The 42,714-nt window shown below is 71.5% G+C and carries 42 protein-coding genes, 1 tRNA gene and 1 pseudogene (1 of these 44 cut by a window edge); 16 read left to right on the forward strand and 28 right to left on the reverse strand.

What is annotated here, in order from left to right; translation table 11 throughout:
* Nucleotides 1–715 carry the 5' portion of an LLM class F420-dependent oxidoreductase gene (locus AYO52_RS03630; RefSeq protein WP_067713452.1) on the reverse strand. It extends 230 nt beyond the left edge of the window, so only the first 715 of its 945 coding nucleotides appear in the window; it begins with the start codon at nucleotides 713–715; its stop codon lies beyond the left edge, outside the window.
* 56 nt (nucleotides 716–771) lie between these two features.
* A complete protein-coding gene (locus tag AYO52_RS03635; protein ID WP_067713340.1) occupies nucleotides 772–2,445 on the reverse strand; it encodes a peptide chain release factor 3 in 1,674 nt (557 codons plus the stop codon).
* 290 nt (nucleotides 2,446–2,735) lie between these two features.
* Between AYO52_RS03635 and AYO52_RS03640 the strand changes: the two genes are divergently transcribed.
* Nucleotides 2,736–3,167 (forward strand): DUF6508 domain-containing protein, encoded by a 432-nt coding sequence (locus AYO52_RS03640; RefSeq protein WP_067713342.1) that lies wholly within the window; start codon nucleotides 2,736–2,738, stop codon nucleotides 3,165–3,167.
* A 127-nt stretch (nucleotides 3,168–3,294) separates the two neighbouring features.
* Here the strand turns inward: AYO52_RS03640 and pth are convergent, their stop codons facing one another.
* Nucleotides 3,295–3,906 carry an aminoacyl-tRNA hydrolase gene (gene pth / locus AYO52_RS03645; protein ID WP_067713350.1) on the reverse strand — a complete coding sequence of 204 codons (612 nt, stop codon included), beginning with the start codon at nucleotides 3,904–3,906 and terminating at the stop codon, nucleotides 3,295–3,297.
* A gap of 49 nt (nucleotides 3,907–3,955) precedes the next feature.
* Nucleotides 3,956–4,852 (reverse strand): LysR family transcriptional regulator ArgP, encoded by an 897-nt coding sequence (locus AYO52_RS03650; RefSeq protein WP_067713353.1) that lies wholly within the window; start codon nucleotides 4,850–4,852, stop codon nucleotides 3,956–3,958.
* A gap of 68 nt (nucleotides 4,853–4,920) precedes the next feature.
* On the opposite strand from AYO52_RS03650, the gene AYO52_RS03655 reads away from it, so the two are divergent.
* Entirely contained in the window at nucleotides 4,921–5,538 is a 618-nt protein-coding gene (locus AYO52_RS03655; RefSeq protein ID WP_067713356.1) for a LysE/ArgO family amino acid transporter, read from the forward strand.
* A gap of 336 nt (nucleotides 5,539–5,874) precedes the next feature.
* Here AYO52_RS03655 and AYO52_RS03660 read toward each other — a convergent pair whose 3' ends face one another.
* The 4 genes from AYO52_RS03660 to glmU all read right to left on the reverse strand — a co-directional run bounded on the left by AYO52_RS03660 (nucleotide 5,875) and on the right by glmU (nucleotide 9,669).
* Nucleotides 5,875–6,507 carry a 50S ribosomal protein L25/general stress protein Ctc gene (locus tag AYO52_RS03660; protein WP_067713359.1) on the reverse strand — a complete coding sequence of 211 codons (633 nt, stop codon included), beginning with the start codon at nucleotides 6,505–6,507 and terminating at the stop codon, nucleotides 5,875–5,877.
* A gap of 330 nt (nucleotides 6,508–6,837) precedes the next feature.
* A complete protein-coding gene (gene arsC / locus AYO52_RS03665; protein WP_067713362.1) occupies nucleotides 6,838–7,197 on the reverse strand; it encodes an arsenate reductase (glutaredoxin) in 360 nt (119 codons plus the stop codon).
* A 1-nt stretch (nucleotide 7,198) separates the two neighbouring features.
* Entirely contained in the window at nucleotides 7,199–8,176 is a 978-nt protein-coding gene (locus AYO52_RS03670) for a ribose-phosphate diphosphokinase (RefSeq protein WP_067713365.1), read from the reverse strand.
* The gene (gene glmU, locus AYO52_RS03675) at nucleotides 8,173–9,669 is read right to left on the reverse strand and encodes a bifunctional UDP-N-acetylglucosamine diphosphorylase/glucosamine-1-phosphate N-acetyltransferase GlmU (RefSeq protein ID WP_067713368.1); all 1,497 of its coding nucleotides are present in this window, start codon (nucleotides 9,667–9,669) and stop codon (nucleotides 8,173–8,175) included. Before glmU ends, AYO52_RS03670 begins: the two co-directional genes overlap by 4 nt.
* A gap of 163 nt (nucleotides 9,670–9,832) precedes the next feature.
* Between glmU and AYO52_RS03680 the strand changes: the two genes are divergently transcribed.
* On the forward strand, nucleotides 9,833–11,116 hold the full coding sequence (locus AYO52_RS03680; protein ID WP_067713455.1) for an MFS transporter: 1,284 nt from the start codon (nucleotides 9,833–9,835) through the stop codon (nucleotides 11,114–11,116).
* Here AYO52_RS03680 and AYO52_RS03685 read toward each other — a convergent pair.
* A complete protein-coding gene (locus AYO52_RS03685) occupies nucleotides 11,113–11,724 on the reverse strand; it encodes a flavodoxin family protein (protein WP_067713370.1) in 612 nt (203 codons plus the stop codon). The two genes, AYO52_RS03680 and AYO52_RS03685, sit on opposite strands and share 4 nt — an antisense overlap.
* A 133-nt stretch (nucleotides 11,725–11,857) precedes the next feature.
* Here AYO52_RS03685 and AYO52_RS03690 point away from each other — a divergent pair, with 133 nt between their 5' ends.
* Together AYO52_RS03690 and AYO52_RS18145 are read left to right on the forward strand one after the other, a co-directional pair.
* A complete protein-coding gene (locus AYO52_RS03690; RefSeq protein ID WP_067713373.1) occupies nucleotides 11,858–13,663 on the forward strand; it encodes a thiamine pyrophosphate-requiring protein in 1,806 nt (601 codons plus the stop codon).
* Nucleotides 13,660–13,830 carry a hypothetical protein gene (locus AYO52_RS18145; protein WP_156523513.1) on the forward strand — a complete coding sequence of 57 codons (171 nt, stop codon included), beginning with the start codon at nucleotides 13,660–13,662 and terminating at the stop codon, nucleotides 13,828–13,830. Before AYO52_RS03690 ends, AYO52_RS18145 begins: the two co-directional genes overlap by 4 nt.
* Here the strand turns inward: AYO52_RS18145 and AYO52_RS03695 are convergent.
* Nucleotides 13,831–13,902: transfer RNA gene (locus AYO52_RS03695), tRNA-Gln, on the reverse strand.
* A gap of 204 nt (nucleotides 13,903–14,106) precedes the next feature.
* On the opposite strand from AYO52_RS03695, the gene AYO52_RS03700 reads away from it, so the two are divergent.
* The gene (locus tag AYO52_RS03700; protein WP_067713378.1) at nucleotides 14,107–14,778 is read left to right on the forward strand and encodes a TetR/AcrR family transcriptional regulator; all 672 of its coding nucleotides are present in this window, start codon (nucleotides 14,107–14,109) and stop codon (nucleotides 14,776–14,778) included.
* Between the two features lie 44 nt (nucleotides 14,779–14,822).
* On the opposite strand, the gene AYO52_RS03705 is transcribed toward AYO52_RS03700, so the two are convergent.
* Entirely contained in the window at nucleotides 14,823–15,389 is a 567-nt protein-coding gene (locus AYO52_RS03705) for an HdeD family acid-resistance protein (RefSeq protein ID WP_067713381.1), read from the reverse strand.
* A 117-nt stretch (nucleotides 15,390–15,506) separates the two neighbouring features.
* On the opposite strand from AYO52_RS03705, the gene AYO52_RS03710 reads away from it, so the two are divergent.
* Nucleotides 15,507–16,208 carry a TetR/AcrR family transcriptional regulator gene (locus AYO52_RS03710; RefSeq protein WP_082923742.1) on the forward strand — a complete coding sequence of 234 codons (702 nt, stop codon included), beginning with the start codon at nucleotides 15,507–15,509 and terminating at the stop codon, nucleotides 16,206–16,208.
* Between the two features lie 13 nt (nucleotides 16,209–16,221).
* Here AYO52_RS03710 and AYO52_RS03715 read toward each other — a convergent pair whose 3' ends face one another.
* The 6 genes and pseudogenes from AYO52_RS03715 to AYO52_RS03740 all read right to left on the reverse strand — a co-directional run bounded on the left by AYO52_RS03715 (nucleotide 16,222) and on the right by AYO52_RS03740 (nucleotide 20,126).
* Nucleotides 16,222–16,794, reverse strand: coding sequence for an SAM-dependent methyltransferase (locus AYO52_RS03715; protein ID WP_067713384.1), 573 nt, complete (start codon nucleotides 16,792–16,794; stop codon nucleotides 16,222–16,224).
* Complete coding sequence (locus tag AYO52_RS03720; RefSeq protein ID WP_067713387.1) at nucleotides 16,791–17,582, reverse strand: PIG-L deacetylase family protein; 792 nt, start codon at nucleotides 17,580–17,582, stop codon at nucleotides 16,791–16,793. The genes AYO52_RS03715 and AYO52_RS03720 overlap by 4 nt, the downstream gene beginning before the upstream one ends.
* Nucleotides 17,579–18,613 (reverse strand): acyl-CoA dehydrogenase family protein, encoded by a 1,035-nt coding sequence (locus AYO52_RS03725; protein WP_371517230.1) that lies wholly within the window; start codon nucleotides 18,611–18,613, stop codon nucleotides 17,579–17,581. The genes AYO52_RS03720 and AYO52_RS03725 overlap by 4 nt, the downstream gene beginning before the upstream one ends.
* Before the next feature lie 27 nt (nucleotides 18,614–18,640).
* The gene (locus tag AYO52_RS18805) at nucleotides 18,641–19,063 is read right to left on the reverse strand and encodes a glycosyltransferase family 2 protein (protein ID WP_067713390.1); all 423 of its coding nucleotides are present in this window, start codon (nucleotides 19,061–19,063) and stop codon (nucleotides 18,641–18,643) included.
* A 163-nt stretch (nucleotides 19,064–19,226) separates the two neighbouring features.
* Nucleotides 19,227–19,388 (reverse strand): annotated as a pseudogene (locus AYO52_RS18810) (glycosyl transferase family 2); the annotation flags it as partial.
* A gap of 6 nt (nucleotides 19,389–19,394) precedes the next feature.
* Nucleotides 19,395–20,126, reverse strand: coding sequence for a vitamin K epoxide reductase family protein (locus AYO52_RS03740; RefSeq protein WP_067713395.1), 732 nt, complete (start codon nucleotides 20,124–20,126; stop codon nucleotides 19,395–19,397).
* 129 nt (nucleotides 20,127–20,255) lie between these two features.
* Between AYO52_RS03740 and mfd the strand changes: the two genes are divergently transcribed.
* The 4 genes from mfd (at nucleotide 20,256) to AYO52_RS18685 (ending at nucleotide 27,229) form a co-directional block, all read left to right on the forward strand.
* Nucleotides 20,256–23,948, forward strand: coding sequence for a transcription-repair coupling factor (gene mfd / locus AYO52_RS03745; protein ID WP_067713398.1), 3,693 nt, complete (start codon nucleotides 20,256–20,258; stop codon nucleotides 23,946–23,948).
* Nucleotides 23,945–24,880 (forward strand): MazG nucleotide pyrophosphohydrolase domain-containing protein, encoded by a 936-nt coding sequence (locus tag AYO52_RS03750; protein ID WP_082923743.1) that lies wholly within the window; start codon nucleotides 23,945–23,947, stop codon nucleotides 24,878–24,880. The genes mfd and AYO52_RS03750 overlap by 4 nt, the downstream gene beginning before the upstream one ends.
* Before the next feature lie 465 nt (nucleotides 24,881–25,345).
* Nucleotides 25,346–27,079 carry a sodium:solute symporter family protein gene (locus tag AYO52_RS03755; protein WP_067713400.1) on the forward strand — a complete coding sequence of 578 codons (1,734 nt, stop codon included), beginning with the start codon at nucleotides 25,346–25,348 and terminating at the stop codon, nucleotides 27,077–27,079.
* Between the two features lie 18 nt (nucleotides 27,080–27,097).
* Nucleotides 27,098–27,229, forward strand: coding sequence for a putative transporter small subunit (locus AYO52_RS18685; protein WP_096907137.1), 132 nt, complete (start codon nucleotides 27,098–27,100; stop codon nucleotides 27,227–27,229).
* A gap of 168 nt (nucleotides 27,230–27,397) precedes the next feature.
* Here the strand turns inward: AYO52_RS18685 and AYO52_RS03760 are convergent, their stop codons facing one another.
* The 9 genes from AYO52_RS03760 to AYO52_RS03800 all read right to left on the reverse strand — a co-directional run bounded on the left by AYO52_RS03760 (nucleotide 27,398) and on the right by AYO52_RS03800 (nucleotide 35,972).
* Nucleotides 27,398–28,732 (reverse strand): alpha-hydroxy-acid oxidizing protein, encoded by a 1,335-nt coding sequence (locus AYO52_RS03760; protein WP_067713403.1) that lies wholly within the window; start codon nucleotides 28,730–28,732, stop codon nucleotides 27,398–27,400.
* A 58-nt stretch (nucleotides 28,733–28,790) separates the two neighbouring features.
* Entirely contained in the window at nucleotides 28,791–29,429 is a 639-nt protein-coding gene (locus AYO52_RS03765; RefSeq protein WP_067713405.1) for a GNAT family N-acetyltransferase, read from the reverse strand.
* Between the two features lie 44 nt (nucleotides 29,430–29,473).
* Nucleotides 29,474–30,151 (reverse strand): CueP family metal-binding protein, encoded by a 678-nt coding sequence (locus AYO52_RS03770; RefSeq protein ID WP_172812106.1) that lies wholly within the window; start codon nucleotides 30,149–30,151, stop codon nucleotides 29,474–29,476.
* A 90-nt stretch (nucleotides 30,152–30,241) separates the two neighbouring features.
* A complete protein-coding gene (locus tag AYO52_RS03775; RefSeq protein ID WP_067713408.1) occupies nucleotides 30,242–30,931 on the reverse strand; it encodes a DUF305 domain-containing protein in 690 nt (229 codons plus the stop codon).
* A gap of 36 nt (nucleotides 30,932–30,967) precedes the next feature.
* Nucleotides 30,968–31,408 (reverse strand): hypothetical protein, encoded by a 441-nt coding sequence (locus AYO52_RS03780; RefSeq protein ID WP_067713410.1) that lies wholly within the window; start codon nucleotides 31,406–31,408, stop codon nucleotides 30,968–30,970.
* Nucleotides 31,405–32,103 (reverse strand): hypothetical protein, encoded by a 699-nt coding sequence (locus AYO52_RS03785; protein ID WP_067713413.1) that lies wholly within the window; start codon nucleotides 32,101–32,103, stop codon nucleotides 31,405–31,407. Before AYO52_RS03785 ends, AYO52_RS03780 begins: the two co-directional genes overlap by 4 nt.
* Before the next feature lie 92 nt (nucleotides 32,104–32,195).
* Nucleotides 32,196–34,184, reverse strand: a complete 1,989-nt coding sequence (locus tag AYO52_RS03790) for a cation-translocating P-type ATPase (protein ID WP_067713463.1) — start codon at nucleotides 34,182–34,184, stop codon at nucleotides 32,196–32,198.
* Nucleotides 34,181–34,522 (reverse strand): helix-turn-helix transcriptional regulator, encoded by a 342-nt coding sequence (locus AYO52_RS03795; protein ID WP_067713415.1) that lies wholly within the window; start codon nucleotides 34,520–34,522, stop codon nucleotides 34,181–34,183. The genes AYO52_RS03790 and AYO52_RS03795 overlap by 4 nt, the downstream gene beginning before the upstream one ends.
* Nucleotides 34,523–34,742: 220 nt before the next feature.
* On the reverse strand, nucleotides 34,743–35,972 hold the full coding sequence (locus tag AYO52_RS03800; RefSeq protein WP_067713418.1) for an oxygenase MpaB family protein: 1,230 nt from the start codon (nucleotides 35,970–35,972) through the stop codon (nucleotides 34,743–34,745).
* Between the two features lie 45 nt (nucleotides 35,973–36,017).
* On the opposite strand from AYO52_RS03800, the gene AYO52_RS03805 reads away from it, so the two are divergent.
* The 4 genes from AYO52_RS03805 (at nucleotide 36,018) to AYO52_RS03820 (ending at nucleotide 41,355) form a co-directional block, all read left to right on the forward strand.
* Complete coding sequence (locus tag AYO52_RS03805; protein WP_227022067.1) at nucleotides 36,018–36,611, forward strand: TetR/AcrR family transcriptional regulator; 594 nt, start codon at nucleotides 36,018–36,020, stop codon at nucleotides 36,609–36,611.
* Nucleotides 36,612–36,735: 124 nt separating this feature from the next.
* Entirely contained in the window at nucleotides 36,736–37,485 is a 750-nt protein-coding gene (locus tag AYO52_RS03810; protein ID WP_067713423.1) for a lytic transglycosylase domain-containing protein, read from the forward strand.
* 193 nt (nucleotides 37,486–37,678) lie between these two features.
* Nucleotides 37,679–39,520: an ABC transporter ATP-binding protein gene (locus AYO52_RS03815; RefSeq protein ID WP_067713469.1), complete on the forward strand. Its 1,842-nt coding sequence runs from the start codon at nucleotides 37,679–37,681 to the stop codon at nucleotides 39,518–39,520.
* Nucleotides 39,517–41,355, forward strand: a complete 1,839-nt coding sequence (locus tag AYO52_RS03820) for an ABC transporter ATP-binding protein (RefSeq protein WP_082923744.1) — start codon at nucleotides 39,517–39,519, stop codon at nucleotides 41,353–41,355. The genes AYO52_RS03815 and AYO52_RS03820 overlap by 4 nt, the downstream gene beginning before the upstream one ends.
* Nucleotides 41,356–41,525: 170 nt before the next feature.
* Here AYO52_RS03820 and AYO52_RS19110 read toward each other — a convergent pair whose 3' ends face one another.
* Nucleotides 41,526–41,654: a hypothetical protein gene (locus AYO52_RS19110; RefSeq protein WP_256388217.1), complete on the reverse strand. Its 129-nt coding sequence runs from the start codon at nucleotides 41,652–41,654 to the stop codon at nucleotides 41,526–41,528.
* A gap of 350 nt (nucleotides 41,655–42,004) precedes the next feature.
* Between AYO52_RS19110 and AYO52_RS03825 the strand changes: the two genes are divergently transcribed.
* Nucleotides 42,005–42,202 carry a hypothetical protein gene (locus AYO52_RS03825; RefSeq protein ID WP_067713426.1) on the forward strand — a complete coding sequence of 66 codons (198 nt, stop codon included), beginning with the start codon at nucleotides 42,005–42,007 and terminating at the stop codon, nucleotides 42,200–42,202.
* Between the two features lie 185 nt (nucleotides 42,203–42,387).
* On the opposite strand, the gene AYO52_RS03830 is transcribed toward AYO52_RS03825, so the two are convergent.
* A partial coding sequence (locus AYO52_RS03830) for a cadmium resistance transporter (protein WP_172812107.1) occupies nucleotides 42,388–42,714 on the reverse strand: 327 nt, incomplete at its 5' end.

The following is a 42,714-nucleotide window of genomic DNA, read 5'->3' on the forward strand; positions in this document are numbered from 1 at the left end:
CGAGCGCGGCCGAGCGGATGATCTCCTCGGGGGCCCGGCCGCGCTCGGCGCACGCCTCGTCGACCCGGCGGTACTGCGTCGCCACGGTGTCGAGGTCGGCGAACGGCACGTTGAACTCGTCGGCGAACCGGGCGGCCAGCGCCGGGGTCCGCTTCTTGCCGTGACCGCCGACGATCACAGGCGGGCGCTGCTGCACGGGCTTGGGCAGGCCGGGGGAGTCCAGCATCTCCATGCGCTTCCCGCGGACGGAGACCGTCTCGCCGGCGGGCGTGGACCAGAAGGTCTCCAGCGCCCCGAGGGTGTCCTCCAGCAGGTCGAACCGCTCGCCCAGCGGCGGGAAGGGGATTCCGTAGGCGGTGTGCTCGTCGGCGTACCAGCCGGCGCCGAGTCCCACGTCGAGGCGGCCGCCGGACATCTCGTCGACCTGGGCCATCGAGATCGCCAGCGGGCCAGGGTGGCGGAACGTCACCGAGGTGAGCAGGGTGCCGAGCCGGATGGTCGAGGTCTCGCGGGCCAGGGCGGCGAGGGTCAGCCACGCGTCGGTGGGGCCGGGCAGTCCGCTGATGTCGCCCATCTTGAGGTAGTGGTCCGACCGGAAGAAGGCCTCGTAGCCGAGGTCCTCCGCCGCGCGGGCGACGGCGAGCTGATCGGCGTACGTCGCACCCTGCTGGGGCTCGACGAAGACGCGGAGGCTGACCGGAGAATCACTGGGCATGCCCTCCAGCATGCCGCCGGGTGACCCGCCCGCGCCAACCGCCGGCCCGCGTCAGGCTAGTTGGTGTCGGCGACCAGCGGCTCGATGGTGAGGTGTTCCATCTCCTTGGTGATGTACTGCAGCCGCCACTTGTCACCGAACAGGGCCAGCAGCTCGCCGTCGGTGCGCTGGAAGACCTCGACTCCGCGCTGGCGGCCGAGTTCGCCGGCCGACTCGGCGTCGGTGCGGCGGGCGATCGTGTACGGCAGGTTGTCCACCACGACCTCGACGTTGAACTCGGCCTTCATCCGGGCCGTGACCACCTCGAACTGCATGGGGCCGACCGCGGCCATGACCGAGTTGGCGTCGCCGCGGGTGTCGTTGCGCAGGATCTGCACCACGCCCTCGGCGGCCAGCTGGTCGATGGCCTTACGGAACTGCTTGTACTTGCCCAGTGACTGGGCGCGGACCACCGCGAAGTGCTCGGGGGCGAACTGCGGGATCGGCGGGAACTGCACCTTCCTACCGCTGTAGAGGGTGTCGCCGGGGGCGAGGGCCGTGGCGTTGACCAGGCCCACCACGTCGCCGGGGTAGGCGGTCTCCACGGTGGTGCGGTCGCGGCCGAACACCGTCAGCGCGTACTTGGTGGTGAACGGCTTGCCCGTCTGGGCGTGCTGGACCACCATGCCGCGCTCGAACTCGCCGGAGACCACCCGCATGAACGCCAGACGATCGCGGTGCGCGGCGTCCATGCCGGCCTGCACCTTGAACACCATGGCGGAGAAGGGCTCCGAAGTCTTCCGCGGTTCGCCCGAGACGGTCGGCCACTCGCGCGGCGCCGGGGCCAGCTCGACGAGCGCGTCGAGGATCTGGTGGACACCGAAGTTGAGCATCGCCGAGGCGAAGATCACCGGGCTGGTCTCACCGGCCAGGTATAGCTCCTGGTCGTGGTCCTGGCCCATCGCCGAGAGCAGCTCGGACTCCTCGACCGCGGTCTCCCACACGTCGCCCTCGCGCTCGGCGGCGGTGTCCGGGTCGTAGTGCTCCTCGGGGGCGATCGTCGACCCGCCGGCGGTGCGGGTGAAGTGCACGTACTCCTCGGGGGCGCCGTCGTCGCCGCGCCGCAGCAGGCCGCGGTAGTCGCCGGCGATGCCCACGGGCATGAACAGGGGGGTGGGCACGAGGCCGATCTGCTCGGTGATCTCGTCGAGCAGTTCGAGCGGCGCCCGGCCGGGCCGGTCCCACTTGTTGATCACCGTGATGATCGGCAGACCGTTGTGCTTGCACACCTGGAAGAGCTTGAGGGTCTGCGGCTCGAGACCCTTGGCGGCGTCGATGAGCATGACCGCCGCGTCGACCGCGGTGAGGACGCGGTAGGTGTCTTCGGAGAAGTCGGCGTGGCCGGGGGTGTCGACCAGGTTGATGACGTACGGGTCGTCGCCCGGGTTCGAGCCCTCCGGTGCGTAGGTGAACTGCAGCGCGGTGGAGCTGACGGAGATGCCGCGGGCCTTCTCCATCTCCATCCAGTCCGACACGGTGGACCGGCGGCCCGACTTGCCGTGGACGGCGCCGGCCTCGGTGATCACCCGCGCGTGCAGCGCGAGCGCCTCCGTGAGCGTGGACTTGCCGGCGTCCGGGTGGGCGATCACGGCGAACGTCCTGCGGCGCGCGACTTCGGACGTGACGTCCCCGGCGGCGTCCGCACCCGTGGCGTGCCCGCCCGTTCCGGTGTCCTCGGCGGTCTCGGTCACGCGCACTCCTTCTGGCAGTCGACGGCCCTCGTCGTCGTCACCCAGCGTACGTCCGCCCACGGGTGAGCACACAATCCGGCGGTGCGACCCACGAGGTCGGTGTGGCGCGTGAAACGCGAGGTCAGGCGCGGCGCCTGCGCGGATCGAGCGCGCCAGTCGATAGCTTTCGTAACGAGTGCGCGTGCCCCGACCGATGAACCGTGAACGACGCTACGCGCGGCCGGGTGTCGTACCCGGTCGCTACGGTGCGCACGAGCCGCGTCGGACGACGCGCAGAGGCGGGGACTGGAATGGGCGAGGGCAGTGACCGGCACGAGCTGGAGGAGCGCAGGGTCGCGCTCCGGCGGCTGCTGCCCGTGGTCGAGCGGTTGCGGGGGCTCGACGGCGTGACGTGGGCGGGCGGGCAGCGACACCGCAACGGCGCGTACCTGGTGCGCTACCCGACCTACGACGAGGACACCCTGGCCGTGATGAAGGCGTTCGGCGGGGGCGTGCTCACCCGGCACGGGTACCTCGACGAGTTGGAGCGGCGCGGGTTGTCGGACGGCTCGCTCACCGACCTCACCGGGCTGGCCGAGCGGTCGGACGAGGACCTGACCCGCGCGCTGCTCACCTGGGTGGTCCGGTCCGAGCGGTTCGTCGACGGTGCGATCGCGGAGTCGCTGACGGAGGGATCGCTCGTGGCGCTTCTCGATCGGCTGCAGGAGCTCTATGAACTGTGACGTTGCTGAGCTGTGACGTCCGGGCGCCGTGAGGCCCGTGGTCGGCGCCGGTGACGGGATCGTGTGCGGCGGAAGAGATCGGCACCGGAGCCCAGGTGGGCCTCGCGCTCGAACCGCCGGGAGCGCGTCACGCGGAGTGGACCTGGTTCTGGGCCGTCTCCAGCCCGTGCTTGAGGAGGAGTTCCACGGCGTCGGCGGCGTCCTGGATGAGGAACGGCACATCGGGTTGCTCGAGCTTGGAGAAGCGCTTGAGTACGAAGTCAGCCACCGCCATGCGGCCCGGCGGACGGCCGACCCCGGCGCGGACGCGGATGTAGTCGCGGGTGCCGAGGGAGCCGGACAGCGAGCGCAGGCCGTTGTGGCCGCCCTCGCCGCCGCCGCGCTTGAGGCGGACCTGTCCGAAGTCGATGTCGATCTCGTCGTGGATCACGATGACGTCGGTGGGCGTGACCGAGAAGTACTTGGCGACCGCGGCGACAGGCCCGCCCGAGAGGTTCATGTAGCTGCGGGGGCGGGCCAGCACCACGGGCTTGTCGGCGAGCCGGGTCTGGGCGATCTCGCAGTTGGTCCGCTTGTGGGTGGAGAAGCTCGCCGGCATCGGCAGGGCGCGGGACGCCAACTCCTGCAGGACGTCCCAGCCGATGTTGTGGCGGGTGCCCTCGTAGTCGGGTCCGGGGTTGGCCAGACCCACGACGAGCGTGGGGCCGGGCGTGGGGCCGGGCGTGGAAGCGGTAGTCACGGGCCCATGATCCCAGACGGCGCCGGCCCGCCCGGGCGCACCTGTCCGATCAGTTCCGCAGCTCGGTGCGGGCGGTGTCGAGGACGGCGGCGGTGAGGGCGTCGAGGTCGGGTGACTGCAGTTTCCAGTGCTGCCAGAACAGGGGGACGTCGAGGAAGTGGTCGGGGGAGACGTCGACGATCTCGCCGGAGACCAGCCATGGGGTGGCGAGGTGCTCGGGGATCAGGCCCCAGCCCAGCCCGGCGACGATCGCCCGGACGTGATCGTGCGAGCTGGGGATGAAGTGCCGGGGCCCGGTGGGTTCCCGGCGGGCCAGGCGGCGATAGTGGTTGTTTTGGTGGCCGTCGCTGCGGTCGAAGTCGACGATGGGCGCCCGGCCGAGCGCGGCGGTGGTCGAGCCGTCACGCAGGTGCCGGGCGACGAACCCGGGGCTCGCGCAGGCCAGGTACCGCATGGATCCCAGGGGCTGCGAGCGGCAACCCTGGACCGGCCGGGACTGGCTGGTCACCGCGGCCATTACTTCGCCGCGCCGCAGCAACTCGCTGGACAGGGACTCGTCCTCGCGGCGGATGTCGAAGACCACCCGGCCGGCCGCGTGGACCTCGGTCATGGCATCGAGGAACCAGGTGGCCAGCGAGTCGGAGTTGCACGCCACGGCCAGGACCACGTGCTCCTGGGCCGACGCCGGGTCGTCGAGTTCGCCGGCGAGGGATTCCTCGAGGTGGAGCATCTGTCGCGCCGTGCGCAGCACGATCTCGCCGGAGGCGGTGGCGGAGATCGGCCGCTCGCGACGGACGAGGATCCGTCCCGCGGACTCCTCGAGTGCGCGGACCCGCTGGGACACCGCCGACTGGGTGATGTGCAGGTGGGCGGCGGCGGCCTCGAACGAGCCGAGGTCCACGACGGCGGCGAGGGTGCGGAGGTGATCGAGTTGCAGGCTGTTCATAAGCACAGCTGATGCTAGTACAGAAAGTGCAGTGGCACTACTGATGAAACCGGGCCTACGGTGACGTCGTGACCGCTACTTCCACACTTCTCATGGGCGTCGGCATGGGCCTCGGGCTCATCGCCGCCGTCGGCGCGCAGAACGCCTACGTCCTCCAGCGTTCGATCCGTGGCGATGTGGCGATGGTTCCCATCGTCGCCTTCTGCGTGGTGTCCGAGGCCGCGCTCATCCTGCTCGGGGTGGCGGGCGTGGGGGTGCTCATCGAATCGGCGCCGGCGGCGATCACGGTCATGAAGTGGATCGGGGTCGTGTTCCTGCTGGCCTACGGGGCGTTCGCCGCGTCCCGCGCGATCCGGCCCGGCGACGGGTTGCAGGTCGACGGCAACGCGCGGGTCCCGTCGACGCTCGGGGCGCTGGCGGCGTGCGCGGCGTTCACCTGGCTCAACCCGCACGCCTACCTCGACTGCGTGGTGTTCCTCGGCACGCTCGCCAACCAACAGGGGACCGACCTGCGCTGGGTGTTCGCGGCCGGGGCCTTCATCGCGGGCGTGCTGTGGTTCTCGCTCATCGGGTTCGGTGGCAAGGCGTTGCGGGGGCTGTTCGCCAGGCCCGGGGCGTGGCGGGTGCTCGACGCCGGCATCGCCGTGATGATGCTGGTCCTGGCGATCGGCCTCATCCGCGGCTGACCCACCGGCGTCGTGTACTTCCCGCCCGGTGACGGCCCGCCGGTGCAGTCGTATCGCTGATACCCCCCGGTGGCAGGTGCCCGGGAATGCCGTTCGGGTGCAGCCGCCCGCCGGCCTGGCGTCTCGCGTGACCCGCTGGGCAGGCCAGACGCCATCGTGGGGAGCGAGAGTAGCTGGGGCGGGCAGGCGCTCGACGCGCGAACAGCGACGGGCCCGGCACGACGCTTCAGTCGTGCCGGGCCCATGACCGGGTGCCGCCGGTCTGGCGGCGCCAGCCTGGATCAGACGGCGCCAGCCTTGTTCAGGCGGCGTCCGCGTGGTTCACGCGGGGGAGGATCAGCCCTCCTCGGCGGCCTTCGCGGCGTCCTCGGCGGCCTCGCCCTGGGGCGCTGCCTCCTCGTCGTCCTCGAGGTCGGACTCGGACGGCGCCTCGATGACGTTGACCAGCAGGGTCTCCGGATCGGAGACCAGGGTGGCGCCGGCGGGCAGCGTGATGTCGGCGGCGGTGAACTGGGTGCCGGCCTCGACGTCCTCCACCGAGAGCGTGAACTCCTCGGGGATGTCGGTGGCCTCGACCTCGATCTCGATGTAGTCGGCGTCCGTCGTGACCAGGGTGCCGGGGGCGGCCTCACCCTCGAGGACGACGTAGACCTCGACGACGACCTTCTCGCCCTTGCGCACGACGAGCAGGTCGGTGTGCTCGATGATGCGGGTCAGCGGGTGCACGTCGATCTGCTTGGGCAGCGCGAGCTGCTCCTCGCCCTCGATGTCGAGGGTGAGCAGGGAGTTGGTGCCGTGCGCGCGGAGCACGGCGGCGAACTCGAGCGCGTCGAGCAGGAGGTGGCGGGGCTCGGTGTGGTGGCCGTAGAGCACCGCGGGGACCTTGCCCTCACGACGGGCGCGGCGGGCGGAGCCCTTGCCGAACTCGGTGCGGGTGGAGGTCTTGAGGTTGTTGATTTCCTTGGCCATGACTGCCTTTTCGTCGGGTGGGAGAGCGGGACGCTCTACGGGTGATGACCTCCTCGGCGATCGAGACGATCGCCGGGCCGGTCCACCGGGACCACGCCGACAATGATCGCGTCGATAACGGAGTGGCCCGGGTTGATGCGGGTCCTCCCTCGCCGAGATGACCCGACCAGCCTAGCGCCGAGGGGTGCGGGGCCCAAAATCGCAGCGAACCCGCCGCCCCGGGTGTGGGGCGGCGGGTCAGTCGCTGTCCCGGCTAGGTGGGCCAGCAGGTGCAGCGGGTCAGCCTGGGTGGTGGGCCAGCAGGTGCAGCGGGTCAGCCTGGGTGGTGGGTCAGAGGATCTCCTCGACCGCCGCCGTGGGACGCGCGAGGCGGGTGCCCTTGTCGGTGACGACGAAGGGCCGCTCGATGAGCCGGGGGTGGGCGACCATCGCGGCGAGCAGGTCGTCATCGGAGGCGTCGATGAGGCCGAGCTCGGTGAACTCGGCTTCCTTGACGCGCACCGCCTCCCGCACCGTCAGACCGGCGTCGGAGATGAGGGTGCGCAGCTGCTCGACGTCCGGGGGAGTGTCGAGATACTTGATGACGGTCGGCTCCACACCCCGCTCGCGGAGCAGCTCCAGCGCCTGCCGGGACTTGGAGCAGCGGGGGTTGTGGTAGATCGTGGCGCGCCCCGCCGGGTCCGCGGTCATGTCAGGCGTTCCCGTTGAAGAGGCTGGTCACCGACCCGTTCTCGAAGACCTCGTGGATGGTCCGGGCCAGCAGCGGCGCGATGGACAGCACGGTGAGGTTCTCGAACCGCTTCTCCGGCGGGATCGGCAGCGTGTCGGTGGTGATGACCTCCTTGGCCCCGCAGTTGGCGAGACGCTCGGCGGCCGGATCGGAGAAGATGCCGTGGGTGGTGGCGATGATGACGTCCCCGGCACCGGCGTCCTTGAGGACCTTGACGGCGCCGGCGATGGTGCCACCGGTGTCGATCATGTCGTCCATCAGGACGCAGGTCTTGCCCTCCACGTCACCGACCACGCGGTTGGACTTCACCTGGTTGGGCACGTTGGGATCGCGGGTCTTGTGGACGAACGCGAGCGGCGCGCCGTCGAGGGCATCGGCCCACTTCTCGCCCACCTTGACGCGGCCGGCGTCGGGGGAGACCACGACGATGTTGTCGGTCCCGTAGTGCTGCCGGACGTAGTCCGAGAGCTGGCCCTGGGCGTGCATGTGGTCCACGGGACCGTCGAAGAAGCCCTGGATCTGGTCGGTGTGCAGGTCGACCGTGATGATGCGGTCCGCGCCGGCGGCCTTGAGCAGGTCCGCGATGAGACGGGCCGAGATCGGCTCGCGGCCGCGGTGCTTCTTGTCCTGCCGCGCGTACGGGTAGAACGGCAGGACAGCGGTGATCCGCTTGGCGCTTCCCCGCTTGAGCGCGTCGATCATGATGAGTTGCTCCATGATCCACTTGTTCAGCGGCGCCGGGGCACTCTGCAGCACGAACGCGTCACAGCCGCGGACGGACTCCTCGAAGCGGACGAAGATCTCGCCGTTGGCGAAGTCCCTGGCGGTCTGGGGGGTGACCTCGACGCCCAGTTCGGCGGCGACCTGGTCGGAGAGTTCGGGGTGTGCGCGCCCCGCGAAAAACATCAGGTTCTTCTGGTTGTCGATCCACTCGCTCACTGCGTGAGTCCGTCCTTCTGGGAGTCGTTCCGGGCACGACGGGCGGCCTCTGCAGAACCGGAATCGGGCCGGTTCTCGATCACCCAGTCGTCGATGTTCCTCTGCCGTCCGCCCGAGACCGCGAGGGCTCCGGGTGGGACGTCGTCCTTGATCACGGTACCCGCGCCCGAATAGGCCCCGTCTCCGACGGTCACAGGTGCGACGAACATGGTGTCCGAACCGGTGCGGCAGTGATCGCCGATCACTGTACGGTTCTTGTTCACCCCGTCGTAATTGACGAACACGCTCGACGCCCCGATGTTGGTGTGCTCGCCGATCGTCGCGTCGCCCACGTAGGTCAGGTGCGGCACCTTGGTGTTCGCCCCGATCGTCGACTTCTTGACCTCGACGAACGTGCCGATCTTGCTCCGTTCGCCCAGGTCCGCCTCGGGCCGCAGGTAGGCGAACGGGCCCACCTCCGCGCCAGCCCCGATTGTGGCGCGCACCGCATGTGAACGCACGACCGTGGCACCCTCGCCGACCACCGTGTCCTGCAGCGTGGTGTCCGGTCCGACGGTCGCACCGTCGCCGATCTCGGTGGCGCCCGTCAGATGGGTGCCCGGCAGGATCGTCACGTCGCGGCCCGTGGCCACGCCCACGTCGAGCCACGTGCTGGACGGGTCGACGATCGTCGCGCCGCCCCGCATCGCCGACTCGCACAGGCGACGGTTCATCTCCCCGGCCAGGGCCGCGAGCTGCACGCGATCATTGACGCCCGCGACCAGATCGGGGTCCTCGACACGGTGCCCGCGGATGAGGCCGTTGTCGCGTCGCGCGAGCTGGATGACGTCGGTGAGGTACAGCTCGCCCTGCGAATTGTCCGTGCCCAGCTGCCCGAGCTTGTCCCGCAGGACGAGGGCGTCGAAGGCGTAGATGCCGGAGTTGACCTCGTCGATCGCCCGCTCGTCCTCCGAGGCGTCCTTGTGCTCGACGATCCGCAGCACCTCGCCGTCGTCGTTCCTCACGATGCGGCCGTACCCCGTGGGGTCGGGCGCCGTCGACGTCAGGACGGTGACCGCGGCGCGCGGTCGCAGGTCGTGGCGCGTCACGACCTCGCGCAGGGTGTCGGCGTCGAGCAGGGGGATGTCCGAGGTGGTGACGAGCACGGTGCCCGAGAAGTCGGCGGGCAGTCCCGACATGCCGGCCGCCACGGCGTCGCCCGTCCCGTTCTGCTCCTCCTGCACCGCGGTGGAGACCGGAACGCCGAGCTCGGCCGACAACTCGTCGACCGCCGCCGAGACCTGGTCGCGCTGATGGCCGACGACCACGACGATCGCGTCCGGTTCGAGCCCCGCCGCGGCGTGCAGTGCGTGACCGAGCATCGTCCGCCCGCACACCCGGTGCAGCATCTTGGGCGTGGCGCTCTTCATGCGGGTGCCGGAGCCGGCGGCCAGGACGATGACCGCGGTCTGTGCATGGTCGGGCGCTGAACGGTCGGTCTCGGGTGTGGTCATCAAGTCTCCTCGGCGCGCCGCGCGCACGGTGGTGGTGATGGATGGGTCCGGGTACGTCCGGCGAGCGGACAGGGTCCCAAGGCGGACAGAGCCCCAAGGATAGAGGGTGACTCCGACGATTCGAACCGTCTTGAGGCGGAGTAGCCTGCCCCGCGTGTCAGTCCTGAGGCGCCAGTTGGCGGATACGCGGCCACTGCGGCAGCCAGACTTCCGCAGGCTGTGGCTCGCCAACATCGTCACGGTCATCGGGGCGCAGTTGTCGATCGTCGCGGTGCCGCAGCAGGTCTTCGAGATCACCCGCAGCTCTGCGTATGTGGGGCTCACCGGCGTGTTCGCGCTGGTGCCGCTCGTGGTGTTCGGCCTGTGGGGCGGTGCGCTGGCCGACGCCCTCGACCGGCGTCGCCTGCTCATGGTCACCACCACCGGGCTGATCGTGACCTCACTGCTGTTCTGGGCTCAGGCCGCGGCGGGCAACCGGAACGTCTGGGTGGTGATGGTGCTCCTGTCCGTGCAGCAGGCGTTCTTCGCGGTCAACCAGCCCACCCGCTCGGCGATCATCCCCCGGATCGTCCCCTCCGACCAGCTGGCCTCCGCCTCGGCCCTGAACATGACCGTGATGCAGTTCGGGGCGATCGTCGGGCCCCTGTCCGCGGGCATCCTCATCCCGGTCCTGGGACTGTCCACGATGTACCTGTTCACCGCCGTCGCGCTGCTGGCCACCCTGTACGCGGTGTTCCGGCTCCCGCCGCAGCCGGTGGCGGGGGAGCGGGGGTCGGTGGGGCTGCGGTCGGTGATCGACGGGTTCGCGTACCTGGCCACCCGCCGCATCCTCCTGGCCTCGTTCCTCGTGGACATCGTCGCGATGGTCTTCGGCATGCCGCGGGCACTGTTCCCGCAGATCGCCACCGAGTCCTTCGGCGACCCCGCGACGGGCGGGACCGCCCTCGGTCTGTTGTTCGCCGCGATGAGCGTGGGCGCCGTGGCCGGCGGGGTGTTCTCCGGGTGGATCCCTCGCGTGCGCCGGCAGGGCCTGGCGGTGCTGGTGTGCGTGGCGCTGTGGGGCGCGGCGATGGTCGCGTTCGGGGTGTTCGTGGGCGCGGCCTCGCCCGGCGGCTCCGCGTGGTGGCTGTGGCTGGCGCTCGCCGCGCTGGCGTTCGGCGGCGCCGTCGACATGATCTCGGCCGCGTTCCGCCAGGCGATCCTGCTGGATTCGGCCACCGACGAGATGCGCGGCCGTCTGCAGGGCGTGTTCATCGTGGTCGTGGCCGGTGGCCCGCGGATCGGCGACGTCGCGCACGGCGTGGCCGCCGCGTCGGTCGGCACGGCGGTCGCCGCGTCGGGTGGTGGCGTGCTGGTGGTGATCGGCATGGTGATCTGCGCGATCGCCTTCCCGGCGTTCCTGCGCTACACCGTCCGCAGCGCGGTCGAGCGGAGCACCAAGGGTTAGACCGCCGGGTACTGCTCACGGCGCAGGAACCGCGCCAGGTGCACCGCGTTGGCCGACAGCGTGGTGATGGTCGAGGCCACGGCCGACGGCGTGGAGTCGAGGTCTTTGTAGTCCACCGGGTTCATGGCCTCGTTGTTCCAGTAGGTGCAGCCCTGCGCCGGGATCGTGAACCCGATGTCGTTCAGGCCCTGGAACATGTCGGCGACGATCTTGTGCGCGCCGTCCTCGTTGCCCACCACCGCGACCACGGCGACCTTGCCGAACATCGCGGGACGGCCCTCGTCGTCGGTGGCCGACAGCTGCGCGTCGAGACGCTCCAGCACCCGCTGCGCGATGCTGGACGGATTGCCGAGCCACGTCGGCGTGGACAGCACGAGGACGTCGGCGGTTCGGACCTTCTCGAGGATGGCGGGCCACTCGTCGCCGTCGCCCATGTCATCGTCGACCCCCGGACGGACGTCGAAGTCCGCGACCCGGACGGTCTCCCCGGTCACGCCGTGACCGGCGAGTTCGTCGAGGACCTGCCGGGCGATGAGGTCGCTGCTCGACTCGGCGGGCGAGGCCTTGAGCGAGCACACCAGGGCGAGTGCCTTGAGATCGGTGTCCATGCCCGGACGATAGGGCCACCCCACCCGCCGGACAACCGGTTCCGCGGGCCCGCGCCACCATGACCGGTGGAGGGCCGCGGGTGCGCCCCCTACGGTGGGGCCACTACGGCTGACGAGCGGAAGGGGCACGCGTATGACCACGGACAGGACGGTGGCCGACCTCGTCGTCGAACGACTGGCTGCCTGGGACGTCGAACGGATCTACGGCTACGCCGGGGACGGCAACAACCCGCTGCTCGGCGCGTTGCAGCGCGCCGAGATCGCCCCGACGTTCGGGCGGGCCCGCCACGAGGAGTCGGCGGCGTTCATGGCGGTGGCCGACGCCAAGTACTCGGGCGCGGTCGGGGTGATGACCTCCACGCAGGGCCCCGGCGCGATACACCTGCTCAACGGCTTGTACGACGCCAAACTCGACAGCGTGCCCGTGGTGGCGCTCGTCGCGCAGCAGCACACCAGCGTGCTCGGGTCGGGCTACCAGCAGGAGATCAACCTCGGCAACGTCTTCGCGGACGTGGCCGGGCCGTACCTGCAGACGGTGTCGTCGGCCGAGCAGGCGCCCATGGTGATCGACCGGGCGTTCCGCTCCGCGTTGACGCACCGGACCCCCGTCGTCGTCATCCTTCCCCACGACGTGCAGAACGCCGAGGCCCCGGAGCTGGGCGAGGACCTCGACCAGGAGCACGGGGTGGTGGTCACCGCCCCCGAATGGACCCACGGGGTCACCGTGCCCCGCGACGACGACGTGGCGCGCGCCGTGGAGGTGCTCGACGCGGGGGAGCGGATCGCGATCCTGGCCGGGCGCGGCGTCGCCGGTGCGCAGGCGGAATTGATGGAGCTCGCCGAGCGCCTGGACGCCGGCGTGACGATGAGCCTGTTGGGTAAGCCCTACGTAGACGAGTCCTCGCCGGTGGTGGGCGGGACCATGGGCCATCTGGGGACGACGGCGAGCGCGCGCATCCTCCAGAACTGCGACACCCTCCTCATCGTCGGATCGAACGACCCCTGGACCGAGTTCTACCCGGAGCCCGGGCAGGCGCGGGCCGTGCAGATCGACCTCGACCCGGTGCACCTGGCCAACCGGTATCCGATCGAGGTCGGCATGGTGGGCGACGCCGCGGCCGCGCTACGCGAACTCACCGGACGCGTGGCCGACCGCGACCGCTCCGCCTGGCGCGGCGACGTGGAGAAGTGGGTGGGGCAGTGGTGGGAGATCTCCCGCATGCGCTCCGAGGTGCCGGCGCGCGGGCTGAACCCGGAGCTGGTCGCGCGGCGACTGGGCGAGCGCCTGCCGCACGATGCGCGGCTCGCCGTGGACGTGGGCAGCAGCGTCTACCACTACGTCCGACAGATCAGCCTGCCGACGAACGTGCCGGCGCACCTGTCGAGCACGCTGGCGTCGATGGGCTGCGGGATCCCCTACGCGATCGCCGCCAAGGCCACCGCGCCCGCCAAGCCGGTCGCGGTCCTGGCCGGTGACGGGGCCATCCAGATGCTGGGGATCAACGAGCTCATCACCGTCTCCGAGGCGTGGCCGAGCTGGGAGGACCCGACGATGGTGATCGTGGTGCTCAGCAACCGGGACCTGGCGGAGGTGAGCTGGGAGCAGCGCGAGAGCGAGGCCCAGCCGCGGTTCGCCCGGTCGCAGGACGTGCCGCCGTTCGACGTGGCCGGTTACGCCGAGCTGCTCGGGCTGCGCGGGGTGCGCGTGGACGACCCCGACCAGCTCGTTCCCGCCCTGGAGGAGGCGTTCCTCGCGGACCGGCCGACCGTGATCGATGCGATCACCGACCCGGACATGCCGTTGCTGCCGCCGTTCCCGCACGGTAGGGAGATGGTGGAGTCGATGCGTACGGGCCTGCGCGCGGAGGGTGCTGCCGGAGAGCACGCCCTCGAGCTGCTGGAGGCCTACGCCCGGATGGAAGAGGAGCGATTCACGTGACCGGAATGAACGTACCCGGGCAGCCCGGGCAGGACCCGGCCTTCCAGCCCGATGCCGAGGTGGAGAAGAAGCCGCGGCGCGCACGGCAACCGGCGTTGGCGGTGTTCGCGATGATCGCGATCCTGCTGCTGGTGCTGGCCGTGGGGATCTTCGGCGGGATCTTCTAGCTCCCCCGCCAGGACTCGAACCTGAAATGCCTGAACCAAAATCAGGAGTGTTGCCGATTACACCACGGGGGAACGGCCCGCGAACGGGCCGTCACCAGTCTGGCACATGAGATCGGGCCCACCGATGCGCACCTGCGCACCGGTGGGCCCTGCCCGCCGTGAGCAGCAGTGTTGCCGCCGGTCGGGGGGAGCGGAATTCGCGCGTGGCTATCCTCGGGGTATCAGAAAAAGGGGTGGGGCATGACGGGCGCGGGCGTACCGACACCGAGGACCAGGATGTCCGCCGCCAAGCGGCGGCAGCAGCTGGTGGAGGTCGGCCGACGGATCTTCGCCGAGAACGGCTACGACGCCGCGACGGTGGAGGACATCGCCGCCGCTGCGGGCGTGTCCAAGCCGGTGGTCTACGAGCACTTCGGAGGCAAGGAGGGGCTCTACGCGGTCGTGTGCGACCGGGAGCTCGCCTACCTCGGCGCGGAGATCACCGAGGCGCTGCAGGGTGAGGGCTCGCGGCGGCGCATCGAGCGCGCGGCGATGGCGCTGCTGCGCTACGTCGAGGAACGCACGGACGGCTTCCGCATTCTCGTGCGCGAATCGTCCCCGGTGGGTGGGGGCTCGTATTCGACCCTGCTCAACGACGCCACCGCGAGCGTGACCTACATCCTCGAGGAGGAGTTCGTCGCCCGCGGGTTCGACCCCATCACCACCAGCGTGTACGCGCAGGCCCTGGTCGGGATGGTCTCCGGGACCGCCCAGTGGTGGCTCGACGCCCGCACGCCGCCCAAGGAAGAGGTCGCCGCGCACATCGTCAACCTCTGTTTCAACGGGCTCTCGCATCTCGATCCCTCGCCGACGCTGGAGGTCGACGTCCTCGAGAAGTACAGCGGGCCGAGCCACCCCGGCGGCACGCCGCAGGGTCGCGACATGCGCCCGGGGCCCGGAAGCCCGTAGTAGGTCGCTCCCCGGCCCTTGCCGGGGGATGAGGGTGGCGCGGTTCAGGCTGCGACGGCCACCCGGTGCTCGAGCCGGTCGGAGTCGGCGCGGAGACGGAACGCCACGGCGGCCATGACCCCGCCGACGGCGAGGCCGAACCAGCCGGCGAAGGTGACGAACGTGTCGACCGCTGCCGGGCCCACGACGCCCAGCCCGAGACCCACCACCGCCAGGACGACGCCGAGCGTCACCATGGCCCACGAGTCGGGGATCTCGGAGCGCAGGGTCTGGGCGCCGTAGGCGACGAGGGCGCCGGAGGCCACCAGCCAGGTGGCGAACAGCAGAACCAACGCGGTGGCCGAGATGCCGGGCCAGAACAGGACGACCAGCCCGAGGATCATGAATCCGGCGCCGGCGAGGATGAGGCCACCGCGGCCGGGGGTCCGGTCCGGAAGCGCCACTCCGGTCGTCATGGTCATGGCGCCGTCACCGATGGCGAAGGCCGCCACGAGGAACACCGCGAGCGTCATGCCCGTGGTGGGGGAGGCCAGTGCGGTCGCGCCCAGGGCGATCGCCAGTGCTCCGCGGATGAGCTGGATCCACCAGTTCCGGGTCAGTGATTCGATCATTTCTCCACCTTTCCTGCGCTGACGTCTGCCGCCGCGCGGTACTGTAGTGATTACTACGGTAAGTCTGATCCGGGGCGATTCGCAATGAGTCGCCGGACACAGGGAGCGGGGGAGCGGATGGCGGGGAAGCCGACGGGGTCCACTGGCAGGCGCACCCGTGCCAAGGGCCGGGAGTCCCGGCGCCGGATTATCGAGGCGGCCGCCGAGGTGGCCGGTGAACGCGGGTATGAGGGGACCTCGATCGCGCAGGTCAGTAAGGCGAGCGGGCTCCCGGCGAGCTCGATCTACTGGCATTTCGCGGACAAGGACGCGCTGCTGGCGGCGGTTGTCGAGGAGAGCGTCGAGCTGTGGCTGGGTCAGGTCACCCGCGGGGAGGGTGAAGCCCTCCGGGAGCGCGTGACCGCCTTCTGCCTGGGCGTGGCCCGGACGTTCCGCGAGTCCCCGGACTTCCTCCGGCTGGGCCTGATGCTGGCGCTGGAGCAGCGTCCCGTGGAGCCGGCCGCCCGGGGAATCTATCTGCGCCTGCGCGGGGACGCCCTGGAGCGCATCGCGGCGGAGTTCCGGCGGGTCCGTCCGCGGCTACCCGAGGCGGATGCCCGGGTGCTCGCCACCTATGCCCTCGCCGGAGGCGATGGGATCTTCCTCGCGTCCCTGACCGGGGACGCCGACGTCACCGAGCTGTTCCGTCTCCACACCGAGGCGATAGTGCACCTCGTCTCTCGAGCCGAGGCGGAGGCGTCGGCTCCGGAGCCGGAACCGCAGCCGCAACCACAGCCGGAGCCGCAACCACAGCCGGAGCCGGAGACGCAGGCGGACTAGTTGCAGCCGGCCATCAGGTGCGACGGAAGACCTCGAGGAGGAAGCGTTCCTCGCGGTGGTGGACGATCCGCGTGAGGTCGGTGCGGCGTGCGAGTGCGGCGTGGACGTCCTCGCCGTGGCAGGCGTGGTCGTCCGACCGCCCCAGCCAGTGGCAGGCCGCGACGGTCCCGCCGGGTTCGGCCAGCGTCAGCAGTGCGGTGAGTAGCTCGTCGAGCCCGTCGGCTGGCGGGTAGTAGAGGAACTCCGAGAGCACCAACAGGTCGCAGGACCGCCCGGGCCACGGGTCCAACGCGTCGGCGGTGCGCACGTGCACGTGGTCCAACCCCGCGCGGTCGATGCGCGCGCGGGCCTGCCCGGCGGCGGTGTCGACGACGTCCACCGCGTGCACCTCGTCGCACCGCCCGGCGAGCATCTCGGTGAGCACCCCCACCGAGCAGGCGGGCTCGAAACACACGCGGTACCGCTGCTCGGGGAGAGAGGCGACGAGGAGCCCGTAGCGCCGCAGTTCGTACCACGAGCCGGCGAAGTCCCAGGGGTCTGCCGACCCGGAGTACATCTCCTCGAAGTAGTGGCCCGGGGTGCTCACCAGAACACCGTCTCGGAGCGCGTGACCAGGCGGTCGAGGATCCAGTCGGGCAGGATCGCCTCGTCCCCCGGCCGATCGGACAGCGGAGCGACCTGGGTGACGAACTCCGCGACGGCAGCGTGCTTGACGGCGAGTTCGGCGTCGGTGAGCACGACGCGGCGCCGCCGGTTCCAGGGCACGCGCCGATCGCCGGGCTCGGCCCAGTGCCAGGTCCACACCGGGTACTCCGCCAGGCGCGCTCCGGTGGCGGCGCAGGCCCGGGCGGCCGCGCGTCCGGAGGCCTCGTGATCGGGGTGGCCGTCTCCGCGCCACGTGCTGAGCACCACGCAGTCCTCGCCGGGGACGTCACCGATGGCCTCGGTGATCGCGTCGGCCAGACGCGTCTCGTGCCCGCGGACCCCGCCGTCTGGCAGTCCGGCCCGCACCGGCTCGGGAAGGCCCAGGGCCGCGCAGGCGCGCCGGCTCTCGGAGATCCGCAGCGCGGCGAGCCGCGCGGGCGTCACCGTGGGGGAGTCGGGGTGCGAGGCGTCGCCGTCGGTGACGGCCACGATCACCACCTCCACCCCGGCTGCGGCGAACCGGGCGGCGGTGACGCCCACGCCGAGGATCTCGTCGTGGGGATGCGGCGCGACCACGACCACCCGCCGGACCCCGGACGGGACGGTCAGCTCCGGGTCGGCGGTACGCCCGCCGAACCAGGCATCCCAGTCGGCGTGGGGAGTGCCGCGGTCGTCGAGTCCGATGCCGGTCCAGTGGGTGGAACCGGCCTCGGCGGGATCGGTGGTCATCGCGCCCACCCGCCGTGGGTGCGGGCGGTGGCGCCCAGCCCGGCGAGGTCACGCTCGGCGTGGAACTGCCGGATGTACACCTCGGCGTCGAGGACGTTCTGCCCGTGGCGCGGGTCCATCGCGAGCGGTCCCGGGCCGAGCGCCCGGCCGACGCGTCGGATGGTCTCGTCCACCGCGGCCTCGACTATCGCCCGCACGCGCACGGCCCGGTGGCGCGCGACGGTGAGGTCGGCGCCGGGTCCGTCGCGATCGACTTCCGCGGCGGCGGCGTCCAGCGCCCACGACGCCCCTCCCAGGGCCACGTCCACGGCGCCGAGGTGGGCCAGCGCGTGGGGGTCGACGTCGGGCCGGGTCGCCCGCGCGATCAGGGGCCGGGCCACGGCGATCCCGGCGCCCAGCCAGCAGGCGGCAACCCCGATCCCACCGTGCCAGAACCCGGCCCGCTCGAGGTAGGAGCGGTGGTCCCCGACGGAGCGGGCCGGCACGTCGGTGAATTCGACGGAGGTGGTACGGCTGCCCGCCATCCCCGGGTGCGCCCAGCCGCCCGCCCGGGGCGCGACACCGGGCTGGCGCAGGTCGACGGCGAAGAGGCGCGGCTCGTCGTCGTCGAACGCGGTGACCAGGGCGTGCGTGCACACGTCGCCGCCGGAGCACCAGGCCTTGACCCCGTCGAGCACCCACCCGCCGCCCGAGTCTCCGCCCGAGCCCCCGCCCGAGCCCCCGCCCACGCGCCGGGCGCGGAGCACGGGCATCGGCGGTTCGGCAGCCCACGCGCCCCACAGTTCGTCGCGCCCCACGCGGGTGCCGGAGATCTCGGCGAGGATCGCGTCGGCGTCGGCGTGGGCCTCGACCAGGCGGCCGGCGGAGACGTCCCGGGTGCACATCGCGGTGAGCTCGGACCATCTCGTCCGGGTGTCGCCGCGGGCGGGCAGGGGCAGGTCGGCGCGGCCGGCGCGGACCCATTCGCGGGCCAGGTCGGCGGACGAAGCGGCGTCCGGGGAGCCGCCGGGGGGCACGTCAGTGTTGCTCACGGGGCCTCCTTGCTCGCGGACACGCGGTCATGACGCGGTGGTCCCTGCGCTGGCGGCGCGTTCGGTGGCGGCGCGTTCGGTGGCGGCGCATTCCGTGGCGGCGAGGTGACCGGCGAAGCCTCCGGGGGCGCGCGCGGTCCGGCGGGCCGAGGTCATCACCGGCGCGGCGGTGGACCACGCGACCGTCAGCCCGGCCGCCTGCGCGCGCCGGACCAGCTGGACGTCCTCGTGCACGGGGAGCGGGTCGAAGCCGCCGAGCTGCCGGTAGGCGCGGGTGGAGATGCCGATGTTGGCGCCGTGGATGTGCCGGTGTCCGGGACCCGGGTGGTAGCCCTCGAGGTAGCTCAGCCGGGTGGCGGGGGTCCAGTCCGACCAGTCGTCGACCGCGATCAGGCCCGCCACCACGTCGGCGCCGGAGCGGGCGACCGCCAGCTGGTCGGTGAGAGCCACGTGCGGGGCACGCGGGAGTCGGCGTCGGTCGCGTACCAGCGCCGCGAGGGGACGGCACGGAGCCGGGCGACGACGATGAGGGCCGCCGCAGCGAGTCGAACCCGCGCGCGCGGGCGATGCCGACGTTGCGGGCGCTCGTCCGCACGATCCGGGCCCGCCCCCGCGCGATCTCCTCGGTGGCATCGCGGCAGGAGTCCAGCACGACCGTCACGGTCACCGGGACCGGGGTGGCGGCGATGCAGTCCTCGAGCGCGTCGAGGCAGCCCGCCAGCAGGTCCTGCTCATCGTGGGCGGGGATCACGACGTCGACCCCGGTGTACTCCACGGCCGGTCAGAGGTTGGCGAAGAAGTCGGCCCAGTAGAAGTCCCAGAACGCCCACAGGATGACCCCGGCCACCGCGAGGTACCAGACCACCACGGGCACCAGGTGCCACCGCTGCAGTGCGCGCACCCACCGCGCCCGGGTGAGCTTGGCCAGCACGTGCAGCAATGTGTACCAGAACATGGGGATGGTGGCCGCCCACACGACCATGCACCACGGGCACAGCACCTGGATCTGGAAGATCGACTGGTAGGCCAGCCAGTGAACGAATCCGGCGGCGAACGTCAGCCCGAGCAGCGCGCCCACCCAGTACCAGCGCGGGAACCGCACCCCTGTGGCGGCGGCGACGCCGATCGCGATCACGATGCCGAACCCGATCAGCCCGATGAACGGGTTGGGGAACCCGAACGCCGCCCCCTGCTCGGAGTTGATGACGCTCTTGCAGCTCATGAGAATGGAGAAGTTGCACGCCGGCGTGTAGTCCGGGTTCTCCAGCAGCCGGATCTTGTCCAGGCTGAGCTCGAACGACGCGACCAGCGCGAGGGCCGAGCCGAGGGTGAGGAGCACGCCGATCCACCGGTCGGTGAACACGCGCGCGCCGATGGTGTCGGGGGCGGCGTCGTCGGCGGTGGCCGCGGCGGGGGAGATCGTCACCGGGCCCGCGGGGGCGCCCTGGGTGTCGCCGTGCCCGGGGTCGACGGGCCGGGGGTCGACGTGCTCGGCGTCTGTGGTCTCGCGCATACGCACAGGCTACCGGGGCGGGTGCGCGGTTAGAGTGGTGGATCTGCGGCCCTTCAGGTGTGCGTCCCACCACCCGTGCGACCCGCACACCCCCGCTCGACGAACCCCCTACCCGGAGGATCCACACGCGTGACCACCACCGCCACCGCCACCACTCCCGCGACCGCCGCACTGTCCGGTCTGGCGGGTGCGGTCCTGGCCAACCCGGCGCTGGCCGACCTGCGCGACGGTCTGGACCGCGACGCGGCGGTGGTCCGCGCGCCCGAGGCGCTGCGGCCGTTCCTCGTCGCCGCCGTGGCGCAGCGTGCCCCCTTGTTGGTGGTGACGGCCACGGAGCGCGAGTGTGAGGAACTGGCCGACGAGCTGTCGGGGTTGTACGACGGCCCGGGCCTGTCCACCGAGGCGGTGGTGCAGTTCCCGAGCTGGGAGACGTTGCCGCACGAGCGTCTCTCGCCGGCGGCGGACACGATCGGTCGCCGGCTCGAGGTGCTGAACTCGGTGTTGTCGGGGCGGCCCCCGGGGATCGTCGTGGCGGCGGCGCGGTCGGTGGTGCAGCCGATCTCACCCGGCGCGGCCCGCCGGGAGCCGGTGCGGCTGGTCAAGGGCGCCGAGCTGGACCCCACCGACCTCATGGTTCGGCTGGCCGAGTTCGCGTACCTGCGTGAGGACATGGTCGCCCGGCGCGGGGACGTGGCGGTGCGCGGCGGCATCGTGGACGTCTTCCCGACCACCGCGGACCACCCGCTGCGCATCGAGTTCGACGGCGACACGATCGCCGAGATCCGCGAGTTCTCCGTGGCCGACCAGCGCTCCCTGCCCGACGGCGAGGTGGAGTCCGCGGTGCTGTTCCCGTGCCGCGAGCTCCTGCTCGACGATGCCGTGAGGGCCCGGGCGGGGGAGCTGGCCGCCGAGCACCGCGCCAACCCGACGCTCGCCGAGCTGCTCGATTCGCTGGCCGAGGGCATCCCGCGCGACGGCATGGAGGCCCTGACCTCGGTGCTCGTGCCGGAGGACATGACGACCCTGCCGATGCTCATGCCCGCCGACACCCGCGTGGTGGTGTGCGATCCGGACAAGGTCCGCCGCCGCGCCGCCGACCTGGCCTCCGCCGGTCGGGAGTTCCTCGAGGCCTCGTGGACCGCGGCCACCATGGGCGGCGACGCCCCCGTGGACAGCGAGACGCTGGACCTGTCCGGGTCGGGCTACCGCACCTTCTCCGCCGTCCGCTCCGAGGCCACCGAGGCGGGCCGCGCGTGGTGGCAGCTCGTCCCGCCCGGGTTCCTCACCGATCCCGAGGACGGCGCGGTCATCACCGTCCCCGCCGGCGACCCGCCCGCCCCGCGCGGCAAGGACTCCGAGATGGAGGCCATGTTCGTCCGGCTCCGCGCGCTCGTCGGCGGCGGCGGCCGGGCCGCGATGGTCGTGCCCGGTCACGGCACCGTCGCCCGCATCCTGGAACGCCTGTCCGAGGCCGAGGTCCCCGCCACGGCCGCGACGGCGGGATCCGAGCCCGCCTCCGGACTCGTGTCGGTCTACGAGGCTGTCCTGCACGGCGGGTTCTCGCTCACCACCGGCGCTAGCGCCGCCGGGGTGGCCGATGACCTCGTCGTCGTCTCCGAAACGGACCTCACCGGCAACCGCCTCGGCTCCACCACCCGCCCCAAGGCCCGCCACTCCAAGCGCCGCAACCAGGTCGACCCGCTGGCACTGAAGGCCGGCGACTGGGTGGTGCACGACCAGCACGGCATCGGCAAGTTCGTGGAGATGGTCGAGCGGCAGGTGCGCGGTGGCGACGGCTCCTCACGGCGCGAATACCTGGTCATCGAGTACGCGCCCGGCAAGCGCGGCGCGGCCGGGGACCGGCTCTACGTGCCCATGGAGTCGCTCGGGCAGCTCAGCCGCTACGTCGGCGGCGAAGCCCCGACGCTGTCCAAGATGGGCGGCGCCGACTGGCAGAACACCAAGCGCAAGGCCCGCAAGGCCGTCCGCGAGATCGCGACCGAGCTGGTCCAGCTGTACGCCAAGCGGCAGTCCGCGCCCGGGCGCGCGTTCGGCCCCGACACCCCGTGGCAGCGCGAGATGGAGGACGCGTTCCCCTTCACGGAGACCGTCGACCAGCTCACGGCGATCGAGGACGTCAAGCACGACATGGAGAAGACCGCCCCCATGGACCGCGTGGTGGTGGGCGACGTCGGCTACGGCAAGACCGAGGTCGCCGTGCGCGCCGCGTTCAAGGCCGTGCAGGACGGCACCCAGGTCGCGGTGCTGGTGCCGACCACGCTGCTCGCGCAGCAGCACCTGGCCACGTTCGCCGAGCGCATGACCGGTTTCCCCGTGACGATCCGTGGACTGAGCCGTTTCACCTCCGACGCCGAGGCCAGGAAGATCCTCGCCGGGTTGGCGGACGGGACAGTGGACGTGGTGATCGGGACACACCGGCTGCTCGCCACGGGCGTGAGGTGGAAGAACCTCGGCCTGGTGATCGTGGACGAGGAGCAGCGCTTCGGCGTGGAGCACAAAGAGCACATCACGTCCCTGCGCACCCACGTGGACGTGCTCACCATGTCCGCCACCCCGATCCCGCGCACCCTGGAGATGTCGCTGGCCGGCATCCGCGAGATGAGCCAGATCCTCACCCCGCCCGAAGAGCGGCTGCCCGTGCTGACGTATGTGGGCGCGCACTCGGACAAGCACGTCGCCGCCGCCATCAGGCGCGAGCTGCTGCGCGAGGGGCAGATCTTCTACGTCCACAACCGCGTGCGGACCATCGACTCCACCGCCGCGAAGATCCGCGACCTGGTGCCCGAGGCGCGCGTCGTGGTGGCGCACGGGCAGATGGGGGAGGAGCAGCTCGAGCAGACGGTCGGCGGGTTCTGGAACCGCGAGTACGACGTGCTGGTCTGTACGACCATCGTCGAGACGGGCCTGGACATCTCCAACGCCAACACGCTCATCGTGGACCGCTCCGACCAGCTTGGCCTGTCGCAGATGCACCAGCTGCGAGGCCGCGTGGGCCGGTCACGTGAGCGTGGGTACGCCTACTTCCTGTACGACCCCGAGAAGCCACTCACCGAGACCGCCTACGACCGGCTCGCGACGATCGCGCAGAACAACGACCTCGGCGCCGGCATGGCCGTGGCGATGAAGGACCTCGAGCTGCGCGGCGCCGGCAACGTGCTGGGCGCGGAGCAGTCGGGGCACATCGCGGGCGTCGGGTTCGACCTCTACATCCGTCTCGTGGGCGAGGCGGTGGAGGCCTACCGCGCGGTCGCCGACGGGGAGAAGGTGGAGGTCGAGGAGGAGGTCGGCGAGATCCGCATCGAGCTGCCCGTCGACGCGTACATCCCCGTGGAGTACGTCGACGGCGACCGGCTCCGGCTCGAGGCGTACCGCAAGCTGTCGCAGGCGCGGGAGGCCGCCGACATCGACGCCGTGGTCGAGGAGTTGCTCGACCGCTACGGGCCGCTTCCCGCCGAGGCCCGCCGCGTGGTGTCCGTCTCGCGGCTGCGGTTGGTCGCGCAGAAGTACCGGGTGCGTGAGATCGTCCTGGCCGGATCGCGCCTGCGCGTGGGCCCGCTCGACCTGCTGGACTCGCAGCAGATGCGCCTCAAGCGCATGTACCCGGCCGCGCAGTACCGGGCCACGCAGAAGACCGTGCTGCTCCCGCTGCCCAAGGCCGCCGGCGCGCGTGCGGGTGCCGGCGGCGAGAAGGCGCGCGACGACGAGATGCTGCAGTACGCCGCCGACTTCCTCACGGCGATGGCCGGGGATCCGGAGGGGTCGAACCCGGTGATCCAGCCGGAGACGGCGCCCGCGCGATGAGCCCGGGCGGCGGGCGGCCCGACTCAGACGCGGACCCGGGCGGCGGGCGGCCCGACTCAGACGCGGACCCCGGCGGCGGGGGCGGGCACGGAAGCCCCGGCGGCCCCGGCGGCGCCCGCGATCCCCGCCGAGAAGAGGATTTCGCACGAGTCCACTCGACCGATACGAGCGAAACCCTCTTCTCGACGGGCGGCGGCGACCGGCTGGCCGAGGCCGTCGAGGTGATGGCCCGCATCCGCCGCGACGGCGAGTGGGAGTCCGCCCAGACCCACGCCTCCCTCCTGCCGTACCTGCTCGAGGAGTCGTGGGAGCTGGTCGACGCAGTGGCGGACGGCGACCGCGACGAGCTGGTCTCGGAGCTCGGCGACCTGCTGCTCCAGGTGCTGTTCCATGCCGCGATCGGGGCCGAGCGGGACGAGTCGCCGTTCGACGTGCAGGACGTGGCCGGGGCGTTGCTCGACAAGCTCCGACGCCGGGCGCCGTACTGGTTCACCGACGGGCCCGGTCGTGGGCCCGGGGCCCTCGATGCCGCCGAGCAGGACCGACTGTGGCAGGAGGCCAAGGCCGCCGAGCGCGCCGGTCGCCCACCGCGCGGTGTGGTCGAGGGGATCTCCTGGGACATGCCCGCACTGGCACTGGGGCAGAAGGTTCTCGAGCGCGTCCGGTCGGCCGGGATCCCCGACGATCTCGTGCCCGATCGGATGCGGGTCGTCCACGTCGGTGCCGGGGGGTTGTTCCACGCCGCCGCCCACGCCGCCGACGACGCCTCCGACGCCGACGGCTCCGGCTCGGCGGAGGTCAAGTACCGACGGGTGGTCCGCGAGTTCGCCGAGACCGTCAGGGCCGCGGAGTCGCGGCTGCCCGTGCCCGCGGCCGAGGCCGGCGCGGATGAGTGGCGCGCCGCGTGGCACCGCCGCACCGACCGGCACTGATCCACACCTCGGGAACACCCGCCTCCCGCACGCCGCCGACCCGCCCACGGGTGCGCCCGGCCGAGGGGTGGTCCTCGCAGTCACCTGCTGAGGGATGTGACACCGCTCTTAAGTTGACGGCACTCCGTTCGCTGAGCGCACACTCGCCGGGGTCGACGGCTGCCGGTTGATCTTGAGTCGTCGGCGCAGGCAGGCACCGCAATGTTTGCGTCTATCCGCAACCTTCTGGGCCTCACTGATCTGGCAACATTCATCCACAACGTTCCCTGAGTATCGGCCTCGGTGGAGAGGGCCGTTTGGGGTTTCCCTCCATCCCGAAGCGGGGTTGTGGGCCGTCAATGGGTGGGGAGCCGACTCCGTTTTGGATCTCCGGACAACGGCCCTGGCCTCGCCGATTCTCAGTTTCTCGTCAGGGTTCTCTATGCTGGGTCCGTTGTTCTGACAATAAAAGAGAGAAAGGCAGATATGGATTTGCTCGGCTCTCCCGCGCTGAGTGCGACTGCGCTTGTATTGCTACTGCTGCTGTTCTACGGCGGCACCATGCTCATGTCCATGCGGATCGCGCGCAAGGACGAGAACGCTGACAACTACATGACGGCCGGTCACCGGATCGGATTCGGCATCTCGGCGGCGTCGATGACGGCCACCTGGATCTGGGCCTCGTCGATGTACGCCTCGGTCAACTCCGGCTACCTCTACGGGGTGTCGGGACCGATCCACTACGGGCTCTGGGGTGCCCTGATGATCCTGTTCATCTACCCCTTCGGCCGACGAATCCGTAAGGTCGCGCCCCAGGCTCACACCCTGGCCGAGGTCATGTTCGCGCGCCACGGGCGCTTCTCCCAGCTGATGCTGGCCGGCTCCAACATCCTGGGCTCGGTCATCTCGCTGACGTCGAACTTCATCGCCGGTGGCGCCCTTATCGCGATGCTCAGCCCGTTCAGCTTCATGCAGGGCATCATCGTGATCGCCGCCGGTGTGCTGCTCTACACGCTGTGGTCCGGCTTCCGCGCCTCGGTGCTCACGGACTTCGCCCAGGTGCTGGCCATGCTCGGCGCGGTCATCATCATCGTGCCGTCGATGTTCTTCTTCCTCGGCGGTGTCGAGGTGTTCTCGAGCGGTGCGGCCAACCTGACCCCGCAGCAGAGCAACTTCTTCTCCTCGGACGCGTTCCTCAACCAGGGCGCGCCCTACATCGCGGCCGTGCTGGCTTACGCGATCGGCAACCAGACCATCGCCCAGCGCCTGTTCGCGGTGCGCGAGGACCTGATCAAGCCGACTTTCATCACGGCGACGATCGGCTACGGCGCCACGATCATCGGCATCGGCATGGTGGGCGTGCTCGCCCTGTACGCGGGTATCGATCCCGTGGACGGCGACCCCAACAACATCCTGCCGCAGGTGGCCGCTGAGTACCTGCCGGGCGTCCTGGTCGCGGTGTTCTTCATCATGATCATCGGGTCGCTCTCGTCGACCGCGGACTCCGACCTGTCGGCCATGTCGTCGATCGCCATGACCGACGTCTACGGACAGAGCCTGCGCAGCAAGGGCAAGGTCCCCAATCCGCGCACGATGCTCATCGTGGGCCGGCTCACGATGGTCCTCGCCACCGCTGCGGCCCTGGTGTTCGCCAACATCCGGTTCAACATCCTGGACCTGCTGGTCTTCGTGGGTGCTCTGTGGGGTGCCCTGGTGTTCCCGGTGATCGCGAGCTTCTACTGGAAGAAGGTCACCAACATGGCCTTCACCGTGTCCGTGCTCGCGGCGCTGGCGGTGTTCCTGCCGACCCGTTTCGGTGCCATCCCGGACAGCGGCGTGCTCGCGTACGGCATCGAGGCGCTGGCGGTGATCGGCGTGGGCGTGGTGCTCGGGCTGATGGTCTTCGGGTTCTTCGGCCTGCGCCCGGCGCTGGTCGTCGGCGCGATCGCGGCCCTGGGCAGTGCGCCGTTCATCTTCGGCTTCCTGCGTGACTACGACACCCTGACCGCTTCGCTCGTGGCGTACGCCGTGAGCACGATCGTCTGTGCCGCGATGTCCTTCCGTAGCTCGATGGACTTCGACTTCGCCAAGATCGCCGCCCGCACCGCCGACTACGACACGGCGGAATCGGCGGAGGCCCTCGAGGCGCAGTCCGACGACGACGGCCGCGACCAGAACGTCCGAACCGATGACGACGACGATGACCTCGTCCGCGTCTAGGAAGGAAGGCAGCTGACAATGACACCGATCCTTCTCACGATCTACGTCCTGATCTGGCCCGTCATCGTGGCCGGCGTCCTCGCCGTCCTCGTCCGTGGCTTCGTCAAGGAGGCCGCCGAGGCCAGGCGCGAAGGCGACCCGATCATCTAGGTCGGCACAGAGCCGGCCCGATGCAGTGCTGGCCCGCCACAGAGCTGGCCCGTTGCAGAGCTGGCCCGTTGCAGAGCAGAGCCCCCGGTTGGCAGTCGCCTACCGGGGGCTCTTCTCATGCTTGAACCCGGACCACGCCGAGAGCGAGCCTTGGACCGGGCGCGAGTCTCAGGCCAGGAGCGAGGCGTCGACCTCGTCCCACGAGCTGGCGCCGCTCAGCGACATGGTGAGGTCGATCTCGGCGAGCAGGTTGTCGAGCACCTCGCCGACGCCGTGTTCGCCGGCGATGGCCAGGCCGTAGACGTGGGGCCGGCCGATCGTCACCGCGTTCGCCCCGCACGCCATGGCCTTGACGACGTCGGTGCCGTTGCGGATGCCGGAGTCGAGCAGCAGTGTCGGCTCCGGGCCGACCGCCTCGCGGATCCGGACGAGGGCGTCGAGGGTGCCGATCGACCCGTCGACCTGGCGGCCGCCGTGGTTGGACACCATGACCGCGTCGACACCGGCATCGAACGCCTGCCGGGCATCGTCGGGGTGCAGGACGCCCTTGAGGACGATCGGCAGCCTCGTCCGGTCCCGCAGGGTCGCCAGGTGGCCCCAGCTCAGTGCCGGGTTGGAGAACGTGTCGAGGAACGTCTGCACGGCGGCGCGGGTCTCGGGGGCGCGCAGGTTCTCCCGCGTCGAGCCCGGGTGGTTGCGCGCCATCTCAAGCAGTGTGAGCGCCGCCTGCGGGGTGACCTTGACGGCAGCGGCATCGGCATCGGCGCCCGCGGCCGCACCCGCCGCGGCCTCGCGCTCGATCCGCTCGGCGACCAACTGCCGGAAGCGCGGGTCCGAGGTGTACTGCGCTATTCCGACGCCGCGGGTGAACGGCAGCGAACCAAGGTCGAGGTCCCACGGCCGCCAACCGAGGGTGGTGGTGTCGAGCGTGACGACCAGGGCCCCGGCGTCGATCGCCTCGGCGCGGGCGATGAAGCTGTCGACCAGTTGCTCGTCGCTGCTCCAGTACAGCTGGAACCAGCGGGGGCTGGCCTGCATCGCGGCGGCCGTGGCCTCCATGGGCGAGGAACCCTGCGAGGAGAAGATGTACGGCAGTCCGCGCCGGGCGGCGGCCCGGCCGACCATGACGTCGGCGTCGCGGCGGATGAGTCCGGCGGCGCCGATCGGGGCGACCAGGACGGGCGCGGGGAGCGTCTGCCCGAGCACCGTGGTGGAGATGTCGCGCCGGGAGGTGTTGCGGAGCATGCGTGGCACCAGCCGACGGCGGTCGAAGGCCTCGCGGTTGGCGGCCATAGTCTGCCCCGAGCCGGCTCCTCCGTAGACGTAGGCCCAGGCCTTCTTCCCGCCGGGTCGTCGCAAGAGCGCGCGGCGGGCGGCGGCTTCGAGCTTCTCCGCGCCGGTCGGCACCGCGGGGGTGATCCCGGAGACGCCAGAGCGGTAGATGACGTTCTGGCGCGCGCGGCCGAGCGTGTTTGTGATGGGGGTCACGAAGTCTGCCGTCATAGCCGTGAGCGTACTGAGTGGCTCGTCGCGTGCGCGGAGGAGGTGCCGCCCGGCGGGTCTACTCTGCGTTTCCGTCGGGCCGGCCGGACCGGTCCGCGCTGTCGACGGGCCGACGGACCATGGCGGTCGAGGACTGTCCGGGAAGCGTCGGCACGGAGCCCACTGCCTCGAACCCGAACCGCTCGTAGAGGCGACGGCTCGCCGGGGTGGTGGATTCGAGGAACGCCAGCGGGGTCGCGGAGTGGTCGACGACCCTCAGTCGGTGCTTCAGCAGTGCCGATCCGACGCCCTTGCCGCGGGCTCGGGGACCGGTGCCGATGTCGCGGATGTACCAGTGCGGTTCGGTGGGTCGGTAGGCCTCGATCTGGAGGGTGTGCCGGGCACCGCGGCCCAGGGGGAGCCGGCCCAGCGTCCACAGGGCCGCACCGGAGATCGCTCGCCGGGCGGTGCCCAGAGCGCCGGGGGCGGCAGGGGGCTGCCAGAGGACCGCGCCGACGACGCGGCCGTCGTCCATCGCGACGTCGACCCACTGGGGGTGTCGCCGCACCCGGCGGAGGTAGTACGAGGTGAGTTTGGTGTGCCGGGTCTCGTCCTCGGGCAGCGTGACCGACCATGCGGGGTCGTCGCGGAACGCCTCGCTGAGGATGCCGGCGATCGCGGGCGCGTCGGCACGCGTGGCGGTTCGGACGGTGACCATGGGCGGGCTCCTGGCGGGTGCGGGTCGGGTGCGGCGTCGGGCTCTTACGTCAGGTGCGCCGTGGTCAGACAGGTGAGGTCGTCGTCGCCGGTGGCGATCGGCACTGTCGAGGACTTCCCGTCGTGCTCGACTGTGAGGGTTCCGGTGAGGTCGCGGGGGAGCCACAGGCCGACGAACCCGTTGTCGTAGGCCGTGCGGGTCTCGTCGACGACCGTCTGCCCCGCCTCGTCGGTCACGGTGATGTCGACGGGCTCGCCGGCCATCTCGCCGAGGCAGGTGGTCAGACTGTGGAAGAGACAGTCGTGGGTCTGGTCCTCGTAGGGCGCGACGGCGAGGTAGAAGTGCTCGTCCGGCATCGGCAGGGTCGCGATGGAGCCGCCGGCGGTGTCGGTGAGGACGAGCTCGGTCGGCTGGACCGAGGCGAGGAGGGTGGCGGGGCGCTCGGCGACGGGCATGGTGTCGAGGTGCTCGATCACCCCGCGGGCGTCCATATCGGCCAGTCCGTACCGGTCGACGATCTCGGCCGCCGCCACCTGGCTCGACTCGGCCTGGTTCTGCCCGCTCTGGTTCTGTCCGCCCTGGTTCTGCGCGCCCTGGTTCTGCCCGCTGGGGCTCTGGTCCGCCTGGCCGGGTTGGGTGGCGCCGCAGGCGGTGAGGGTGAGCCAGCTCGCGGTGAGGGCCGCGGCCAGGGCCCGGCGACGCAGTCGAGGGGTGGTGGTCATTGCTGGGCGGGCTCCTTGTCGCGTATCACGCTGTCGGGTATCACGCTGCCGGGTGCCGCGTGGCCTGTCAGGCCTCACAATGCGCAGGCCTCACATCGCGGCGAGCATCTCACGCATGCGCGCGATCTCCTGCTGCTGGGTGTCGATGATCGACCGGGCCAGGTCGACGGTCGGCTGATAGGTACCGTCCGATACCTCCCCCTGTGCCATGTCGATGGCGCCCTCGTGGTGGGCGATCATCTGCTCCAGGTACAACCGCGCGGCGTCGGTGCCCTCGGCGTCGAACAACTGCTGGAGCTCGTCGGCGGAGAGCATGCCGTCCATCATCGACATGTCGTTGCCCATCACGGGCATGCCGCCGCCCCCGTGACCCCGGTGGCCGTCGCGCGGTCCGGGCGGCTGGCCCCATTGATCGAGCCACGCTTCCATCTGATCGATCTCGGGGTTCTGTCCGGCCTTGATCTCCTCGGCGAGGGCGGTGACGTCGGCGGGCACGTCGGGCTTGGCGAGCATGATGTCGCTCATCTCGATCGCCTGCTCGTGGTGCGGGATCATCATCCGCACGAACATCACGTCGGCGGCCGAGCGCTCACCCTCATCGGCGGGAGCGTCGGCGCCGGGCTCGGACGGGGCGTTCGTGCCGGACTCCGCGCTGGCGTCGGCGGAGGTGCCGGCCGGGGCAGCCGCGGTCGCCGTGTCGTCCCCGCCCCCGGTGCAAGCGGTCAGGGTCAGGGCGGACGCGGCCACGGCGGCGGAGACCAGGAGCGTCGTGCGGGTCATGGCGGGTGTCCTCTCCTCGGGGATCGGCAGGCGTGCTCAGCCCAGGGTATGCAGTACTGCGAGTCCGAGCGCCCCGCACGCCGCGGCGACGAGCAGGGAGGCGAGCGTGCCGATGATGAATCGCTCGCTCACCGCGGGGTTCTCGCGGATCTCGGGGTATCGGCCGAGGGCCTTGATGGCCACGACCACCGCGGCGAGCTCGAAGCGCCCGGCGAGGATGGCCGCGGTGAGTCCGACACGTTCGAGGATCCCGATCCACATCCCCCCGCGCAGCACCTCGCGGACAGCCGGGGCGGGGTCGTCGCGGCGGCGCACCACCGGAGTCCGCGTGTCGCCGCTGACCTCGACGGTCGGGGGTTCGGGGACCCGCGCCGAGCGCAGGACGAGCGACGCGATGGGCGAGCCGAGCGCGGCGGAGGCGATCAGGCTCAACGCCACGACGATCGCGACGAGGATCCAGTCGGGCCAGCTGCTCATCGGTCGGCCTTCCCACGCGCGCCGTCCGCGGCCTTCCCGCGCTGGCCGCTCGCCGGGCTGCCGGCCCCGCCCACGGCCGCGTCGTGCGCGCCGCCGAGCAGCCGGTCGAGCACCGGGTACGCGGCGCGCTCCTCGCGGATCTGCGACAGCCGCAGCGCCCCGGTGACCGAGGCGGGCGTGATGCCCAACTCCTCGGCGGCGGCGACCTGGGTGGGGGAGCGGTCGACGGCGTCCACCACCCGCCACTGCGCGTCGGTGCGTCCGAGCACGAGTGGCGCCACCAGTGCCCATACCGCCTCGCAGTCGGCGGCCCACGCCGTCGCCGAGCCGCGGTCGTCCCGCGATCCGGGGTCGCCCGGCACCCGTATGGCCACCGAGCCGGGGAGGCCCTTCGCGGCGTCGACGGCGTCGCGGGCGGCGAGGTAGGCGTCCCCGCGACCGGCCCTGGTCCCGGAGGAGTAGGACTCGTCGTCGACCTCCCCCGCCCCGACACCGCAGTGCCAGTCACCTTCGCGCAGGGCGACGAGCAGCGCCGACCGCACCGCGGCAGGGTCGTCGAGCAGGCCCTGGACTTCGTCTCCGGCCGTGCGCTCGAACGCGGCCGCGGTCGGGATGTCCGCCAGTGCGTCGATCAGGGCGGGTACCCGGTCGGCGCTGCTGCGGCTGCGGCGTTGGTCGATGGTCACCACGTACATGGGGCGATCGTGCCACACACCGCCGACATAAGGTGAAAACACCTAAAAGTGACGAATTAGCCGTTATCGGCTAATTGCGCGAACTGAGGCGTTCAGGCCTCACGCGCGCGCGCCGTCTCCGCAGGTGCCGAGGGGATCCGCGCCGCCCGCAGCCCGTTGAGGATCACGATGACCTCGGCGACCTCGTGGACCAGGACCACCGCGGCGAGCCCGAGGGCGCCGGTGATCGCCAGTGGGACCAGGGCGGTGATGAGGATCAGTGAGAGGACGATGTTCTGGTTGATGATCCGGCTGCCCCGGCGGGCGTGGGCGAGGGCCCGGGGCAGGAGGCGCAGGTCGGTGCCGGTGAAGGCCACGTCCGCGGACTCGATCGCGGCGTCGGATCCGGTCGCGCCCATCGCGATGCCGACGTCCGCGGTGGCCAGTGCCGGGGCGTCGTTGATGCCGTCGCCGATCATCGCCGTGGGCCGGGTGCGGGCGAGCTCGGCGATCGCGTCGGCCTTGTCGCCGGGCGAGAGGTCGGCGCGGATGTCACCGATGCCGGCCTGCGCGCCGAGAGCGGCCGCGGTGCGTGGGTTGTCGCCGGTCAGCATGCTCACGCCGATGTGGTGGTCGGCCAGGGTGGCGACGACGACGAGGACCTCCGGCCGCAGTTCGTCGCGGATGCCGATGGCGCCGATCGGGCGGCCGTCGCGGTGGACCACCACCACGGTCATGCCCTCGTGCTCGAGGGTCGTGATTTGCCCGGTGAGCTGTCCGGCGGCGAGCCGGCGTGGTGAGCCCACGGTGACGAGGTGTCCGTCGATGGTGCCGCAGATCCCGTGCCCGGCGGACTCCTCGACGTGCTCGGCGTCTGCGATTCCCGGCGCGGAGACCCGCGGGTCTGCCGGGTCCTGCCGGGAGGCCCCGGCGAGGGCGGCGGAGGTGATGGCGGCCGCCAGCGGGTGGGTGCTGTGGCCCTCGACGGCCGCGGCCAGGGACAGCACCTCGGACTCGCTGGTGCTCGGGGTGGTGAGGACGCGGACGACCGAGGGCTCGTTGCGGGTGAGGGTCCCGGTCTTGTCCATCGCGAGGTGACGGATGGTGCCGAGCCGTTCGAACGCCGCCCCGGACTTCACGACGACACCGAACCGGCTGGCCGCGCCGATCGCGGAGACCACGGTGACGGGCACCGAGATCGCCAGTGCGCAGGGCGAGGCGGCGACCAGGACGATCAGCGCGCGGGTGATCCACAGCTCCGGGTCGCCGAGCAGTGAGCCGAGGCCCGCGACGAGCAGGGCCAGCACGAGGACCCCGGGGATCAGCGGGCGGGCGATCCGGTCGGCGAGGCGGGCCCGGTCGCCCTTCTCGGTCTGGGCGCGCTCGACGAGGCCGACGATCGTGGTGAGCGTGTTGTCGGTGCCCGGGGCGGTGGTGGTGAGGTCGAGGAGGCCGGAGGTGTTGATCGAACCGGCGAGGACGCGGTCGCCGGGCGTGACCTCGACGGGGATCGACTCGCCCGTGACCGCGGAGGCGTCGACGCTGCTACGGCCGCGGGCCACGATCCCGTCGGTGGCGACGCGCTCGCCCGGGGCCACGACGAGCATCTGGTCGACACGAAGCTCGGCGGTGGGGATCTCGATGGTGCGGGCACCCCGGCGGACGGTGGCGGTGTCCGGGACCAGCGTCAGCAGGGAACGCAGGCCGGAGCGGGCGCGGTCCATCGCCTTGTCCTCGAGCGCCTCGGCGATCGAGTAGAGGAAGGCCAAGGCTGCGGCCTCCTCGACGTAGCCGAGGATCACGGCGCCCACGGCGCTGATGGTCATGAGCAACCCGATGCCGAGCCGGCCGCTGGTGAGCAGCCCGCGGATCGCTGCCGGGGCGAACGTCGACCCGCCGAGCAGCAGGCCGATCCAGAACAGGGCCTGGCCGGCCGGTCCGGCTCCCGACCACTCTGCCCCCCACCACTCTGCCGCGAGGCCCGAGACGAACGCGACGCCGGACGCGGCCGGGATGAGGACCGCCGGGTCCTTCCACCACGGTCGATCCTTCTCCTCGGGGTCGGCGGGCGCCGGCGCCTCGCAGCCGCACGCGGAGGTCATGACGCCGCGCACGTGGGGCAGTCGGAGACCGCGCACTCGGCGTCGCGGTCCACGGCGAGTGTGATGTCGAGCAGCGCGGTGAGTGCGGCCTCGAGGTGCGGGTCGGCGATCTCGTAGCGCATCTGCCGCCCCTCGGGCGCGGCCACGGCGATCCCGCAGTCCCGCAGGCACCCGAGGTGGTTGGAGACGTTGGGCCGGGTCAGTTCGAGTTCGCGGGCGAGGTCGGCCGGGTACCGGGGCCCCTCGAGCAGGCACAGCAGGATCCGGGACCGGGTGGGGTCGGCCATCGCGCGGCCGAGCCGATGCATCACGTCGAGGCGGGTGGCACGCGTCAGCATACGCTGAACTGTACAACGCACGCTGAACTGACGTTGAGCCACCAGGCGGCTGTCTGGCCTCCTCGCCGCCATAGCCCGCCGACAAGAGGAATTCGTGCACCCGTCTCTCGGGCGATACGCGCGAAATCCTCTGCTCGGTAGGCAGGCAGGCAGGCAGGCAGGCAGGCGGGAAGGCAGGCGGGCGCGGGTCGGGGCGGGGGCCCCTCGGGGGAGTCCGGCGTCAGGTGGTGGCGGGGCGGCCAATGTCGGGCCGGGAGTCGCCGAAGGTCTCCTTGCGCTCGCGGTCGCGGACCCGCTCGCCCCACGCGTCGAGCCGGGCGCGGCCGAACGGCGTGCGGTAGCGCAGCGTGTTGAGCGTGACGAGATAGGCGTGGGCCCACGGCGGCCGGACGGGCAGGCCGAACTCGCGCATCGACTCACGTCCCAGCAGCACGGTGAGCATGCTCAGCAGCCGCTCGTGCCCCACCCGGGCGCGCAGTCGGGGCAGCGGCCCGCTGCGGTGGCGGCGTCGTTGGGACTCCACCAGGGCCTGCGTGAGCTTCGGTCCGGCCTCGGAGATACCGGCCTGGGACAGCAGGATGTGGTAGTTGACGCGGTGGCGTTCGCGTTCGCCCTCGACCAGGTAGTGGTCGGCCACGCCCATGAGCCAGCCGACGTAGCGCCACATGTGCATCACCGCGTCCGAGTCCTTGCGGCTCACCGGCACGCCGAGGGTGCGCACCCCGAGCAGGACCACGGCGTCGAACAGGCCGAGGGTCGAGGCCAGGTCGCTCTGGTTGATGGGCAGGCCCCAGCGCTGGCTGTCCCAGCGCGGCTCCATGGCGTTGTTGACCACCGCGTGCATGGCCCGCACGTGGCCGGTCAGTCGCCACGCCTCACCGCCCGGCCGCAGCCCGTCCGGGATGGACAGCGACATGGTCCAGTGGCTGGTCTCGGCCAGGCGGCGCAGCGTGGTCTCGCCGGTCAGGCCGCCGGTCGCCACCAGCAGGTCGGTGGGTCCGCCGAACCGGTAGCCGCCGATGAGGGACAGCTGCAGCAGGATGTCGGCGGCGTTCTGGCCGAAGCGCAGGTAGGCCTTCTGTCCCCGCTCGATCTTCTCCCAGTCGACCCACTCCGGGGTGTCCTCGAGATGCGCGATGTAGTCCCGCAGGATCTGAGGCGCGTCGTCGGGCAGGCCGGCCGAGCCGGAGTGCAGCGCCTCGTCGAGCTGGCGGCGGGTCACCGCGCCGGGCTCGCCGGACCGTAGCCGCATGGCGCGGGCGAGCTGATCGCCCAGATCGTCACGCTCGAAGTAGTCGCGACCGATCCGGTCCATGAGCTTCTCATCGAGGTGGCCCACGCCGGCGATCGGCTTGAGGGCGCGGCCGAGGCGACGGCCACGCTCCTCACCCTCGCGGAAGCGCTGGGGGTACGGCATTACGGATGCTGTCTTCTCGGGCGTAACGGTCATGCCATGACTATGACGCGAGTTTTTACTCGCATACAATTCGCGTTTATGAGAAGGGTGCCCAAGCAGGCGAGATCCCGCGCGATGGTGGAGCGGATCGTGGAGGCTGCTCGCGTTGTGCTCGTGCGCGACGGCTACGAGTCGTTCACCACCAACCGCGTCGCCGACGAGGCGGAGGTCAGTCCGGGATCGCTGTACCAGTACTTCCCGGACAAGTCCGCGCTGGTCGCGGTGGTCATGGACCGGTGGTCGGCGGAGATCTCCGACCGGGTCGCGGCATCGCTCTCGGCCACGGGCCCGGTCGACGTGAAGAGCCCGGCGACGGCCCGGTCGATCGCCGACGCCCTGCTCACCGCGCTCGAGGCCGACGCTGGACTGCTGCGCATCATGTGGGAGGAGCTGCCCGCGGTGCGGCACCGGGCGGCGCAGCACGCCCTGGAGCAGCGGGTCCGCGAACTGTTGGCGGTCTACCTCGCGGCCGCCGGCGCCACGAGCGGGGACCCGGCGGCCCGGGCGTGGGTGATCGTCATGGCGGTGGAGAACATCGCCGTGCGGTGGGTGCTGGACCGTCCCGCCATCAGCCGGGACGCGCTGCTCGACGAGCTCACCTCGCTGGCCGGGGGCTTCGGCGGGCGCGGCTGACCGCGGCGGGCCCGCCGCTTACCTCGGCGCCCGCGGCTGCCCGGACGCGCGAGGTGCCGGCCCGCCGGGAATCGGGGGATACCCCGACGCGCTGCCGGGCCCCGCTCGGGCAGACTTGAGCGCGATGCCCACCCTGACCCCCCGCGCCACCGCGAGTCTCGCGGGCCTGGTCGCCGTTGCCGTGTTGTCGTCGTCGTGTTCCTACGGGCCCACCCGCGAGGCGCCGACGCCCATCCCCCCGGGCATCCCGCCCGCCGCCGGGGCCCCGGTGCCGAGCGTCGACATCAACGCGCCGGGCCGCACCTCCGACCAGCTGCGCGAGTGGGCGGCGGGCCTCAACGAGCCGATGAATATCCCTGTCGCCGCACTCGCTGCCTACGGCAACGCCGCCGAGACCATGCGGCAGACCCGTCCCGAGTGCAACCTCGCCTGGACGACGCTCGCCGGGATCGGGCACGTGGAGACGCGGCACGGCCGGTACCGCGGGGCGTCATTGAGTGACGACGGCTACGCGCTCCCGCCGATCATCGGCATCAAACTCGACGGCTCGCCCGGCTTCGCCGACATCCCCGACACCGACGGCGGCGAGCTGGACGGCGACACCGAGAACGACCGGGCCGTCGGGCCGATGCAGTTCATCCCCGAATCGTGGCGCAAGTACGGCGTCGACGCCAACGGCGACGGGCGCGCCGATCCGAACCAGATCGACGACGCCGCCGTGTCCGCCGCGCGCCTGCTGTGCACGAACGGGGGAGACCTCTCGCAGGCCGAGAACTGGCAGCGGGCCGTGCTCGCCTACAACGCGTCGCGCGAATACGTCATGGACGTGCGCGACGCGGCGGCCGCCTACTCGGTGGGGACGACCGCGCCGTAAGGGGGCGCAGTAGGGGGACGCCACGCTGGGGACTGCCTCACCCATCGGGATGCGACTGACCTACGGGGCCCCGCAGGTGCGGCGGGCAATCCGACAGGTGAGGTGTGGGCGCCGCTGCGTGGGCGCCGCGAACTACGCTGCTGAGTCGGCCGAGTTTGCAGGCGAGATCACCAACGGCGGGAGTCCCACACCCATGTCAGCACCGACGTCGACGCGCCGGCAGTCCGCGGGCGCCCCGACCACGGCGGATGCGCCGACCACCGCCAACGGGCTCCTGCTCCGCGCGGTCCGGCGCCGCCGGCACCTGGTGGTCCCAGGCCTGGTGCTCATGACCCTGTGGCAGTTGTGTGAGGCGCTGGTGCCCATCGCGATCGGCGTGATCGTCGACGTCGCGATCATCCCGCTCGACCGGTGGGCCCTGCTGTGGTCGGTCGTCGGGCTCATCGCGCTGTTCACCGTGCTCAGCCTCGGCTACCGGTTCGGCGCGCGGATGAGCAACCGGGCGCTGCAGGAGGAGGCGCACGATCTGCGGGTCGAGGTGACGCGGGTGCCGCTGACCCGGCGCCGCGCGATGGACGGTGCGAGATCCGGTGACGTGCTCTCGGTGTGCTCGGCCGACGCCGACGTAGCCGCGCTGGTATTCCGGCAGATCGCGCTGGGCGGGTCGGCGGTGATCAGCATCGTGGGGATCTCGGTCTACCTGTTGTGGACCGACTGGCTGGTCGGGCTCATCGTGCTCATCGGCGTCCCGCTCAGCCTGGTGCTGGTGGCCCTGCCCAGCCGCGCCATCTCCCGGCACAGCACCGCCCAGCAGGCCGCGATCGGGCGGGCGAGCAGCCGCGCGACGGACATCATGGCGGGCCTGCGTGTGCTCAAGGCCGGCGGCGGGGAGCGCTGGGCCGCGGAGCAGTACCGCACGGCGTCCGAGGAGGCGGCCGCGGCGGGGATCGTCACCGCCGAGCGGACGGGGCGGGTCCAGGGGATCGGCTCGCTCGGCATGGCCGTGGTCCTGGCGCTGGTCCTGCTGGCCGCCGGCTACCGCGTCCTGGCCGGGGAGATGGAGATCGGCACGCTCGTCTCCGTGGTGGGCGTGGCCGTCTTCTTTGAGGAGCCGGTGCGGATGATCACCCAGATGGTGTCGATCTCCGCCCGGTCCCACGGCGCGGCGCAGCGGCTCGTCGACCTGCTGGGGTCGGCGCCGGTCGACGACTCCGGCGACGAGGTCCCCGCGGGGGCGCGGTTGGAGGTGCGCGGGCTGGCACTGCCCGACGGCCGCCCGCTCGACCTGGAGGTGGCCGAAGGTGAGGTCGTCGCTCTCGTGGCCGATCAGCCCGCCGCCGCGAACGCTGTCACCCTGGCGATCGCCGGGCACGGCGACGGGGCCGACGCCGTCCTGGTGGGCGGGCACCGACGCAGTCACCTGGCGCCCGCGATCGCCGAGCATCTCGTCGCCGCGCCGCACCGAGTGGACCTGTTCGTCGGCACCATCCGTTCCAACATCGCGATGAAGCACGTCGGCGCGGGGGACGACGACGAGCTCGGTGGCCCGGGGGTCGGCGGTTCGGGACATGGCGGCCCGGGGGACGACGACGAGCTCGGTGAGTCCGGTGCCGGTGGCGAGGCCGCCACCCCGATCTCTCATGAGGTCCTGCGCGCCTCGGCCGTCGCGGAGATCATCGAGCACCTGCCCGACGGGCTCGACCACGCGGTGCAGGAGGGCGGGCGGAACCTCTCCGGCGGTCAGCGCCAGCGGATCGCGCTCGCCCGAGCCCTCCACGCCGACCCGGACGTCCTCGTTCTCCACGAACCGACCAGTGCGGTCGACGCCGTCACCGAGTGGGAGATCGCCCAGGCCGTCCGCCGACTGCGAACGAGTCGGCCGCGGCAGGCCACGCTGATCGTCACGTCGTCGCCGCCGTTCCTCGCGACCGCCGACCGGGTCGTCCACCTGCCCCGCAGCGGCGAGACGCGCACGGGCACCCACCTCGAACTGCGCGAGGCGTCGGCCTCCTACCGGACGGCGGTCGACCGATGAGCACAACCGAGACGGGGACGACCCGCGAGATGACGACCACCGCCGTGTCGATCCACGCCACCGCCGCGGACGGCCCGGACGCGGCAGGATCCTCCGGCGCGCTGCCGCTGGCGACGGGCCGCGAGTCCCTGGCCGTCCTGTGGCCGCTGCTCCGGCAGCGGCGCGGATACCTGGCGCTGGTGTGCCTGGCCGGGCTGATCGGATCCGTGGCGGGCCTCGTCGCGCCGTGGGTGATCGGCCGGCTCGTCGATGACCTGCCCGGCAGCGAGGACTACACCGCCGTGTGGATCGGCGCGGGCGCGATCGCCATGGCCGGCATCGTGGGCGCCGGCTGCACCTGGGCCGGCCAGGCCTGGCTCGCCCGGCTCACCGAACCGACCGTCGCCCGTCTGCGCGAGATGGTGATGGACCGCTCCCTGCGCCTGGGCGCGGCGCAGATGGAGACGACCGAGACCGGTGACCTCGTCTCCCGCGTCGCCGAAGACGCCCGCGAGATCAGCCAGGCCGCGACCGCCGTGATCCCGCTCGTCGTGCAGTCGGCGTTCACGGTGATCGTGTCCGGGGTGGGGCTGGCCACGGTCGACTGGCGGCTCGGGCTGGTGGGGCTGCTCGCCCTGCCGATGTACTGGACGACCCTGCGCTGGTACCTGCCCCGGTCCGGCCCCATCTATGCCGCCGAGCGCGCCGCCTTCGGCAGCCGGGCCAGCCGTCTCCTCGGCGGGATCTCCGGGTCCCGGACCCTGCACGCCTACGACGCCCAGGACTCCGAGCTGGAGCGGATCACCGCCGCGTCCGCCCGCGCCCGGGACCTGTCCATCCAGGTGTTCCACTTCGTCACCCGCGCCTTCAGCCGCAACAACCGCGCCGAGGTCACCGTCCTCGGGCTGCTGCTGGTCGTGGGGTTCTTCCTCGTGGACTCCGGCGCCATCACCGCCGGTGCCGTGACGACCGCCGCGTTGCTGTTCCATCGGCTGTTCAACCCGATCGGTGCGCTGGTCGGCATGGTCGATCAGGTCCAGTCCGCCGGGGCCTCGCTGGTGCGGATGGTCGGAGTCATCACCATGCCCGTGCCCGAGCGCACCGCCGCGCTGCACTCCACCGCCGCCGGGGCCGGCCCGCTCGAGCTCACCGGCATCACGCACACCTATGGAGAGGGCGCTCCCGCTCTGATCGACGTGGACCTCACGGTCGCGCCGGGCGAGGTGGTCGCGGTGGTCGGATCCACGGGCGCCGGCAAGAGCACGCTCGCGCTGGTCGCCGCCGGCTCGGTGGTTCCGACGCGGGGGAGTGCGCGACTGGGTGGGGTCCCGCTGACCGACGTCGACCCGGTGGAGCTGCGGCAGCACGTCACGATGGTCTCGCAAGAGGTGCACACCTTCGCGACCACCGTGGTCGAGAACGTCCGCGCGCCCCGGCCCGATGCGGGCCTCGCCGAGGTACGCGCCGCGCTGGAGACCGTCGGTGCCGATTGGGTCGACGACCTGCCCGACGGCGTCGACACCCTCATCGGTGAAGGCGGGCATGCGCTCGACCCCATGCAGAGCCAGATGATCGCGCTGGCCCGCGTCGAGCTGGCCGACCCGGACGTGGTGATCCTCGACGAGGCCACGGCCGAGGCCGGGTCCGCCGGCGCCCGCCGCCTCGACGTGGCGGCCGCCGCGGTGCTCCGCGACCGGGCCGGTTTGGTGGTCGCGCACCGGTTGAGCCAGGCCGCGGCCGCCGACCGGATCCTGGTGATGGACCACGGCCGGATCGTCGAATCCGGCACGCACGACGATCTGCTCCGCGCGGACGGGCGGTACGCCGAACTCAGCCGGGCGTGGTTCGGGGCGTGAGGTCGGTAGGTGGCGGACTGCGATGCCGGTGGTGGTGCGCGCGCCGCGAAGGGTGACGACATCCACGGCCGCAGCGGCCGGCCGGTGAAGAGTACGGACTCTGCGGCTCGAACAGAGCCGTGCTCACGTGGCTCGCGGATCGCAGGAGCAGCGCCCGGCTGTCAGCGCGCCTAACCGAGCTCGTCCGCCACTCGGACGGCGGGGATCCAGTCGATCCCGAACACCCGGGCAACCTCCGCAAAGGTCGAGGCGTCCGCATCGGTGCTGGTCGCCGACGCGATGAGACGGGACAGCATCACCGTCCCGGCCCGCTCCTCGATCGTGCCCGCCGTCGCCAGAAGCCTTCCGTGCCGGTGCTGTGGTCGTATGTCAGAAGTCCGATACTGATGCCACTGGCCGGCAGGTTACATCCGTGTACCAGGACGCGTCGTCTGGGTCTCTCGACCTCGGCTCCCTCACTGCCGGCAACCTGTTCGGCTCTTCCAACTAGGCCTGGGACGACGTGGCCGGTACTGACCCGGCCTACGCAACCACGACGCCCCGCAGCCCTCTGGAGGCCCCTGGCGTTCGCCCGTAACGGCAAGCCTCTTGAGGGGCTTGTCGGAGCGGTGTCCTATCATAAAAACATCCCTCACATTTAGGAGTTTTTATGCCGCCGATCGACCTCAATGTCCCGCTTTTCCCGTCTCTGCCCGGCACGGGCGGTGAGCAGATTGGGGCCGTGATCGGTTCCATTGTGCTGGCACCGTTCCTCTACGCCACGAGCCAGATCGGGCTGGCTCTTGGGCTCACTGGAAGCCTCGCCTCAGTCGAAATGAGCGTCGGCGGCGGTGGGTACTACTACTGAGCCTCAGCCCTCTGACAGCCCTCGCACTGTGTCCTGGTGCGAGGGCTGTCATGTGGACTTGATCGCTCTGTGGCGGTCTTCTGTGGCTACTTCTTGGCGGCGCCGTACCAATCGGGCGTTCTGGCCGGAAGAATTAGAGCGAGTCGGCGGCTCACGGGTGCGTGGTGGGGTTTGCGTCGGTTTTGTCAGAGTCCGAATGCTCCGCCGCTGATCAGGATGAAGGCGCCCAGGCCGATCAGGACAGTCGGGAACAGGATATGTTCCCAGCGCTCTAGGACTTCGGCGATCGGTCGGCGGGTGGCGACGAACTTGGCCAGGCCCACCAGTCCCGCCACCAGCACCAGGAACACGATGCAGTAGGCAACTACGGCTCCCGTGCCCACGTTGAGAAAGACGGGGACGTAGACGCCGATGTTGTCGCCGCCGTTGGCGAAGGTTACGCCGGCCACGGTCCACACGGCGACGTTCTTGCCCTCGACCTTTGCATCGTCGTCGTCATCATCGTCCCCGCG

The organism is Dietzia sp. 111N12-1, from assembly GCF_001658045.1.
Taxonomy (GTDB): Bacteria; Actinomycetota; Actinomycetes; order Mycobacteriales; family Mycobacteriaceae; genus Dietzia; species Dietzia kunjamensis.

Coding starts and splice junctions, on each gene's coding strand:
- AYO52_RS03640 (WP_067713342.1), top strand. CDS start 2,736: ATGGGCGAGGGCAGTGACCGGCACGAGCTGGAGGAGCGCAGGGTCGCG.
- AYO52_RS03650 (WP_067713353.1), bottom strand. CDS start 4,852: ATGAACAGCCTGCAACTCGATCACCTCCGCACCCTCGCCGCCGTCGTG.
- AYO52_RS03660 (WP_067713359.1), bottom strand. CDS start 6,507: ATGGCCAAGGAAATCAACAACCTCAAGACCTCCACCCGCACCGAGTTC.
- arsC (WP_067713362.1), bottom strand. CDS start 7,197: ATGACCGCGGACCCGGCGGGGCGCGCCACGATCTACCACAACCCCCGC.
- glmU (WP_067713368.1), bottom strand. CDS start 9,669: ATGACCACACCCGAGACCGACCGTTCAGCGCCCGACCATGCACAGACC.
- AYO52_RS03685 (WP_067713370.1), bottom strand. CDS start 11,724: ATGGACACCGATCTCAAGGCACTCGCCCTGGTGTGCTCGCTCAAGGCC.
- AYO52_RS03690 (WP_067713373.1), top strand. CDS start 11,858: ATGACCACGGACAGGACGGTGGCCGACCTCGTCGTCGAACGACTGGCT.
- AYO52_RS03700 (WP_067713378.1), top strand. CDS start 14,107: ATGTCCGCCGCCAAGCGGCGGCAGCAGCTGGTGGAGGTCGGCCGACGG.
- AYO52_RS03705 (WP_067713381.1), bottom strand. CDS start 15,389: ATGATCGAATCACTGACCCGGAACTGGTGGATCCAGCTCATCCGCGGA.
- AYO52_RS03710 (WP_082923742.1), top strand. CDS start 15,507: ATGGCGGGGAAGCCGACGGGGTCCACTGGCAGGCGCACCCGTGCCAAG.
- AYO52_RS03720 (WP_067713387.1), bottom strand. CDS start 17,582: ATGACCACCGATCCCGCCGAGGCCGGTTCCACCCACTGGACCGGCATC.
- AYO52_RS03740 (WP_067713395.1), bottom strand. CDS start 20,126: ATGCGCGAGACCACAGACGCCGAGCACGTCGACCCCCGGCCCGTCGAC.
- AYO52_RS03750 (WP_082923743.1), top strand. CDS start 23,945: ATGAGCCCGGGCGGCGGGCGGCCCGACTCAGACGCGGACCCGGGCGGC.
- AYO52_RS03755 (WP_067713400.1), top strand. CDS start 25,346: ATGGATTTGCTCGGCTCTCCCGCGCTGAGTGCGACTGCGCTTGTATTG.
- AYO52_RS18685 (WP_096907137.1), top strand. CDS start 27,098: ATGACACCGATCCTTCTCACGATCTACGTCCTGATCTGGCCCGTCATC.
- AYO52_RS03760 (WP_067713403.1), bottom strand. CDS start 28,732: ATGACGGCAGACTTCGTGACCCCCATCACAAACACGCTCGGCCGCGCG.
- AYO52_RS03765 (WP_067713405.1), bottom strand. CDS start 29,429: ATGGTCACCGTCCGAACCGCCACGCGTGCCGACGCGCCCGCGATCGCC.
- AYO52_RS03770 (WP_172812106.1), bottom strand. CDS start 30,151: ATGACCACCACCCCTCGACTGCGTCGCCGGGCCCTGGCCGCGGCCCTC.
- AYO52_RS03775 (WP_067713408.1), bottom strand. CDS start 30,931: ATGACCCGCACGACGCTCCTGGTCTCCGCCGCCGTGGCCGCGTCCGCC.
- AYO52_RS03780 (WP_067713410.1), bottom strand. CDS start 31,408: ATGAGCAGCTGGCCCGACTGGATCCTCGTCGCGATCGTCGTGGCGTTG.
- AYO52_RS03785 (WP_067713413.1), bottom strand. CDS start 32,103: ATGTACGTGGTGACCATCGACCAACGCCGCAGCCGCAGCAGCGCCGAC.
- AYO52_RS03790 (WP_067713463.1), bottom strand. CDS start 34,184: ATGACCTCCGCGTGCGGCTGCGAGGCGCCGGCGCCCGCCGACCCCGAG.
- AYO52_RS03795 (WP_067713415.1), bottom strand. CDS start 34,522: ATGCTGACGCGTGCCACCCGCCTCGACGTGATGCATCGGCTCGGCCGC.
- AYO52_RS03800 (WP_067713418.1), bottom strand. CDS start 35,972: ATGACCGTTACGCCCGAGAAGACAGCATCCGTAATGCCGTACCCCCAG.
- AYO52_RS03805 (WP_227022067.1), top strand. CDS start 36,018: ATGAGAAGGGTGCCCAAGCAGGCGAGATCCCGCGCGATGGTGGAGCGG.
- AYO52_RS03810 (WP_067713423.1), top strand. CDS start 36,736: ATGCCCACCCTGACCCCCCGCGCCACCGCGAGTCTCGCGGGCCTGGTC.
- AYO52_RS03815 (WP_067713469.1), top strand. CDS start 37,679: ATGTCAGCACCGACGTCGACGCGCCGGCAGTCCGCGGGCGCCCCGACC.
- AYO52_RS03820 (WP_082923744.1), top strand. CDS start 39,517: ATGAGCACAACCGAGACGGGGACGACCCGCGAGATGACGACCACCGCC.
- AYO52_RS03825 (WP_067713426.1), top strand. CDS start 42,005: ATGCCGCCGATCGACCTCAATGTCCCGCTTTTCCCGTCTCTGCCCGGC.